Below are 40,735 nucleotides of genomic sequence, written 5' to 3'. Positions count from 1 at the left end.
ACATTCCATAAATGAAAATATTCATGAGAAAATAAACCCATCGAATTTTTTATGGCATTGTCATTCATAAAAGCATTGGGAAGATTTTGGCAGGTTGTAGAATTCAAATGTTCAAGTCCGCCACTTGGATTTAAAATTTGATGATTAATAAAAGTGTAATCCTCACACGGGTTTTCTCCAATCACCGATGCTGCGGCTTCTGTTACTTTTTTAAAAGCTTCGATTACTTTTTTCTCATCATATTGTAATGGAGCATAACTGAAAATAGCTAACGAATGAGGAATATTTAAAGTCTTAAATGTTAATACTTTATGAGTTCCAATTTCGATTGGGCTATCTACCAAAATATCAAAATTGGGTGAAAAATAGGTAAACTCTTTATTAGGAATACTTTTCAAACCAGTTGAAATGGTACTCCAGTTTTCATAGGGTGAAATTGTCAAAACTGATGGTAACATTTTTATTTGTGGAACATACAAAAACATACTTGTACCATTAACGTAGCCGTGTACATCATCCAAAAAGCTGGTTCGAACACTTAGCTCAAAAGAGTAAACTCTATATTTAACAATAATTTTGTTAGATTTTCTGTATATACGCCAGGTGTTTTTATTTATTTTTTCAAATTTTAATTGAGTAGTAGAACCATTGGTTGCCGTAAAATCTTCTACATTTTTGGGATATTCTCTAATGAGATAAGAACCGGGAGTCCAAACAGGCATTTTAAAATCAATAAATTCTGAGTTTTTCAATTCATCAATTTCATCTATATTATCTAAAGTCATCGAAACTTCAAAGTAATGAGTCCATGGTTCGGGCATTGACAGTGAGTAACTTATATTTGTTTTAGGAATTGGTTTGTCATCATTTGATGTATTTGCATTGGCAAATTGTGAGATATGAAAGTGTAGAAAAATGAATACAAGAAAATTTTTCATTGAAAAAATTAAGTTTTATAAGTTTGAGATGAGTTTTGAACAATTTTTCAGTAAAAATAACGTTTTTTGCACGTTGGCGTATCATAAAATGCGTCATTTTTTCTTCGAAACAATAATTGGCACTACGTTTGATTTAAACTATTTACCTAACTTTGTTTATTGTTCGGGATTAACTCCCATACTTACCTTAATTCCATGAAAAAAACCATAGCATCTTTGCTTGTTTGTACGTTTACGTATATAGCTACACCTACATTTTCACAAAATACCATTGCTTATACCGACCCCGAATCATATTATCATAGGGGGATTGAGCTTTTTCAAAAAAAAGTTTATGCCGCTTCACGGGCAGAGTTTAAGCATTACATGGCTCTCACTGAAAAAAGCCTCAAAGAAAATGAATTTAATTTGACAAATGCGGAGTATTATGCAGCTTTGGCTGGACTATATTCTAAAGCCATTGATGCTGACATTGAGATTGAAAGATTTGCGGTTAATCACTCTGACCACCCAAAAGCAAAAATAATTTATAATGATTTGGGGAAGTATTTCTACGACCAAGGAGATTATAATCGTGCGATTGCGTATTTAGAAAAAGCAACCAATAATGCAAGTAATAGTTTACAAACACTAGAATTGAAATATAAACTAGCTATTTCCTATTATCAAACCAACGATTTTCAAAAGGCTTTGCCTTTGTTAAGTGAAGTAAAAAGTACGGCATCTGATTTTTCTCAACCTGCATCTTATTATTCGGCAGTTATTAACTACAAAAAAGAAAACTACGATGCTGCTTTGGTTGACTTTAAGAAAGTTGAAAATGTAAATCCTTATCGAAATGAAATTCCTAATTGGATTGCAAATATATTATATGTTCAAAAGAAAAATGATGAATTGTTGGCATATACTGAGCCTATTATTGAAAAACCAAATGGAAAAAAAATAGATGATATTTGCTTAGTAACGGCTGAAGTATGTTATTTCAAAAATGATTTTGAGAAAGCAGTTAAATATTATGATAAATTTAAAAATTTTAAACGAGGTGCAGTTTCAAACCAAGTAACATTTCGACACGCCTATAGCTTATACAAAACTAATAATTTTGAAAAAGCTGTTGAAAATTTCAAGAAAATCGCCACCTTCAATACGGAGTTAGGTCAACAAGCAGCCTATTATTTGGGTATATCTTCTTTAAAAGCCAATGATTTAAATGCTGCATTTGCTGCATTTGATAGAGCTAAATCTGCAAATTTTGATAAGACAATCAAAGAAGAAGCACAATACAATTATGCCAAAGTTGCCATTGATTTGGGCAATAACCAACAAGGCATCGTCGAATTACAAGAATACTTGAAGAATTATCCAAATGGCAAATATGAAGATGAAGCCAATGAGATTTTGAGCGAAGTTTTGTTCGATTCTAATAATTATGCACAAGCAATTGCTTATATCGAAAGTTTGAAGAAAAGAACCTCTAAAATAAATTCAGCTTACCAACGTCTGTGCTACAATCAAGGCGTTTTGGATTTTAATGCAGAACGATATGCAAGAGCAATTCAATATTTTGATAAATCGCTTAGTCAACCAAATGATAATGAATTAAAACAAAATGCACTTTTTTGGAAGGCTGAATCTGCTTATGCAGCAAAATTACCAGAGGCAGAAAGTTTATATAAAGATGTATTGAGCGGAGGCTCAGAAACTTTAAAGCAAAAAAGTCGCTATGGGTTGGGTTATTTGAATTATAATAACAAAGATTATAAGCAAGCGAGTAATTATTTTAAAGAGTTTCTGAAAGGGGTAAAAAACGAAACCAATCGTCAAAATTACGAAGATGCACTCGTTAGAATTGGAGACTGTTATTTAGCGTCAAAAAATTATAATGAAGCTATAAATTACTACGACCAAGCTATAAAAGATAATCGTTCAGAAAAAGATTATGCCATGTATCAGAAAGCTTTGACGCTTACCTTTCTTGGAAAAAACCAAGAAGCTCAACAAGTTTTTGATAAAATCACAACACAATATCCTAATTCTCGTTTAGCTGATGATGCACTTTATCAAAATGGGTCATTAGAATTAGACAAAGGGAATTACCAAAATGCAATTGCTATTTTGAGTAAAATGGTTCGTGAACGCCCTAAAAGTGGACTTATTCCGCAAGCGTTATCAAAAAGAGCTTTGGCTTATGGTAATTTAAAAAATTATGAGGCAGCAATTATTGACTATAAAGTAATTATTCAGCGTTACGGTAAGTCAGATGCTGCTGACAATGCACTTTTGGGATTACAAGAAAATCTTAATACAGTTGGTCGTCCAGAGGAATTTACATCAATTGTTGACGAGTATAAGAAAAACAACCCTCAAAATGGTTCTGTCGAAAATCTCGAATACGAAACTGCTAAGAATTTATACCTCAATGAAAAATATGACAAAGCAGTGGTTTCTTTACTGAAATACATTAAAAATTATCCTAATAGTACTAATGTTTTTGAAGCAAGGTATTATTTGGGAGATTCATATTATATCTCAAATGACAAATCTAATGCCTTAAAATACTATAATCAGGTAATTGCCGATAACCGTACAACTTTTGTTCCTAAGTCGGCTTTGCGTGCTGCGGTAATTGAGGTGAGTAGTAAAAACTTCAAAAATGCCATTACAAATTATCGTACTGTAATTGTCTCTTCTCAAAACAAACGTGATATTGTTACAGCGTGGCAGGGCTTAGTTGAGTCTTATTATACAATTGGAAATCAAGATTCGGTTATGGTTTATTGCCGTGAAATTATCAATAATAGTGGAAATATTGTTATGGGTGCATCAAATAAAGCTCAATTGTTTATCGGAAAAGCCTATATGCAGAAAAATGATTTTGCAAAAGCAGAAGAAGAGTTTAAGAAAACCATTGTTATGGCAAAAGACAATAATGGAGCAGAAGCTAAGTATTTTATTGGAGATATTCAATACAAAGCCAAAAAATACAAGGAGTCAATCAAGACATTGCAGGAACTGTCACAGGATTTTTCAGAATTTGTTTATTGGTACGAAAAAAGTTTTCTGCTGATTTCAGACGATTATATTGCTTTGAATGACTTTTTTATGGCAAAAGCTACATTAAAATCGGTTATTGAAAACTCAGATACACCAGAAACTGTTGATGCGGCCCAGAAAAAAATAAAAGAAATTGAGAATAAAGAATAGTTATGATTGTCGATTTTTAATTGAAAGTTTTGAAATAGACTCACAAGAAACATTTCAAAATTGGAATCAAAAATTATCAAATTACAATTAAATCTGTACTAATTAATCGTAAATCGTCAATCAAAAATCCTAAATCAAAAATATGAAATATTCAAAAGAAATAATTAAAAATATACTTCCCACTTTGGGCATACTAATAGCCATTCCATCTTTTGCTCAATTAGATGATGACATAATTATTACCAAAGACCGAAAAGTAGAATTACCACCAGCAAATAGAGTTTTCGAGAAAATTCCTCCTGTAAAAGGTAATCCTGATGAAAAACAGATGAAATATTCCTTTTTCGACCGCAAGCCAAAGGGTATTGAAGAAGTAAAATTCAATCCAAATGTTGTATCACCTGACGGTGGAAAAAAGAAAGAAGAAGCCGAAAAATACAATAATTACATAAGTCTTGGGACCGGTAATTATGGACGTATTTTTGGCGAAGCCTTTATTAATTCACTACAAGAAAATAAAATGATTTTGGGTATTCATGCCCTGCATAACTCAACTAATCGAGGCCCAATTGATGATAAAAATTCGGCAAATATGTATGACAAAGCTGAAATTACAGGCAAATATTTAGCCGAAAAATTTCAAGTAAGTGGTGGTTTGACCTACAACCGAGACCAATACTATTTTTACGGCTATAAGCGTCCAAGAGTAGAATTTGACAGAAATCAAATTAAACAAATATTAAACACCGTTCAGTTTAACGTTGGTTTTGAAAATATTGCACCTAATCCAAGAGTTGATTACTCACTAAAAACGAGTATAAAATCGCTAAAAGATAATTATTCAGCTCAAGAAACTGACTGGACAACAACCTTTAATGCTTATTTTCCAATAATAGAAGAAAAATTTATTGCTCTTGTAAATGCTGATGCGAACATGGCACAACGTAGCGATGGTGAAGTTGACAAAAGAAACTTGTTTAGAGTTGAACCATCATTCAAAGTCAATCTTAATCGTTTTGGTGGGAGGATTGGATACAGAGCAGTCAATGAATTTGATGCCGTAAAAAATATCAATCGAACTAAAGGTTTTCCGACTATAGAATTAACATATAAATTTCCAGGCCTTATTTATGTTTTTGCAGGAATGGATGGTGATATCGTAAGAAATACTTTGAGTAGTTATCTTGCTGAAAATCCATATCTGAAACCTCAAACTAAGTTATTGAACACAGAAAAAATTCGTGAATTTTATTTGGGTGGTAAAGGTGACATTGGGTCTGGATTTAGCTTCAATTTCAAGGGTTCAATGGGATATTATAAAAACCTGTATTATTTCAATAATTATTCGCCAAAGAAAAATGAATCTTTAGCTGATACTTCAAAATTTGCTATATTATATGACAGTCTCAGTACGCAGTATGTGAATGTTACAGTTCAGCTAAATTATCAACCAGTAGAAATGTGGCGTACATATCTCCGTGCAGATTTCAATCATTATCAGCGACGAGCTTTCGAAAAACCATTTCATAGACCGCTTGCTTCAGTTAAGTGGGGAAATACACTTATTGTTTCAGATAAATTGGTTGCCAACTTAGATTTTTACTACTATGGAAAAACTTATGCTAAAAATCCAACCACGCAACAATTAGTTACCAATAAAGCAATCTTTGATTTGAATACAGAATTTGACTATTTATTCGGTAAACAATTTACGGCTTTTGTTAAACTAAATAATATTTTAGGAAAGAAATACGAGCGTTATTTATATTATCCACAACAAGGCTTGAATTTTCTTGTAGGTGTCAATTATTCGTTTTAACTTAGCATTACGAATAGACTCCCAAACATAAACTTCTCTTATGAGACCAATTGCTGATCATATACGCACATTGTTATTTGACCATGACTATGTAACTATACCTAATTTTGGGGCATTTATTGCTAATTATATGCCTTCAAGTTTCAATGAAATTAGTGGTTCTTTGATGCCTCCACAAAAAAGAGTTGCTTTCAATGAGATTTTGAAGCAAGATGATGGCTTATTAGCCACCCATATTTCACGCCGTGAAAGTGTAACAATTGATGAGGCAAAACGAAAAATTCAAGGTTTTGTTACTGATATTAAAGATTCTTTAGCTACTGAAAAGTCTTTTACTTTTGACAAAATTGGCAATTTTTCTTTGAACGAGGAAAATAATTTAGTGTTCGACCCAGATCGTAGAAATAATTTTTTTAGCGAAAGTTTTGGCTTTGATAGCTTGTTCCCACGTCAAATAACTAAAGAAAAATATACTTATAGTCAGACATTTGAAAATGATGATGATGAGTCATTGATTCACGAAAGTTCGTATTCAACTACTCATAGACGTAAGAAGTTATCAGGTGGAAGGCGTTCTGCATGGACTTATGCTCTGTATTCATTTCCAATTCTCCTACTTTCATCGGGACTTATTATTGTTTTATTTTCAAGTCCAAAAAACATCAATAGTCCAGCAAAAGCGAGTTTCAATCCTTTAGATTATATTCCAAGAAATAATGTAGTTGCAAAAGTAGAAAAACCAATAACAGTACAACCCATTAACAGTACATCTTCTGAAGAAGAAATTATAAAGCCAAATTTTGAAACCTCTCAACCAGTTTCAGTAGATGAAGTTAAGAAAGAAGAGATTAAGAAAGTAGTTAAAACTGCTGAAGTTAAATTCGAAAAAGTTGTTGAACCATCAACAAAACCAACTTTAGAGCATACTAACATTGCAATAAATATTAATCAAAAGCGTTATTTGATTGTTTCAGGTGTTTTTAAGAGTATTGACAATGTTGAAAAATTGCAATCTATTCTTCAAAAGAATGGCTTTTCGCCCAGAATTGAAAAAGTAGGTGATTTAATGAAAGTTATAGCTGGTGAAGCTAATTCATATTCAGAAGCTGTAACTTTATCAGAAAAACACAGAGCTTTAATCGGTGAAAAAGCTGCAATTATCAAAGAAAAACATTAGCATCAAGCTAATCTCTATAAAAAAAACCTGTAAGATAACCTTGCAGGTTTTTTTGTAATACATTAAATCAGCTAAAATCTTTAAACCATAATAATGGTCGCTTATTACTTTCTAACTAATAAAAAATATGCAATCTGTAACTCTCGAACAAGATAATAAGAAAAATCAAACAACTGCATTTTTTTTAAGTGTGGTGATTTATGCCATTTTCCTTGGCATTCTTTTTTTTCTAAAATTGATATACACAGCACCCGAAGAACCCGAAGGTGTAGAGTTAAATTATGGGGTAGATTTAGTAGGAACGGGCAATATTCAAACAACAAATAAAGCGAATATTTCTCCTAACAATTTTGATGTGAAACCCTCTGAGAAAAAAGAAGAGGAAGCAAAACCAATTAAAACAAAACCAGTTGTAGTTCCGCCACCAGTTGAAAAATCTGTAAAGGTGAAAATAAAAGAAACACCAACTAAAGCAGTGATTACTACGAAAGAGGATAGCCCTGTTGAGGAGAAAGAAACCAATAAGCCATTAAAAAAAGTCGAAACCAAACCAGTAGTAAAAACTTCACCAGTTGAGAGTAAACCAAAAGTTGAAACTCCAAAGCCGGCACCGCCAAAACCTGAGCCACCTAAACGCTCTGTTGAAGAGGGGTCAATTATGAAAAAAGGTGGAACAGGCTCTGGAAGTGGAAGTAAGTCAAATTCCAGTTCAAACGGAACTATAGGAACAAAAGATGGTATTGGTGGAAATAATAATGGCGATGGCAAAAAAGGGGAGGTGGGAGATAAAGGAGATCCCAAAGGAACTTTAGATGGTAAAAGTATGATGGGCAAACCAGGAAAAGGAGGAGGCTCTGGAGCTTCTATCGGGGGTTTGAGTGGATGGAATAAAAAGAAACTTTCTATTCCAAATGATGGTTCGTCTGAAACAGGTAAAATTGTTTTTAAAGTTACTGTTGATGATTCGGGTGATGTTGTTGGAATTAGTGTATTAGAATCAACCGTTAGTGCAACTGTTCAAAATTTTTATAAAAATTATATTCAGCAAAAATTAAGTTCAGTTCTCTCTCCCGAAGGTACACCACCTCCAAGAGCAACAGGAACAATTACAATCAATATTCAATCAGGAAATTAGTTTGTTGTTTTTATTAAAAGGGCGATTTAAAGTGTTAATTCACTCAATCGCCTTTTTTTTTGGCGGATGATTTTTAGAATTGAAAGGTTGTGATTAGCTTTGTATTTAAAATTAAAAAAGTGACTTACCAACAAACCATCAATTATTTATATTCTTTACTTCCAGTTTTTCATCGAATTGGATCAAAAGCCTTCAAAGCCGATTTATCTAATACATTAAAACTTTGTGAGCATCTCGGCAACCCTCAAAAAAAATTTAAAAGTATTCATGTTGCAGGAACAAATGGTAAAGGAAGTACCTCACATTATTTAGCGGCAATTCTACAATGTGCAGGATATAATACTGGACTTTATACATCACCTCATTTAAAAGATTATACTGAAAGATTCAGAATTAATGGAAAATCCATTCAAAAAACGAATATTATTTCATTTGTAAAAAAAAACCAATCCATTATTGAAGAATTGAAACCTTCTTTTTTTGAGTTAAGTGTAGCTATTGCTTTCGACTTTTTTGCTCAAGAATATGCTGATAACTGCACAATAGATATTGCTGTGATTGAGGTGGGCCTTGGAGGAAGATTAGATTCAACTAATATCATAATGCCCGAATTGAGTGTTATTACAAATATTGGTTTAGATCACACAGATATATTGGGAGATACTTTGTCAAAAATTGCTTCCGAAAAAGCTGGGATAATAAAGCCACATATACCAGTTGTCATTTCTGAAAGACATATTGAAACCGACAGCGTATTTAAAGAAAAAGCCAATGAGCAAGATTCGCCAATATATTTTGCACAAGATAATTTTCACATTCTTGAAAAAGAAAGTAAGAATGCTAAACTGATTGTTGATATTTTTGACAGGAATAATAATTTGATTTATGAAAATGTTGAATCACAATTAATAGGTACTTATCAATTAAAAAATCTCATTGGAGTTTTTCAAGCAATTGATGTTTTGAAAGAGTTAGGATATCATATTCCTGATTCAGCTATCAGGAAAGGTATTTCAGAAGTAGTTTCATTGACTGGTTTAAAAGGACGTTGGCAAGTTTTATCTCAAAAACCATTGACGATTTGTGATACAGGTCACAACGAACATGGACTGTTAGAAGTTTTAAATCAGATAAAAAATATGAAAATAGGTGGCACTCCATTGAAAGAGAAATATTTTATTTTGGGTTTTGTAAAAGATAAAAATGTTGAGGAAATACTAAGATTATTCCCAAAAGATGGGAAATATTACTTTTGTGAGGCAGATTCACCACGTTCCATGCCCGCTGAGAATTTAATACAAATAGCAAAGTCGCTAGGTATATCAGGATATCCAATTCTCAACGTGAATGATGCACTAAAAAAAGTACTAAAATTGGCATCAAATGATGATTTTATTTACATTGGAGGTAGTACATTTGTAGTAGCAGGATTAAATAATTTATGAATCATAATAATTATACTAAATAAATAATTTGAAAATATAAAAAGTATTAAAAATATAATTAGTCAAAATGATTAATTGCTTGATTATCAACTATTTACAAAACAGAGTAGGAGAGTGGCCAGACAAAAATTACCAAGATTTGAATACAATACTCAATCAGAAAATGTTATTGAGCGTGGGAAAGAATTATATACAACCATTAAAGGAAAATGGAGAGAGACGTATTTTAAAAACAGAAATCCGATAGTCTTAGAACTGGCTTGCGGCAAAGGTGAATATACTGTTGGTTTAGCACAAGTTCATCCAAATAAAAATTTTATTGGAATCGACATCAAAGGTGATAGGATTGCCCGTGGTAGTAAACGAGCAAATGATTTATCTTTATCAAATGTTGCTTTTTTGCGAACGCCAATGGTTTTCTTAGAAGAGTTTTTTGAAGAAAACGAAGTTGATGAAATTTGGTTAATTCATCCAGACCCCCAACCAAGAGATAAAGAAGAAAGGAAACGTTTGACAAATCCGAAGTTTTTGGATTTGTTTATGAAGATATTAAAACCTGAAGGTGATTTTTTCTTTAAAACAGATAATTTTCCGTTATTTGAGTATTCATTACAAACAATTCCACCTAAATTTCAGATTTTGAGGCAAACAATTGACTTGTATAATTCTGAATTATTACGTGAACACTTCGGAATAGAAACACATTATGAGAAGCTTTTTGTCGCAAAAGGCTATAAAATCAACTATTTAGCAGCCAAATCACTCAAATAGTTAATTTGATGGTCAATAAACCGTAAATATTTAGCTATTAACCTAACATTTATTGTCTATTGACCATCTACTTTTTATTATTTAATCAATGTTGCAAAATACTTAACAGTTCTTACTAATTGACTTACATAGCTCATTTCGTTATCGTACCAGCTCACAGTTTTAACTAATTGGTTGTCGCCAACGGTTACTACTTTAGTTTGAGTGGCATCAAACAAACTTCCAAATGTAGTACCAATAATGTCGCTACTTACTATTTCATCTTCGTTATACCCAAAGCTTTCGGTGCTTGCTGCTTTCATCGCATCATTTACTTCTTGGAGGGTTACTTTTTTCTCCAAAACGCACGTCAATTCTGTCAAACTTCCAGTAATAGTTGGTACACGTTGAGCACCACCATCTAATAATCCTTTTAATTCTGGCAAGACCAAACCAATTGCTTTAGCTGCACCCGTACTATTAGGGATAATATTAGCTGCCGCTGCTCTTGCTCTACGTAAATCACCTTTGGCATGAGGAGAATCAAGAGTATTTTGGTCGTTTGTATAGGCATGAACTGTGGTCATACTTCCAACCAAAATTTTGAAATTATCATTCAACACTTTAGCCATTGGAGCTAAACAATTTGTCGTACAACTTGCACAGCTAATAATTGTTTCACTACCATCAAGAATTTCGTGGTTTACATTAAAAACAATAGTTTTTAAGTCGCCAGTAGCTGGAGCACTAATTATGACTCTTTTTGCTCCAGCAGTTAAGTGGGCTGCTGCTTTATCTTTGTCTGTAAAAAAACCAGTACATTCTAATACTACATCTATATTGTGAACTCCCCAAGGAATATCCGCCGGATTTTTATGAGCGTAAATTCTAATTTCATCTCCATTTACTATAATACTATTTTCAGTTGATGTAACAGTTTGGTTAAATCGTCCTTGAGCAGAGTCATATTTTAAAAGATGAGCAAGGGTTGAAGGGCTTGTTAAGTCGTTGATTGCAACCACTTCAATACCTTCCATGTTATAAATCTGACGATAGGCTAATTTCCCAATTCGTCCAAATCCATTAATAGCTACTTTAACTTTTGCCATTTTATTTTAAAATTTTGGTTTAAGTAATACTCTGCAAGTTAAGAATATTATAACTAATTGTAAAGATTTTTGAAATGATAAAGTTAAATTAAACCTTTTTTTTAAATATAAACATCATAACTACTTAATTATCAAGCTGTTATGTAATAATTAAAAAAATCTATTGTTAGATATATTTTATGAAAAGTATAGAGTTAATGGTTATACAACATTAGGATAATATTAAATTGTGTTAGTAAATTAAAAATACCAAATAATTATATTACTAACAATGTTAGTAATATTTACTAAATTCATGTTTAGTTTTAATTAGTAAAAACTAAAATTATTAGTAATTATTTCATATTTATCTATATTGTTTAGTAACTGTTATTAACTCATAGTTGCCTCCACATATATCTGAACTCTTTTAGCTCTAAATAGGGGTCTGTAAGCACTTAGCTTTGAGAATTGGAACATTATATGCTGTAATACTTGGCAATCTAACTATGTGTCTGTAACTTTGAATAAGAGGAGTATTCTGTGAAGGCTAACTAAGGGAGTATCTTTTATGTGCCTTCATATAATACTTCGTCGCAAATAGTTTGTGAATTTAAATACATAATTAAACTTAAAATAAACTTAAAATTACATTACAAACTATTAATTATAAGCGTTTTAAACATTTTTTACTAAACTTTTATTTAATACCATTTTTAACAATGAACAACAAAGAAATTATTGAACAAGTATGGGAGAATCGAACTTTGTTAAGCGACCCACAAACTCAAAACGCAATTAATGAAATAATAGAACTACTCGATAATGGAGAGCTTCGTGTATCTGAGCCAACTACTAACGGAACTTGGATTACTAATGATTGGGTAAAAAAAGCAATTATCCTCTACTTCCCAATGCAGCAGATGCAAGTGCATGAAGTTGGCATATTTGAATACCACGATAAAATGAAATTAAAATCAGGCTACGATAAGTTGGGTGTGCGTGTGGTTCCTCCTGCAGTAGCTCGTTATGGGGCTTTTTTAGCAAAAGGTGTAATACTAATGCCTTCTTATGTAAATATAGGTGCCTATGTAGATAGTGGAACAATGGTTGATACTTGGGCTACAGTGGGCAGTTGTGCTCAAATAGGTAAAGATGTTCACCTTAGTGGTGGAGTAGGTATAGGTGGGGTTTTAGAGCCTTTACAAGCCTCTCCAGTAATTATCGAAGATGGAGCATTTATTGGTTCACGTTGCATAGTTGTAGAAGGTGCAAGAGTAGGTAAAAGAGCTGTTTTGGGTGCAGGTGTAACCATCACTGGCAGTTCAAAAATCATTGATGTAAACACTGGAGTGGAGTATATCGGTACTGTGCCTGATAATTCGGTTGTAATTCCAGGGATGTTGCCTAAAAAATATCCTGCAGGCGAATTTGGCGTGCCTTGTGCTTTGATTATCGGTCAGAGAAAAGCAAGTACCGACCTCAAAACTTCATTGAATGAAGCATTAAGAGATAATAACGTGTCGGTGTAAATGAGAGTAGAATGTAGAGTTAAGAATATAGAACAAAAAATATCTTAACTCTACACTCAAATTTTACTTTTTTTTAATCCCAGCCTCCTCATCAATCTAATTTCTAGTGAATAAGCTTCACATCCTCTTCGGTTTTCAGATTATTGTCCACAGCACACACAATAAAATTCACTACTTGTTCAAATATACACCAAACGCCATGGGCTTGTCGGGTAATTATTACTTCTAATCTGGTGAATTGACAATAATTCTTTAAAATTTCCTACTCATAAACGCCAAAATTACTTCTACCAAGCTATCTACAATCCATTTAATGCGGTCGTATACCAGAGCCAGTAATAAAACCAATGAGTTTTCAGAAGAAAGGATTCTTTCGAAAATGAGTTCGGCTTCTTCTTTTTTGATAAAAACAGGCAATGGTTTGAGCATATACATCGGTTAAATCAATGGTTATATGTCAGTTATAACAATATCTTTAAAGCGGCCATATTGTACTTATGCTTCAATAATAAATATCTTTTCTTGTTAAAACTAATCGGGAGCCCCACACAATTGTCTTTTGGGTTCGGCGGTTCAGAGCTTATATAGTTGGTTTATATTATCAATGTAGCGGTTTAAAATCATACTTATTTTGCGAATAATGGGTTAAAAGATTTAGTTTTTCTGTCATCATGCTTAAGCACTGAGAATGGCGTATCCAAAAATAAAAAAAAACTCTGTCCTCAGAAAGGGCAGAGTTTATGACGATTGAATCCCAAATTGCTGGTATTGATACCATCAATGTAAACCTTTACTTAAAATATTCTTAATATGATTATAGGAAAAGCACGTAAATTCTATATAATATGATACAATGTTAAACTATATAAATGAAATTACCAAATATTTTTGTAAATTTTAATAGTATTGTAAATAGTTTCAAAATATACCTTTCAGCAACAACTTCACAAACGATTGACCTAAAGCATTCATTTACAATGTTGTAATCTTAAATAAAACTACAGAGTCATAAAAACAAATTAAGCCTTAATCAGAGTTTAAACTAGTGCAACTACTTAATAATCAATCTATTATCATTTGTAAACAGCCACTTTTTACTCGCTATTTATAATTGTGAAAAATTATTTACAAAAGTATTTGGTTTTCAATGTTAAACTATTTATATTTGTAACGTTGATATTTACAATTAACAATAGTGCTGTTTCAAATTGTAAATATTTAACATTGAAAACTGTTTCTGATATTAACAACTTTGATTTAACTTTGTAACCTATTTAAAAAGATGAACCTCAACGAAAAGATTAAAAGATTCATTATCGATAAGGATTTGACCTCCACTAAGTTCGCTGACGAAATCGGTGTCCCTCGTCCGAGCATTTCACATATATTATCCGATAGAAATAAGCCAAGTTTAGAAATTGTCCAGAAAATGTATCGTAGATACCCAGAATTGGGTTTCAATTGGTTTATCGAGGACGAAGAAGGGACAATAAAAAATATTACACAAACCGCTAATAGTCAGACAATTACGACTACTAAGCGACCTGAGTATTCTCCACGAGAATCGAATGAAAGAAAGTTGCCCGAACTGAATGCTTCACAGCAAAATCTCAATCCGAGTATTTTGACAAATTTTAGTCATGGAAGTATTGCTCGCATTATGGTGGTCTTCAACGACGGCACGATTCAAGAATTTAAAATGAATTGAGTTTTACTCAAACTGAAATGCCATCAGATAATAAAAAAGCTACATGCCACATGACAAATGCGGTTTGTAGCTTTTTTTATTTTTTCTCACTCAAGCTATTGTATTTTCACTTATCTTTGTATTAAGATTACGGTGCTATTTGTGTAAAGCTTCATTTCTACACTTTTAGCTTAATAGGGAATCTCGTAAAGCGAAATATCGCCCCAATCGAGAACTGTCCCCGCAACTGTAAGCCTCATTAGATTTATTTCTAAAAACTGATTGCCCTGTCTTGGCAATACTTGCCTTTACCACTGTTCAAATTTTCGAGCGGGAAGGTGTCGCAATCAGTGAGGTGAGTCAGGAGACCTGCCGTTATTGTTATGCGGTTCGCCGCTTAGTTTTGTTGTCTTCGGAAGGAAAGACACATCACTAATTAGTCAAAAACTTTGGGCATTTCGCTCATACTTTTCATGTTTATTTAGTCTTTTTTCTTTTTTGAAGAGAGCCTTATTTGCTTTATGCAACATTTACGACACATTCAGGCGGTCTTCCGTCAGACAACATTACGTCATTTAAGGCATTCGCTTGGCAAATTTTCTTTGATTTGTGGTGGAGTTGCTATACCTTTTTTGTCATTAGCTCAAAAAAATACACCTGTAGAAGATTGTAAAGACTGTAAAAGCCTCAACGAGGTACAAGTTTTTGGCTTTTCGCCTGAACGATTTATGTCTGGCTTGAAGGTTCAGAAAGTAGATTCCATCAATTTAGCACGTTTTCAATATCAAAACTTAGCTGAATTTTTGCAGTTTCAAGCACCTCTCTCTTTCAAATCTTACGGAGCTGGACAAGCCACCAGCATTTCATTTCGTGGTACATCTGCCAATCATACTGCTGTACTTTGGAATGGCATAAATATCAATTCACCCACCCTTGGACAAAGCGATTTCTCGACAATTCCACTACTTGGTTTCGATAAAATGTCAATCCAATATGGTTCGGCTGCCAGTTGCGTTGGGAGTGATGCCGTAGGCGGAAGTGTATTATTGGGTTCATCTCCAAATTGGAACAATCAGGAAGGAATAAATATTTTAGCTGGTGGACAAATAGGTGGCGTTCCAAATGGTGGCTTTAACTATAATACCAATGGAGGGATACGCTTAATAAAATCATACAAAAAAATAATTTTTGCCAGTAAAACACTCTTTTATAACAGTGATTTTAACAATAAATTTGAAGGAACAAACAGTTCTCGTACCGACAGAAAGGGGCGAGAATATCTTATCGAGCCTTCTAAAACTTCTCAAAAAGGCTTAGTACAAGACCTTTATTTCAGACCAAAAACTCATAAAGAAAATCTCTTTTATATAAATATTTGGTTAACTGATAATAAGCTAACGATTCAACCTGCTATTATTAATTTTCGAGAAATTACGCAAACACAAGCCTACCGTTTTTTGACTGGATATCAGTTTGGCAATACTTCGGTGAAAGCAGGGTTTATTAGAGATATTTTAGATTATGGTAAAGGTGATTTCATTAGTCCAAGTCACGCCCAAACCGACCGTTATATTTTACGTAGCGAACACGATTTTTCTTGGAATAACTCTAAAACTGAATTGCTAAAAAACTCAACCTTGCGAATAGGAAGCGAATTAGTACATTATGCTACAAGGGTTGATGGTTACGGTAGTGACTTGATTCATGAGAATAGAGGCGATGTTTACGCACTCTTGCGTAGCAATATTTCTGCAAAATTAAATACCTCTATTAACCTCCGCCAAGCCTTTTCATCAAGGTATAAAGCACCATTTACTCCTTCTTTTGGATTAGATTATAAACTTATTACGAAACAAAACACTCAAATCTTGCTTACAGGTAGTGTTGCCAAAAGTTACCGATTGCCTACACTCAACGAACGTTATTGGAAAGTATTGGGCAACCTCAACATCAAACCTGAGCGGGGTTTGAACAAAGAAATTGGCATCGAATGGAAGCAATTATTGGGTAAGTTTTATAAAACTTCGCTCGGAATCAATGTGTTTCATAACCTAATTGACGACTGGACGTATTGGAATCCTGACCGCAATTATCATGTAGAAAACCTTCAACAAGTATTAAGCAAAGGGCTTGAATTTACTTCTGCATTTAAATATAACGATTTTGTTACTCAGAAAACCGCAGGATTAATTTTGTCATATTCGCTTACCAATGCCTCACAACAAAAAATTTATGATATTTATGCGGCTGATATTATAGGCAAACAGCTAATTTATGTTCCTCGACACGCTGCCTCAAGTAGTATTTATTATGGACAAAAACGTTGGAACTTCGGACTACAATCTATTTTCAATTCAGCACGATTTATTACTTTCGACCATTCAGGTCAGCCTTTCCCGCCACACTTTATTCTTAACTCAACTTTTACATTCACACTCAAACAAGCAAACCTTGTTTTCCAAGTCAACAACCTTACAAATACCGTTTACCCAAATGTCAAGAAAAACGCCATGCCTGGCAGAAGTTTTCAAATTGCATTTATTTTAAATTTTCATAAAGATTCGAGATAAGAGATTTCGAGAATCATTCTTAATTAAAAAAATAGCGGTAGTCCGCCCCAAAGAAAATGTTAAATTCTACACGTACATTACGTAACGCCGTTGCAATTGCCACATTGGCACTTAGTTCATGCGACAAAACGGAAACCACACCAGCTCAACCTTACGACGATGGGGTATTTATTATTAACAGTGGAAACTTCTTTGATAATAACGGTTCGCTTTCGTTGGTTCAAAGAGATAGCAAGACAGCATCGCTTGATATATTCTTGAAAGAAAATACTCGCTCATTTGCAGGAGGTCTTACAGATTACGCCGAAGTTGATGAAAAGGGAATAATTTTAGTTGATAACTCAACCGACGGAAAAGATGCAATCGAAATTGTGAATGCTCATACCTTCAAAACGATTGCCTCTATCAAGGGCGAAATAGACAATCCAAGAAAAGCGGTGAAAGCAGGAACGAACAAGGTTTATATTACTTGCTGGGATACATTCAATACCGACTATTCTTACAAGACTGGTTTTGTGGCAGTAGTAGATTTGACGACCAACAAAATCACAAAGAAAATCCCGGTTGATAAAGGAGCCGAGTCTATTGTTGTGATTGGCACAAATGCTTACATTGGAAATGTGGGCAGTCAAAAAACTATCAAGGTGATTGATACCCAAAAAGACGAAGTTACGGCGAGCATCGAAGTTGGTGCGAATCCGAGTAATTTTGTTTTAGACGCTGCCAATAAAATTTGGATGACCGCCGGCAAAGAAATCGTTTTGTTTAATCCAGCGACAAAAACTGTAGAGTCAAAATTGAAAGGTGGAACAAATACTCAAAAAACTCCAAGTAGTTTGAGCATCAGCAAAGATAAGAAGACACTTTTTTATACATACAATTTTTATGACGCAGCAGATGCTTATAAACTAAAAGGTGAAATCAATTCATTGAATATTGCCGATGGAACTTCTAAAACTTTTATCAATCGAACTTTTGCAGCGGTCGGTTTTGACAATGAAAGTAATCAAGTTTATACAACTTTGATTCCATCGTACAAACAAGCAGGATATATTCTTCGTTATCAAACTACAGGAACAATCATAGATTCTGTAAAAACTGAGATTGGACCGATTGGATTTTTCTTCAAATAAGAGTTTCTTAATTTTATAGCCACGAGTTTTACATGAAAACGGAGAAGAATTACTTTCTCCGTTTTTCTTTTTTTAAATAAATTCAAATATTTGTTCAGACAAAAAAATAAATCTTCAAAACATAAATTTTAACTCATTTTTCTGATGATAGCCATAATTTCAGATTACAAGATTATTTTCTCCTGTTACACAACAAACACACATACGTTTGAGGCACTAAACACGCTATTTAAGCTACCTTGAACCACAAAGTAGGGGAGTAACACATTTTCAACAACAAAGTCTCCTTAAATCTAAGTTTCTGCAACAACGAAAATGCCGCACTTCAAGATGATTAAATACCATTCTATTAATATCATTACTTATATTACAGTTTATACTTATATATATTATTAGTTTATATATTATTACTTTACATTTATTAAATATTAGTTATACTATACATATAATTAAAACAATAATCTTAGTTTTAATTATATGTTTAAAACTTTCAATAGTTAATGAAAATACTAAACGTTTAAATATTTTTATAGCTAATAATTTATAACAATACTATTTCTTATAATTATATGTTTAAAACTTTCAATAGTTAATGAAAATACTAAAAGTTTAAATATTCTTATAGCTTATAATTTATAATAATACTATTTTTTATAATTTATTGTTTTAATTAAATAGTACTTTTATATAGTTTAAAACAATTAATTAAAATATTTTGTATGAAAATTACTTTAATAATTAAACTTTTATATTGTATTAATGGGAAATAAATGTACTTTATATTAGGTATTGTGGATAAAAATTATTTTAACTGTATTGTCCATAAATATTATTTACTTTATATTGCAGGTAAATATTATATTTATATACACGATGATTATAAGCGTAGTAAACAACAAGGGCGGTGTAGGCAAAACCACTTCGACTCAAAATCTTGGTGCTGCTTTTAAAAAATTTGCCAATGCAAGAGTGTTATTTATTGACCTCGACGGCCAGGCAAGTTTAACCCGATGCTTTGGTATTCAGGAAGCACAAGTTGGGCGAAACCATGTAGGTAATTATTTGACTGGCGAATTATCTTTTGATACCGTGGCTATCAAAACAGATATTGGCGATTTACTACCCAGTTCTTCAGAATTGAATTCTAAAGACGATTCCATCAAAGCATCACCCGTATTTCCATTCAATCTTAAACTGCTGCTCGATAAAGTCAAAAAAAACTATGAGTTTATTATGATTGATTGCCCACCTACACTTTCGGGTATGACTCGCATCGCACTCATTGCTTGTGATATGTACTTGGTTCCGCTGCAAGCCGAATTTTTGAGTTATGAAGGATTAAGAAATTTTTTAGTTTATTCGGCTGAATTGCAACAAATTAGTCCACAAACACAATTAGGAGGCGTATTTGCAACTCGTTATAATCCTAAGATTAATAAAAAGCTGAGTAATGACCTCGTGAAAGCTACTAAAGAGCAGTTAGGCGATAAGTTTTTCAAAACATCTATTCGAGATAATATTGCGATTTCAGAAGCCCAAGCCAATGGAAAAGACATTTTCAATTATTCTCCAGATAGTAATGGGGCAATGGACTATTATAATTTAACGAAAGAAATTTTGGAAAACATTAAGCAGTGAAAAGGTCGATGTCCAATAGTGATGCCGTCCAACGGAATATCGCCGAGACCATAGTCGATAGTTTATAAATGACGTAACTCTTATGAATGTTTTCTTGTAAAATCAATGATACATTCATAAACAACATTAAATAAAATGGCAAAAAATAAAAACTTCACCTTTGAAAGTTTAGTATCAACTAAAACTACGGAAATAAGTGCTGTGAAAGGTAATGTACAGCATAATGCAATAATTGCTGCGATGCAAGCAAGCGGGCCTTCGACAAAGGTTACTTTCGATTGTCCCAACGAAGTGGTTGAACAAATGAAAGATTATGGTTATTGGGAAGGAATGTCGCAAAAAGACATCATTATAGAAGCCTTAGGACTATTCTTTGAAGATAAAAAAATAAAAGAAAGACCAGAAAAAGTTAAAATGCGTAAGAAAGTAGGCAGAAAACCAAAGGCTCTGAAGGCTTTTATGAGTTAAGGAACGCCTAAATAGCATTAAGTTGATGATGGCATTTTTAGATAAACTGATATAAATATCATGTAGTAGGGGACACTATTCCTTAAATTTGTGTGTGATATGCACAGTCGTTCCACGATTTATCCACAAGTGTTCCACGTGGATTTTTTTTATATTTACAATTTGTCCACAATCAGCATTTAATACTATGAAAATTGCGGGATATAGCTTGATTGATAAATTAGCTTGGATTGAGATTCAAAACAACACTGTTTTAAGTACAAGAAGTAAAAATAAGCACGTTTATTATTTTCCTGGTGGAAAAAGAGAACTTGGCGAAAGCGATGTTCAAGCATTGATTAGAGAAATTAGAGAAGAATTATCAATTGATTTACAAGAAGAATCTTTAGCTTACATTGGTACATTTGAAGCTCAAGCTGATGGGCATCAATCAGGTATAATTGTCAGAATGACTTGTTATAGCGGAACATATACTGGCGAGCTAAAACCCGCATCAGAAATTGAAGAATTGACTTGGCTAAGTTACAGTGATAAAAATAAAACGTCTGAAGTTGACCAACTAATTTTTAATTGGTTAAAATCTAATGATAAACTATAATTTTGTTATTAGTGAACCCATTGTAATTTTCATCCTCACTAAGCCTTAGGTTTTACTGTTCATATAAAACAACAAAAAATCACTCGAATCTTCACAAAACGCTATTTTTCAAGCTAACGAGAGTTTGATATTCCGAACTAAGTATCAACTAAATTATTTCATTCAATTCTCAGGAATAACAAAATGACTGTTGAAATATTATTTTCAGGTTGTTTTAATTAAGTTCAACGCAATTTGAGCAGTCAAATAGGCGAAGGTAAAGAGTAGAAGCTATGACAAGCAAGGAGAAGTAAGGATGTAAAGTAGGAAGTATTTCTCTTCTAATATATTAAATTTAAGTCTATAAATATAACTATATATATGTTATATAATTTACATTATGTTAAATAGATGTTTTAAATATCCCCTACGTTATACATGCTTAATATATTATTTGCTCATAAAAAAAGTCTGCTGAATATATTTCAACAGACTTTTTTTATTTTATAACTACCTTATAATCAGCTATTATTTACGTTTTGCACATTGCTCAAGTACACCTTTAAGGCTTTCCATGTTACCTACTAAATCTTGGTCGTCTGGCTTGAGTGATTTACATTTATCAAAATATACTTTTGCTTGATTAAACGTACCACAAACTTGCTCTTCGATGGCTTTCCCTTTTTCATTGTAAGTTTTCATATCCATCTTATCAACAGTACCCTTCACTACAACTGCTTGATTGAAATAAAATACCGCAATGTTATAGTTGGCATCATAGTTATTTGGGTCTATTTCCAATGCTTTCTTATAATTGCTGGCTGCCAAATCTTTCAACTCTGTTTCTTTTGCTTTAAGAGTTTTAAGCTCTGCTTCTTTGCTGCTATTATTTTGAGCTGATGCGGTTAATTTCGCAATTTTTTGCTTATAAACTTCAATTTCAGTATTAGATGTTGCAACCAATTGAGTTACTGATGCAATACTTGCCTTGATAGATGCCGCATTCTTAGGCTCTTTTTTCAAGCGGTCGTTCAAACGTTTTAGTTCTTCTTCTTGTGCTGTTTTCTTTTGGTCCGACATTGCAAGGTCTTTTTCAGCCTCTGCTTTTTCTTTTCCAATTTGTGTCATTTGACTTTCTAAAGGACGAGTCTTTTTTACATACTCTTCTGCTTCATTTTCATATAAAGTACCTAAGTTTTTGATATTTTCGGCCAAATTTTTAGCATTTTCAGGATTATTTGGCGTTGAAGCAATCATTTGCTTCATGTTTTCAATTGCCTCTCCCATCATACCACCACTTAGGTAGGCATTGATTAAAGAACTTTGTAAATCTTTATCTTTTGGATTGGCTTGAATACCTTTTTTAAGTACTTCTACTGCTTTAGCGTTGTCTTTATCATTTTTATATAACTCAGATAAACCATAAAAAACTGCTACGTCTTTTCCTCCTTGTTCGATAAACTTTGTAAAATAGATTTTTGCTTCATCAAGGGCTTTTCCTTGTTGAGCTACAATTCCTGCGTATAAAGACGCTGTAGTATCTTTAGGATTTACAGATGATGCTAATTTGAACAAACTTAAAGCATTTTTAAAGTTTTTCAAGTTATAGAATCCTGCTCCTTGTTGCATCAAAGCAGTATATAGCTTTTGACCAGTAAGAGCTTCTTCAATCTCTTTTGTTCCCTTCCCTCCTGCTGCTTTATCAATTTCTAAAGCTTTTTTATAGGTATTATAGGCTTTCTCAGAAGCGAGTGAATCCTTTCCACAACTATTTGCCATTTCTTGATATGATTCTGCCAATTTTACCCATGTAGCAGATTTCAAGGTCTTTTTGGCATCTAATGTTGCTTTTTCTGCTTTAGCTATTTCGTCAGAGGCTGTTTTGCATTGTGCATCCTTCAGTTGAGCATCAAGAGCTGCATTTTGAGCAAAAACGCCTGTCGTAAAGATTGTCATTACAGACGCTAAAATGATTTTCTTCATTTGATATTTCGGTTTTAGTTATTTACTATGTTTAATTTAGGGTTTAGACAATTTAATTACTCGAAAAGTAAAAAAAAATGAGCAATTAACAAAGGATTAACATAATCGGTTAACATATTGTAATTATAAGTGAACAATTATCTATTTCGTATTTATTTAAACTCTTAATTATCAGTGATTTACAGAAAGAACTAAATAATTAGGGTTAGTTTTTTACAAGATAAATAATACTTAGAAACAGAGATACCTTGATGCCCAGACCTAAGGTATAGACATCAAGGTGCTTCTCTCCTACTCTACTGTTCCTTCTGGCGAATCTTCAATTATTATATTGGTAACATCTGTTGCTTCGGTAGTAGACAGCTCATCAACAGTTCCATCGGTTGTTGTTACGTTGTCCAATAAAGTTTCTACCTCTTCTTCTTCACGGATAATTCTGGTTACTGAAGCAATATCATCAGAGTCGCTCATGCGAATGAGTTTCACTCCTTGTGTATTACGTCCCATTACTCGTAAATCGGCAACTTTTATACGAATAGCTACACCTTTTTTGGTAATAATCATCAAATCATCCTCATCGGTAACTTCTTTAATAGCTACCAAAGTACCTGTTTTCTCGGTAATATTAAGGGTTTTTACACCTTTTGCACCACGAGAAGTAACACGGTAATCGTTTACATCTGAACGTTTACCAAAACCTTTGTCAGATACTACCAATAATTGGGTGTCTTCACGTGACACACAAACCATACCAATGGCACGGTCTCCCTTTTCAAGGTTGATACCACGCACACCAGTAGCAGTACGACCCATCGGACGAGTTCCTGACTCGTGGAATCGAACAACTTTACCATTTTTGGCAGCTATAACAATATTATTATCACCATTTGTAAGAGCTACATCAAGCAAATTATCACCTTCGGCAATATTAATGGCGATGATACCACCTTGACGTGGACGTGAATATGCCTCAAGAAGTGTCTTCTTCACAGTGCCATCTTCGGTACACATCACAATATAATTATTTCTTATATAGTCTTCATCAACCAATGTTTTTACATTCAGTACTGCTTGAATCTTATCATCCGCTTCGATATTAATTAAATTCTGAATAGCTCTACCTTTTGAAATCTTTGAACCTTCAGGCACTTCAAAAACACGCATCCAGAACAAACGTCCTTTACGGGTAAAGAACAACAAATAATTATGATTTGTTGCTGCAAAAAGATGCTCGGTATAATCTTCGTCTTTGGTTTTTACACCACGTGAGCCAGTACCTCCTCTGCCTTGTGTGCGGTATTCTTGCAATGGTGTACGTTTCATATACCCTTCGTGCGAAATAGTAACCAACATTTCATCGTCAGGAATCATGTCTTCGATACTGAACTCGCCCGCTGCCATTTCAATTTTAGAGCGTCGGGCATCACCATAACGAGCCTTTAGTTCAGCTAATTCGTCTTTTATGATGTTGCGTTTTCTCTCTTCCGATGCCAATATTGATTTAAAATCATCAATCAAGGTCTTAATTTCGTTGTATTCTCCAATGATTTTATCACGCTCAAGACCTGTTAAACGTTGCAAACGCATATCAAGGATAGCTTTTGCTTGAATTTCGCTCAAAATAACGCCGCTTGCTGCATCATTGTCATAAGTATCAATGATTTGTAAGCGTTGAAGACCTGTTATCAAAAATTCTTCTTTCTCTTTGGCAGTCATAAAATTACCTGCTATCAAACCCGCTTTTGCTTCATCGGCATCACGAGATTTACGAATCATGGCAATTACAGCATCCAAATAGTCTAAAGCAATCAATAAACCAATCAAAATGTGGGCTCTTTTTTGAGCTTCACGCAAATCGTATTGTGTACGTCGGGTAATAATCTCCATGCGATGATCCACATAAAAGCGAATCATGTCTTTGAGGTTTACCGTCACAGGACGACCTTTCGATAAGGCAACATTATTGATACTAAACGATGATTGAAGCTCCGTATATTTATATAAGTTATTCAATACAACATTCGGAACCGCATCTTTACGTAGGTCATATACGATACGCATACCATCACGGTCTGACTCGTCACGCATATCGGAAATTCCTTCAATTTTCTTGTCATTAATCAAATGAGCCGTTTTTTCAATCATATTGGCCTTATTGACCATGTATGGAATCTCAGTAACGACGATTTGGTCTTTGCCCGTTTTTGATACTTCAAAATTAGCAACGGCTCTCAATACGATTCTTCCTCTACCTGTTTCAAAAGCAGATTTTACGCCACTATATCCATAAATGGTTGCTCCAGTCGGGAAATCTGGTGCTTTTATATAAACCATTAGCTCTTCAATCGTTATATCGTTATTATTGATATAGGCAGTGATGCCATCAACAATTTCGGATAGGTTATGCGGAGCCATATTGGTTGCCATACCTACTGCTATTCCAGACGAACCATTGAGCAAGAGGTTTGGAATTTTACCTGGCAGTACTGAGGGTTCTTCGAGAGAATCATCAAAGTTGGGTTGAAAATTAACGGTTTCTTTGTTGATGTCTGCCAATAATTCTTCTGCGATTCGCTTCAAGCGTGCTTCAGTATAACGCATTGCAGCTGGCGAATCGCCATCTACTGAGCCAAAGTTTCCTTGTCCATCCACCAACGTGTAGCGTAATGACCACGGTTGTGCCATACGCACCATTGTACCATAAACCGAAGAGTCGCCATGGGGGTGAAATTTACCAAGCACCTCTCCTACTATACGTGCTGATTTTTTGTATGAACGATTGTGATAAACACCGAGTTCGGCCATTCCATATAGCACTCGTCGGTGTACGGGTTTTAGTCCATCACGAACATCAGGTAAGGCACGTGAAATAATGACCGACATTGAATAATCAATGTACGCTCCACGCATTTCGTCTTCGATGTTGATTGGAATAACTGTACCGGTGTTGGAAGATTCGGGAATATTACCCGCTGGAATTAAATTTTCTGTTTCCTCAGCCATTAGCCTTTAATTTTACTTAAAAATGAAGATTATTATATTACTTTCTAAAGATTTTATTGCACTTTTATTGAAAAGTTGTATACAAATTTAATGAATTTTTATTGATTTTGCAAGGAAAAGATGTACTTTGGAGTGAAAATCATGATAGATTTTGAAAAATTATTAAATACTTTTATTTAGATTTATACTTATTATTATATTTATATTTTACAAAAGTATTTTTAATTTTAATACTTTTTAAAATAAATAAGACCAATTTATATTTTCAATAAAATCGGACCGTATGCAAATTAGAATTGAACAAGGAAAAGTGGATAGATACACTTTACTTTCAGAGAAAACACTTCTATTTCTCAGAAAGTATTATAAGGAATACCGACCTGAGATTTAGTTGTTTGAGGGATTAAAAAAAGGAGAACAATATTCTACCAGAAGTATTCAGAACGTATTTCAGGCAGCCGTTAGGAAAGCGGGAATTACTAAGGATGTGAGCGTACATACGTTGAGGCATAGTTTTGCAACTCATTTGTTGGAAAATGGGACAGATTTGAGGTATATCCAGAATCTTTTGGGACACGCAAGTTCAAAGACGACTGAGGTTTACACTCATATAACGACGAAAGGATTTGGTCAAATAAAAAGTCCGATTGATATGTTGGATATTTAGGAAAATATTTATAGTTTTGAGGATAGACATTTCAGATATTTGATACACAAAAAAACGGTGCAGATATATGAAATATAAACGCCATAAATCATAAAAAAACAGAGTGTATGGCGGTTATGCACTCGTTAGTGGCAAGGCTAAAAAAACAAAATAACGACAAACGTGGGACTTGACTTGACACTTTTTTCAATTTCAAACAAAGCAAAGTTCGTACTTGAAAAAGCAAAATTGAACTTGGACTATGCAAGCGACTTTGACAAAATCCAAGACACTGACAATCTCAAATTACAACTAAAAATGGTTCAAGCAAACCCTGACGGAACGCCAGAACATATTTTACAAGAATTAATTGAGGACTCAAAAATAGTTTTATCGCATTACCCAGACAACAAAATTGACAAGTATGAATTTCACAGTCTAACTCGTGGGTACGAAACTTTAAATTATCTTTTGACCGAATACTTAACAGACAACAATATTTACATAAACAACGATAAGGTATTTTTTGGAGGAACTGATATTGTTAGTAATTCACAAACTCTACGTTTTCAATATTTTGACAATCTGAAAACCTTAGAAATTTCTAATTTGTTGCAACCAATAGACTTTTCAAATATTTTAAAATTTTACGACTATCAAAAAATGGAAAATGTGGTTTACAAATTGACAAGACCTGAAAACTTAGACTATTTGAAAACTGAATTTAAAGACCTAAAAACATTTTTCAACGAAGCAACAAAATTGGACGCTTTTATTGTGATTAAGATATATTGACGAGTGCGGACAAAGAAGCCCTGCCGCCAACATGGGTTTGTGGCAAGTGGGGGCGGACGGAAGTGATTGAACATTTGGAATTTTATTGTACTTTTGTTTCGGCGGACGGAAACCTATTGAATATTTGTAAGTAACTCAATATCAGTAATTTATATCGGCAGACGTTCGGGCGGACGAGTTTCAAATTCCCCACCTGCCACAAGCCCCCGACGTTGTGCGTCAGCTTATGAATCCCCAATCGACACATCTCGACAAAAATAAAGTTGCAATATTTGGAAACTATATTTAACTTTGTTTAAAAAAAGTAGATGCAGTATTTCCAAACCAGATTTTTAGAAGAAGCCGACAAGTTCATTGCCGAACTTGATATTAAATCTGCCAAGAAAGTATTTTATAACATTGACCTTGCCGAACAGACTAACGACCCAAAACTTTTCAAAAAATTACAAAATGAAATTTGGGAGTTTAGAACCAAATATGCGGGACTTCAAATTAGGTTGCTTGCATTTTGGGACAAAACTGATGGTGAGGAAACTTTGGTCATGGCGACACACGGTTTCATAAAAAAAGTGGACAAAGTTCCTAAAAATGAAATCGAACGAGCAGTAAAAATCAGAAAAGTGTATTTTGAAAATAAAATTAAAAGATAAATTATGGCAACGACAGAAATAAAATCTTATTCACTTGCTGAAATGAAAGATAAATACATCGGCAAAATTGGTGCTTCGGACAGAGACGAGTACGAGTACGAACTTCGTATGGACGTTTTGGGACGTATGATAAAAACTGCACGACAGGAACGTAACTTGACACAAGAACAATTAGGCCAACTTGTGGGCGTACAGAAATCTCAAATTTCTAAACTTGAAAGTAGTACAAATAGTGCGACAATTGACACAATTTTGAAAGTTTTTAAGGCTTTGAAGGCAGATATTCATTTCAATGTAACACTTGAAAAGCAATATATACAGTTGGCGTAAAGAAAGCCGAACGCACAACATGGGTTTGTGGCAAGTGTGGGCTGACGGAAGTAATTGAACATTAGTAGTTTTATTATACCGCACGGGCGGCCCCGATCAGTAATTTTTATCGGCAGACGTTCGGGCAGACGAGTTTCACCCCCCACCTGACCACAAGCCCTGTTCGTTGAGGGCAAGGCTGGGACGGTTTCAAAATAAGATGTGTCCGACATTCAAGAATTGCGTTCAATGGACTGGTATTCTTAGAAAGTTAGTAATAATGTTTTAACTAAATGCTTTTTTATGAAAAGACTATTATTTCCACTTTTGATGGGTATTGTCTCCCTTGATGTTGTGGCCCAATCTGCATATGCATTAAAGCAAAAAATACAAAAGGCTCATCTATCCTTTATGGACGGTATACTTGCCGAGGACTACAAGCTCGTAGACCAATTGTTGGCAGAGGATGTCACTTTAGGATTTCCACATGGGGGATTTACACTAAAGCAAGATTACATAAATGCCTTGAAGAGCGGTAACCTATTTTACGATAGCTCGGCTCATGAATACTCTAACATAAGAATCTATGGTAATACAGGGATTGTAAATGGAAAATCAAGCTTAGTCTTTAGATATAAAGATGAAAACGGCCAATGGTTCAAAATGCTTGAGCACCTAACTTATACAACTGTTTATAACATTAATAGCAATACTGTTAAGATGGTTTCATGGCAATCGAATAGACCAAACACTGACATTACGGTAAAGCTGACTAATTGATATTCTGGGACAGTTTTGAACACATGGACTCAATTCATCTTCGTTGACAGCAACGGTTGGACTTTGCCACACCAGATAAGAGTTGACTGGACGTTTCTTGTGACAATTTGCAACTGCGACACAGTAACGAAGGACAAAATGCATAAAACATGTGCAGTGTAACTTTGTAGTTTGGTTTTCTTAATTTCGTTCGCTCACGTGGGACAGGACGCAGCTTCGTAAACCCAGCTACGTTTCCATAAACGTTGTGCGTCATGCAGGGAACACTAAAAACATTGAGCATACCAAAATTTGAAAACAGTAAAAGTTATGATGATGGCATTGAACAATATATTTCTTTTTAGTCTTTTGATATTTTTTACTTCCTGCAACGGACAAGAAAAAACACATACTTCTAAAGCCCCAATTGCTTCAAAGCAAAGTCCAACAGTAATAAAAAACTTTAAGGCTGCTGCTATGGCTCCCGATTTTGACACAACATTAGTCAGTCAATATATCCGAAGTATTTTTCAGGATTCTAAAGGTAATTTATGGTTTGGTACAATTGGCGAAGGCGTGGTAAGGTATGATGAAAAAACACTCACCTACTTTTCTAATCCTGATGGTTTTATAAACACCTCGGTTTTTGCTATAAATGAAGATAAAAATGGAAATATTTGGTTTGGCACTGACCAAGGTGTTTATAAATATGATGGAAAAACCTTTAGGAATTATAATGAGAAAGATGGCTTGAGCCATATCGATATAAGTCGAAAAAGCATACTTGTTGACAAATCAGGTACTATTTGGGTAGGCACTCATGGTGGCGTTTACCAATATGACCCCTCTGCAGATACAAAAGGTGGTCAATGCTTTTCACTATTTCCATTACTCACGTCTATAAATGTTGCAGGCATTATGGAAGACAAAAATGGAAATATTTGGTTTGCTTCTTCTGATGACGGTGTCTTTCGCTATGATGGAAAAACGATTGTAAACTTCAATGAAAAAAAAGGTTTGGGTGAGAACTATGCAGGTGGTATTGCACAAGACCAAATAGGCAATATGTGGTTTACAATGAAAAACGGTATTTGTAAATTTGACGGCAAAACTTTTACAGAATATACTCCCAAAGACGGCTTAGGCGGAACAGAGTTTTGGGGAATAATTATAGAACAGTCGGGTATCGTTTGGATTACAGCACGAGGCAGTACAACAAGATTTGACCCTTCAGTTCCCCTATCAAATCCAAATGCGTTTACTGTCTTTACACCTGCCAATGGTCTAAATTGCTGTGTCCAAAGTATGTTTCAAGACAAATCGGGAACTATGTGGTGGGGTACGGGTCAAGGTCTTTATCGGTTTAACGGCACTCGATTTTATCAAGTTAAACAGATTGGACCGTGGTAGTATCTATAAAATTTGACGACACATCAAGCATGCGGAAAATTGCACGAATGCACATCCATACCAAATAGTAAAAGTTAGACCAACAATACACTATATAAAATGAAAGAGTATAAAATAAAATCAGAGGACACAAAACATTTTAGTTTAACATTAAATGATCAAGAAATCGGTAGACTAAAATATGAAAAATGGTTTTCATTTAAAGCTGAAATGATTTTAGGAGGAACTATGACTTACCAAATTGAACCCAAGGGTTTTTGGGGAACCACAATAGAATTAAAACAAAACGAAAAAATTTTATTGAACTTTAAAATGATTTGGAATGGGGATTTTATAATAAATACACGGTTTGACGAAATTGAAAGAGATTTTATTTTAAAGCATAAAGGAATATTTAAAGAATCTTATGTTATATTGAACAAACAGGACGAAGAATTATTGGTTATTCGCCCAGATTTTAAGTGGAATAAACTTAACTATGACTATAATATTTCTACTACTGATCAATTTGACAATTTGAGCTTTAATGTAATATTACTTTTGACAACAATTCATTGCATTAATTATTGCACGACAATGATGTCAACTGGCATGTAGTACTCAATCTGCACTGCAAACTATTGTTGAAGCATACTTAACTGGACAAATGGCAGGCACATAACAATATATTGCCAAAATTGGGACTGCCGTTGTAACTTCATCTACAATTCAGCTTCAGTCAAGGGCGGAAAGAAAAATCATTTCAATTAATTTTAATAAATAGAATGAATCCTAAAGTTGATTTTTATTTTAGTAAAGCCAAAAAATGGCAGAAAGAACTGGAGCAATTGAGAACGGTAGTTCTTGACTGTGGGCTGACAGAAGAATTGAAGTGGGGTGTTCCTTGTTACACGTTTCAGAAAAGCAACATAGTTTTAATACATGTGTTTAAAGAATACTGTGCAGTTTTGTTTTTCAAAGGTGCCTTGTTAAATGATGCTAATGATATTCTAATCCAACAAACTGAGAATGTGCAGTCAGCACGCCAAATTCGTTTCACTAATCTTCGAGAAATAGTTGAGGTGGAAATCATCTTGAAAGCCTATATTTATGAAGCCATTGAAGTGGAAAAAGCTGGTTTGAAAGTGGAATTTAAAAAAAATACAGAACTCATATTTCCTGAAGAATTTCAAAATAAATTTGATAAAACCCCTGCCTTGAAAACTGCTTTTGAGGCATTGACACCGGGACGACAAAGAGCCTATATTCTTCACTTTTCAGCACCCAAGCAGTCCAAAACTCGGGAGTCAAGGGTTGAAAATTGTATGCAACAAATTCTCAATAGAAAGGGATTAAATGATTAGTAAATTCGATTTAATGCACAACATTAGATTGGTTCGATACTCCAAAACTCCTACTTCAATAAATCTGGTCTACGTTCTTCAGTGCGTTTAATTGATTGCTCCATACGCCAATCACTAATTTTTCTTTCATGGCCAGAAAGTAAAATTTCTGGTACTTTCCAGCCCTCAAAATCAGCAGGGCGAGTATAGACAGGTGGAGCTAAAAGATTGTCTTGAAATGAATCTGTCAATGCCGATGTTTCATCATTTAATACCCCAGGAATTAGTCTGATGAGGGCATCGCTTACAACGGCTGCTGGAAGCTCTCCCCCTGATAAAACGTAGTCGCCAATCGAGATTTCTTTCGTAATAAAATGCTCACGTACTCGCTCGTCTATACCTTTGTAATGTCCACATAAAATAATGAGATTTTGACTCATCGAAAGACGATTTGCCATTTGCTGTTGGAAACGTTCTCCATCGGGAGTCATATAAATTATATCGTTATACATTCTAATACTTTGTAAATTACGAATACAACGAGCAATTGTTTCAATTCCAAGCACCATTCCTGCTCCTCCGCCAAAAGCATAATCATCTATTTGTTTTTGCTTCTGTTCGGAGTAATCTCGGAGGTCATGTACTACTACTTCGGCATGCCCCGCTTCTTTGGCACGCTTCAAAATAGAGTGGTCAAAGAAGCTGTCTAACAAGCGTGGTACGCATGAAATAATATCAATATGAAGCATAAATTATTATGATTAAAAATCTTTTTCTGTATCAGATTCTGAGTCAGTATTTAGATAAATTTCTAACAAACCTTCGGGTAAATTAGTATAAAGTTCCTTCTTTATTCTATCAACAGTTTTTACAATTTCGTCGCTTACAGGAATCAATATTTCTGAATTTTCATAAACCATGGCAATCAAATCTTGAGCTTCGGAGGTATAAACTGCTGTCACTTTACCGAGCTTTCCTTTTTGCTCATCAATAACATCAAAGTCTATAATTTCGTGGTAATAAAATTGATCATTATCTAATTCTGGAAGATTATCATTGGGCAAATATATATCACAATTGACTATTTTTTGAGCTTCCTCAATGGTATTAATGTCCTCAAATTTAATGATTGACTTATTAGGTCTAATCTGAATTTCCGCCACAAAGTGAGGAATCAACTCTCCCTTGATTTCCAACAAAACAGAATCTAACTCTTCATACTCTTCTGGATAATCGACATCAAGCCAAATAGCCAGTTCGCCTTTAAGGCCGTGAGTTTTGGTCAATTTTCCGAGTAAATAACAATCGTCTTTGGTCATAATCTAATGAGTGAATGAATGAATTTTGTATGAGTAAAAAAAATAGTCGCTTACTAATCTAATATCATTACTTTTCATCCAAATTGTAAACATTTTATTCTTCTAAATAAAAATCCTCGCTTGTTGGGCGAGGATTTTATATAACTTAGTGCTTTGTTCAGAATTATGCTTCAGTTACTACCTTAGTAGCGACTTCTGCAACAACAGGAGCTTCAACAACAACCTCTGCAACTGGAGCTTCTGCAACAACAACCTCTGCAACTGGAGCTTCAACAACAACCTCTGCAACTGGAGCTTCTGCAACAACAACCTCTGCAACTGGAGCTTCAACAACCTCTTCAACAGCAACTTCTGCTTCTTCGGCTGCAATCTCTGCTTCAGCTTCAGCAACTGCTAATTTTTGTTGAGCGGCTTCCATATCAGCACGTTTTTTCTTCTCTACATCAAATGCTGCTTTCTTAGTAGCATCTTTGCCTTCTGTCAATTTCGCAATTTTAATATTACGGCTTGCTTCTTTTTCATTCGACCATGCTTCAAAACGTGCATCGGCTACTTCTTTTGTAATTGCACCTTTTTCAACACCTACCTGTAAATGTTTTTTCAACATTACGCCTCTTACAGATAAAATTTTGCGTGTAGTGTCGGTTGGTTCTGCACCTACCATTAACCAGTACACTGCTCTATCATCTTTCAAAGAAATAGTTGCAGGGGTAGATTGGGGGTTGTACTGACCCAATTTTTCGATGAACTTACCATCACGTGGTGAGCGAGCATCAGCTACAACGATGTCATAAACTGGAGCTTGCTTGCGTCCTCTTCTTGCTAATCTGATTTTAACTGCCATTGTTATTTTTTGATTTAAAGGTGGGGAACTCGTCCCCTTTTTATCTTTTGGACTGCAAAGGTAGTATTATTACATTGAAAATCAAATGTTTACAGGGATTTTGTCAAGTAAAAACGTAAACTAAGCTTTAAAAGAAGGTTTTTTTTATCTGATTTTTGAAGAAATAAAAAAGAAATAAGCCTATAAGCCGAATTCTGTACAGTAAACTGTTCTTATCATTTATCTCGAACAAGTATCGCTACTTGCCTCTATCAACCTACCCTCCGACTCAGACGAGCAATCCTTTGCTCTCAATTAAGGGAACTACGTCGGTTTATTTGGTTTTTCAACTCATGAGGTTTACATTGCCCCGTTTGTCGCCAAACGAGCGGTAGGCTCTTACCCCACCTTTTCACCTTTTCCGTTTTGAGCGGTAGTATATTTTCTGTTGCACTGGCTGTAAATAATCAGTCACCCGATTATCTCCTACCTGTTAGGTAGCATGATGCTCTGTGTTGTTCGGACTTTCCTCAACCCTACCGAAGTAGAATCGCGATAAGATGACTTATTTCTTTTTCGGTGTAAAGGTACGGAGGATTTTTTGAAACGAGAGCCTAAGAGGTTGTTTAAGTTTTTTTTGATGGTTAAAAATGACACTTTTTTGACTTAATTGAGCTAAAAATTGTGAAATTTTGCGGGCAAAATGAGCAATTTTTAGCGAAGAGTAAGTTAAAAAGGTGTATTTTTAACCCAAATCAAAGAACTTAAACAACCTCTAAAGACCATCAACTTTTAACTCAACTTTTCCCTTTGCTAAAACTACTGCAATGATGCTCGTAGGCGTAAGATAAACTTTATCTGGCACAATACTATCTATTTTTCCACTCAGTTTCACACCTTTACGGTATTCAGTATTCATGGCAGATTCTACATTTTGCTTGGCATAAGTTATCAATTCATCGACTGGCAAGCCATATTCGTCTTGAATCATTTTTACCATCTTACCTTCTAAGAGCCAAGCGGCAGCTTTTACTAATATATTTTTAGTTTTTATATCAAATTGTGAGTTACTCAATACTACCATCTTCTTAATTGGATCATAAACAGGTATTCCTTTTATATATATGCTGCCTTTTAGATTACCTATTATATCTGCTTTTATGACTAAATATTCGTTACTTCCAAAAACATCAATATCAATAATCTCAATTTTGTATTTTCCTTCTTGAAATTCATATTTTTGACCAATGAACTTACTTTTTGCCACTGCCGCCGCTTCAGTGAATAGCACATCGCTCATCAAACCCACTTGAAAATCATTCGGAATACCTGTGACAATTTTCAAATTCGGTACAGAACTCACTACAAACGGAGCAAAAGGGCGATTACCTGTCAAAGTTTCTGTATAGGCTTTTATCCCCATAATTGACTTAATATTACGTCCTGATGTTGTTAGCGGTATCATCGAAATCTCTAAAGGGGTTATTTTTACCCAAGTATGAAACTCTTCGGAAACCAAATAAGGTTGCAAAGCTGCATTCCAGGCTTGCACAACATAAGGCTTAATTGACATGTTTTTTGCTACAGCATCATCTAATGTCTTAGCAAATTTTGCATGGTTATTATCAATAATTTTACCTACTATAAAATCAAGTGGTACATCGAAACCGACATTTACTTTCGGTTTTGTTATCCAATCATAGCCATTGGGGGTAGTAAAAGTTTGTACCGACCAGTCAGGTTTTATAGTAAATTTGGTCGAAAACTTCAAGTTCATCTCAAAATCTAAAGGAATATACCTCATTATACCAAAAGCTCCAATGCCTTTTTCTGCCCAAACTTTTATTGGAACTGTAAAATCAAAAACATCGTTGGTGGCTGCAGTTATAACAATATTTGCTTTTTTCCAAACCTTGCATTTGAAATTATCGTTATTATCGTCGGTATAACTATTGTCTTCGTAGATGAGCCCAGTAACAGTCGTATTGATTTGTTTTTCAATGTCATTCATTGAAATATCGAAAGGAATACTAATAGTGGAAGGGATTTTCTGCACGTGAACTGTGTCTTGTAAATATTTTTCTATGGGTGCTTCTGGAACTGCTTTTTGTCCTTTAACATTAAAAGAAAAACTAATAAATACTATTAAAAAAACCGCAATAAATTTACTTTTCATTCTTAATTGATAATAATTTTAAGATTAAAACGTCGAAAATGACCGAAAATTACTTGAATAACCTATTCTTAAACTAAAAAATAATTCGTAAATTATTTGATTTTTATACGTGTAGCTCCATAGCCAAATTTTTCTTTTTGGGCATCTTGAAACCATGCTACATTTTTGTGCCCTGCTAATTTTCGTTGAATTTCCTGCTTCAGCACACCATTTCCTACACCATGAATAAACACAATTTCATCCATACCGCTGGCAATTGCACTCTCAAACTTGCTTTCAAAAGTACGTAATTGTAGTTCAAGCATTTGAGCATTGCTCATTATTAAATTATTATTAGTCAGTTGCTCAATGTGTAAGTCAATTGTTGGTGAAGGTTTTTCGAAGGTTTTAGGTAAAAACTCTTCCATTTTGCTTGCTAACATCTTCTCTTTTAGTTCTGAAGCATTGATAAGTAAAGGAGCCTCAGGTACATCCTCCGCATCTAATTGAAACAAATAAGTTTCTTTTTGAAGTAATGGGGCTATTTTCTTTTGGTTGAAGAAAGTATTTGCTCTTAATCTCAGCTTTTTAATAAAAGTTGGACATTCAACAAAAAAACCAAAAGTATGATAAAAGGCTTGAAAAGTAAAACTACCCCATTCATCAAAATCCTTTAGAGCTAAGTCAGTAGGAGAAGATTGCACACTTCGTGCTTTTAGAAACCCTCCCATAATACCTCGATGGGTTTTGTCCGAACCAGTAGTGAGTGAAAATGGCAAATCCCAGTCGGTATTATTTATAATATGAAGAGAAACAGTTTTGTCGTTTAGCGGTAAGAATGCCAAGAAAATACCTTTGTCGGCCTTTACTTTGCTCTCGCTACGTTTTTCGATAGTTTGTTCTAATGACGTCGTTTGAGGCTTAAAAGCCTTGTCTTCTGACTTAGAAACAACGGCTAATTCTCGTCTCAAAACTGGCAACTTAAACCCTGCTTCAATCTCGACTTCTACCACATCATTCTTCAAAAATCTTGTGATTATGCCTTCCTCTTTTGAGTGTATTAACCTTACTTTATCTCCGATATTCATAGCCCTAAACCCCTAAAGGAGCTTTTAAATTAATATTTTTAAATGCAAAATTAGAGGAAAATAAAGCATGATTAAAGAGAAATGATGGATTTGTGATAAAAGATGCTTTTTATTCGTGATATAATTTGAATAAAATTCCATTGCGAATTTTATTCAAATTATATTTACTTTCTAATTAATAACTTCCCAAGTATTTTCGTACACTCCATTCGATGGTAGCTAATGCTAAAAGCACAAAGAAAACCCATTTTAAATTAATAAATTCGTTCATTTCTTCAATACTTGTAACTTTGTCAGGAGCTTTGTTTGATAACAAAAAATCTTTCAATTTCTCTAACTGATTTGCCACGAAAAACTGCCCATTATTTTGTACTGCTAAAGTGCGAAGCATGTTGAAATCAGCAGTTGAATTAAGGTTTTCCAAATCTGTATTTCTAACAATAAATTGTCCATCAACTATTTCACTTTTGCCCAAAACTTGTGTAGCAGCTTTATAACGATAAACACCTTCTGTCAAACCAGTAATTTCAAAACGGCTATTATCTTTGGTGGTTGTATAACTATAAGTTCGAGCTTTACCTTTTTCATCAGTAATATCTAACTTGATTTCCTGGTTATAGATTCGTTCATAAATGTCATTGTAGGCTTCATTTTCAAAAATAACTTTTTCGTCTACCGAGAATTCAGGAGCAATTGGGTAAACTCTCAATTTCCGTTTATCATCTTTCACAGAAATTAATTGCAAAGTTTTCATAATAATTTCGTCGACAATTTCTTGTTTGTCAGTCAAAGCAAACTCTTCCAAACGCCACTGCCAAAGTCCTTCTCCTGCCAAAATCGCCGATTTCCGTGCAGTTATAGTATTTGCTATTAGTAAAGGCTTAGGAGTAACCAATGAGCCAACTCGTTGATACAAAATAATTTCGCTGCCTGCTGTTGGTTTATACTCTCCAAAAGGCGACAAAATAGGCGGAAGTCTTTCAAGAATACTTAGTTTATCACCATCAAGGTTAAATAAATTGAAACTGCTATTAAATTTAGCTGTTACTTTATCTGCTTTCCCCCCTTGTGCAGCCACCGAAAGGGTTTGCTGCATGCCGTTGAACGTCGTTATATTTGTCTGATTGCCCAAAACAAACAACGTTGGTTTGCCTTGTGCCAAAAGTCTACTTACAACGCCGCTTCCTGCTCCATAAATATCTGGTAATTGATGCAAAATTAAAACATCGAAAGGTTGTGAACCTATTTCGCTCAAATTGTCGCTTTGAATAATCTTTACGGTTAGCTCATACAATTCGTTTTTCTCAATAATCGTTTTTAAGGCTTTTATATCAGGATGTGGGGCGAGAGCAACGATTAATACCTTTTCTTTGCCATCAACCACATCAATATACACATCTTTTACATTATTTTTTATCGAATGTTCGCCCCCTAACGGTATAATCTCAACCGTAAAGCGTTGCATTCCTTTCTGTTCGGCAGTTGCATAAAATGTAATTTGCTTCAAATCATCGGCTTTATCAAAGTTAAGGATTTGTTTATCAAGCACCTTTCCTGCTTGTTTTAGAATAATAGTTGTAGATTTTCCTTGAAAACCAAAACTGGATATCTCGGCTTGTACTGGAAACTTATTACTCAAATAAGCAATTCGATTGGCATAAATAGTATTGAGTTTGACATCTTTTTTTTGTGTAGTATCGCCCAAACCAACGGTATGAATATTGAAATTATACTTACCATAAGTTGGCGAAATACCTTCATTGGCAATTCCATCAGACACCAAAATAACATCTGTCAGATTTCTTCCTTCATAACTATTTTTGATATTTGCCAACATTTCGGACAAATTAGACTTGTTTTCCTTGAATTTTATGGCATTAATATCTTGATTATCATTGTTTTCTGTAAGACTTTGAATTTCAACACTCGCTCCTTTGCTCTCAATAGATTCTTTTAGTTTTTGAAGATTTTGTTTTAAAGCATTGAGTTTTTCTTGTCCGCTTTGGGTCATGGACGTTGAATTATCTATCGCCAAGACTACAGTGGGTTTTTCAATCGAAGTTTTATTATTGCGTAATAACGGATTTAATAGCAAAAATGCTAGTAAACTCACTAAAATCCCCCGTACGATGGCAAGGATTCTGTTTTGCAGCGTCGAAAATGTTTTCTTGTTTTGGTAAAGTACAAAAGCATAAATCCCTCCTGCTAACAGACAAAGTGCAATAAACCAAGGTGTAGATTGAAAAATTAGTTCTGATTTCATTATAAAGTAAATAGTAGATAGAAAACTTAAGTTTTCTGATAATTTATAAGTTATTATAAAAATCAATGTCAAATGTGCAATAATGCACTAAATTATAACAAATTTTAGTGTTCAAATATTCTGCCAAGATACAAAAAAAATATCGCCAAAATGAAAGAATTGCATTTTGGCGATACTAAAAAACATCTTTTATTTACATTAACATTCCACCATCGACTTGTAAAACTTGCCCCGTAATATATTTCGACATATCGGAACCTAAAAATACGCATGCATTGGCAACATCTTCACCTTGACCTGCTCGCTTAAGGGGAATGTTTTTCAACCAATCTTCCAAAGCTTTTTCGTTCAATTCTCCAGTCATTTCAGTTTCAATAAAACCTGGGGCAATAGCATTTGAGCGAATATTTCTGGAGCCTAATTCTTTTCCAATTGACTTTGTGAAGCCAATAATACCAGCTTTCGACGCCGAATAATTGGCTTGTCCAGCGTTTCCCATCAAGCCTACAACAGAGGTAATGTTGATAATTGAACCACTTTTTGCTCTCATCATTGGCTTGGTAGCCGCTTTTGTTAAATTAAAAACGGACTTCAAATTTACTCGCATTACTTCATCCCATTGCTCTTCAGACATTCGCATTAAAAGTGTATCACGAGTAATACCCGCATTATTTACTAATATATCGAGTGTCCCGAAGTCAGCTACTACATCAACTACCAACTGCTCAGCAGAAGAATAATCGGAAGCATCAGAGCGGTATCCTTTGGCTTTTATACCATACGCTGACAATTCTGCTTCAAGGGCTTGTCCTTTCTCTACACTTGATAAATAAGTAAAAGCAACACTTGCCCCTTGTTCGGCAAATTTCTTAGCAATTTCACGTCCAATTCCACGTGAAGCACCTGTAATTAAGGCTATTTTGTTTTCGAGTAATTTCATGAAAATTTAATTATATTCTTTAATTTCAATATGAGGAACATCGCCCGTTTGTTTATTATAAAGCTCTGTTCGTAGCTGTTTGCTTGTCTTCGTACTTCCATCTGGCGAC

32 protein-coding genes, 1 other RNA gene, 1 pseudogene and 1 riboswitch are annotated in these 40,735 nt (G+C 34.1%); of the genes and pseudogenes, 21 read left to right on the top strand and 13 right to left on the bottom strand.

The window, feature by feature from the left end; genetic code table 11:
* Positions 1-938 (bottom strand): annotated as a pseudogene (locus ACH2CJ_RS21710) (peptidase M61); the annotation flags it as partial.
* A gap of 195 nt (positions 939-1,133) precedes the next feature.
* On the opposite strand from ACH2CJ_RS21710, the gene ACH2CJ_RS21705 reads away from it, so the two are divergent.
* The 6 genes from ACH2CJ_RS21705 (at position 1,134) to trmB (ending at position 10,489) form a co-directional block, all read left to right on the top strand.
* Positions 1,134-4,142 carry a tetratricopeptide repeat protein gene (locus ACH2CJ_RS21705; protein ID WP_394996662.1) on the top strand — a complete coding sequence of 1,003 codons (3,009 nt, stop codon included), beginning with the start codon at positions 1,134-1,136 and terminating at the stop codon, positions 4,140-4,142.
* Between the two features lie 142 nt (positions 4,143-4,284).
* Positions 4,285-5,961: a TonB-dependent receptor gene (locus tag ACH2CJ_RS21700; RefSeq protein WP_394996660.1), complete on the top strand. Its 1,677-nt coding sequence runs from the start codon at positions 4,285-4,287 to the stop codon at positions 5,959-5,961.
* Between the two features lie 40 nt (positions 5,962-6,001).
* Positions 6,002-7,138, top strand: a complete 1,137-nt coding sequence (locus tag ACH2CJ_RS21695) for an SPOR domain-containing protein (RefSeq protein ID WP_394996658.1) — start codon at positions 6,002-6,004, stop codon at positions 7,136-7,138.
* 127 nt (positions 7,139-7,265) lie between these two features.
* Positions 7,266-8,273 (top strand): hypothetical protein, encoded by a 1,008-nt coding sequence (locus tag ACH2CJ_RS21690; protein ID WP_394996655.1) that lies wholly within the window; start codon positions 7,266-7,268, stop codon positions 8,271-8,273.
* A 119-nt stretch (positions 8,274-8,392) separates the two neighbouring features.
* On the top strand, positions 8,393-9,718 hold the full coding sequence (locus ACH2CJ_RS21685; RefSeq protein ID WP_394996652.1) for a bifunctional folylpolyglutamate synthase/dihydrofolate synthase: 1,326 nt from the start codon (positions 8,393-8,395) through the stop codon (positions 9,716-9,718).
* Between the two features lie 114 nt (positions 9,719-9,832).
* Positions 9,833-10,489 (top strand): tRNA (guanosine(46)-N7)-methyltransferase TrmB, encoded by a 657-nt coding sequence (gene trmB, locus ACH2CJ_RS21680; protein ID WP_394996650.1) that lies wholly within the window; start codon positions 9,833-9,835, stop codon positions 10,487-10,489.
* Between the two features lie 77 nt (positions 10,490-10,566).
* On the opposite strand, the gene gap is transcribed toward trmB, so the two are convergent.
* Complete coding sequence (gap, locus tag ACH2CJ_RS21675) at positions 10,567-11,577, bottom strand: type I glyceraldehyde-3-phosphate dehydrogenase (RefSeq protein ID WP_394996648.1); 1,011 nt, start codon at positions 11,575-11,577, stop codon at positions 10,567-10,569.
* Between the two features lie 701 nt (positions 11,578-12,278).
* Between gap and ACH2CJ_RS21670 the strand changes: the two genes are divergently transcribed.
* Positions 12,279-13,088: a 2,3,4,5-tetrahydropyridine-2,6-dicarboxylate N-succinyltransferase gene (locus tag ACH2CJ_RS21670; protein ID WP_394996645.1), complete on the top strand. Its 810-nt coding sequence runs from the start codon at positions 12,279-12,281 to the stop codon at positions 13,086-13,088.
* A 252-nt stretch (positions 13,089-13,340) separates the two neighbouring features.
* Here the strand turns inward: ACH2CJ_RS21670 and ACH2CJ_RS21665 are convergent, their stop codons facing one another.
* Complete coding sequence (locus ACH2CJ_RS21665) at positions 13,341-13,523, bottom strand: hypothetical protein (protein WP_394996642.1); 183 nt, start codon at positions 13,521-13,523, stop codon at positions 13,341-13,343.
* An 847-nt stretch (positions 13,524-14,370) separates the two neighbouring features.
* On the opposite strand from ACH2CJ_RS21665, the gene ACH2CJ_RS21660 reads away from it, so the two are divergent.
* From ACH2CJ_RS21660 to ACH2CJ_RS21635, 6 genes are all read left to right on the top strand, one after another.
* Positions 14,371-14,796 (top strand): helix-turn-helix transcriptional regulator, encoded by a 426-nt coding sequence (locus ACH2CJ_RS21660; protein WP_394996640.1) that lies wholly within the window; start codon positions 14,371-14,373, stop codon positions 14,794-14,796.
* Positions 14,797-14,909: 113 nt separating this feature from the next.
* Positions 14,910-15,167, top strand: a riboswitch (cobalamin riboswitch).
* 129 nt (positions 15,168-15,296) lie between these two features.
* On the top strand, positions 15,297-17,345 hold the full coding sequence (locus tag ACH2CJ_RS21655; RefSeq protein WP_394996637.1) for a TonB-dependent receptor plug domain-containing protein: 2,049 nt from the start codon (positions 15,297-15,299) through the stop codon (positions 17,343-17,345).
* Between the two features lie 56 nt (positions 17,346-17,401).
* Positions 17,402-18,478 (top strand): YncE family protein, encoded by a 1,077-nt coding sequence (locus ACH2CJ_RS21650; protein ID WP_394996635.1) that lies wholly within the window; start codon positions 17,402-17,404, stop codon positions 18,476-18,478.
* Positions 18,479-19,351: 873 nt separating this feature from the next.
* Entirely contained in the window at positions 19,352-20,116 is a 765-nt protein-coding gene (locus tag ACH2CJ_RS21645; RefSeq protein WP_394996632.1) for a ParA family protein, read from the top strand.
* 135 nt (positions 20,117-20,251) lie between these two features.
* On the top strand, positions 20,252-20,584 hold the full coding sequence (locus tag ACH2CJ_RS21640; RefSeq protein WP_394996630.1) for a hypothetical protein: 333 nt from the start codon (positions 20,252-20,254) through the stop codon (positions 20,582-20,584).
* Positions 20,585-20,771: 187 nt separating this feature from the next.
* A complete protein-coding gene (locus tag ACH2CJ_RS21635) occupies positions 20,772-21,182 on the top strand; it encodes an NUDIX domain-containing protein (protein ID WP_394996627.1) in 411 nt (136 codons plus the stop codon).
* Positions 21,183-21,689: 507 nt separating this feature from the next.
* Here the strand turns inward: ACH2CJ_RS21635 and ACH2CJ_RS21630 are convergent.
* On the bottom strand, positions 21,690-23,144 hold the full coding sequence (locus ACH2CJ_RS21630) for a tetratricopeptide repeat protein (protein ID WP_394996624.1): 1,455 nt from the start codon (positions 23,142-23,144) through the stop codon (positions 21,690-21,692).
* Positions 23,145-23,435: 291 nt separating this feature from the next.
* The gene (gene gyrA / locus ACH2CJ_RS21625) at positions 23,436-26,147 is read right to left on the bottom strand and encodes a DNA gyrase subunit A (protein ID WP_394996621.1); all 2,712 of its coding nucleotides are present in this window, start codon (positions 26,145-26,147) and stop codon (positions 23,436-23,438) included.
* 391 nt (positions 26,148-26,538) lie between these two features.
* Between gyrA and ACH2CJ_RS21620 the strand changes: the two genes are divergently transcribed.
* The 8 genes from ACH2CJ_RS21620 to ACH2CJ_RS21585 all read left to right on the top strand — a co-directional run bounded on the left by ACH2CJ_RS21620 (position 26,539) and on the right by ACH2CJ_RS21585 (position 32,059).
* Entirely contained in the window at positions 26,539-26,814 is a 276-nt protein-coding gene (locus ACH2CJ_RS21620) for a tyrosine-type recombinase/integrase (RefSeq protein ID WP_394996618.1), read from the top strand.
* 297 nt (positions 26,815-27,111) lie between these two features.
* Positions 27,112-27,588, top strand: coding sequence for a DUF1877 family protein (locus ACH2CJ_RS21615; RefSeq protein WP_394996615.1), 477 nt, complete (start codon positions 27,112-27,114; stop codon positions 27,586-27,588).
* 308 nt (positions 27,589-27,896) lie between these two features.
* A complete protein-coding gene (locus ACH2CJ_RS21610; RefSeq protein WP_394996613.1) occupies positions 27,897-28,238 on the top strand; it encodes a type II toxin-antitoxin system RelE/ParE family toxin in 342 nt (113 codons plus the stop codon).
* Between the two features lie 3 nt (positions 28,239-28,241).
* The gene (locus ACH2CJ_RS21605; RefSeq protein WP_394996610.1) at positions 28,242-28,568 is read left to right on the top strand and encodes a helix-turn-helix domain-containing protein; all 327 of its coding nucleotides are present in this window, start codon (positions 28,242-28,244) and stop codon (positions 28,566-28,568) included.
* Positions 28,569-28,850: 282 nt separating this feature from the next.
* Positions 28,851-29,327 (top strand): nuclear transport factor 2 family protein, encoded by a 477-nt coding sequence (locus ACH2CJ_RS21600; protein ID WP_394996608.1) that lies wholly within the window; start codon positions 28,851-28,853, stop codon positions 29,325-29,327.
* Positions 29,328-29,618: 291 nt separating this feature from the next.
* A complete protein-coding gene (locus ACH2CJ_RS21595; RefSeq protein WP_394996605.1) occupies positions 29,619-30,716 on the top strand; it encodes a two-component regulator propeller domain-containing protein in 1,098 nt (365 codons plus the stop codon).
* A gap of 99 nt (positions 30,717-30,815) precedes the next feature.
* Positions 30,816-31,313, top strand: coding sequence for a hypothetical protein (locus ACH2CJ_RS21590; RefSeq protein WP_394996602.1), 498 nt, complete (start codon positions 30,816-30,818; stop codon positions 31,311-31,313).
* Positions 31,314-31,480: 167 nt separating this feature from the next.
* Complete coding sequence (locus tag ACH2CJ_RS21585; protein WP_394996600.1) at positions 31,481-32,059, top strand: YdeI family protein; 579 nt, start codon at positions 31,481-31,483, stop codon at positions 32,057-32,059.
* 50 nt (positions 32,060-32,109) lie between these two features.
* Here ACH2CJ_RS21585 and trmD read toward each other — a convergent pair whose 3' ends face one another.
* From trmD to fabG, 8 genes are all read right to left on the bottom strand, one after another.
* Entirely contained in the window at positions 32,110-32,787 is a 678-nt protein-coding gene (gene trmD / locus ACH2CJ_RS21580) for a tRNA (guanosine(37)-N1)-methyltransferase TrmD (protein WP_394996598.1), read from the bottom strand.
* 12 nt (positions 32,788-32,799) lie between these two features.
* Complete coding sequence (gene rimM / locus ACH2CJ_RS21575) at positions 32,800-33,357, bottom strand: ribosome maturation factor RimM (protein ID WP_394996596.1); 558 nt, start codon at positions 33,355-33,357, stop codon at positions 32,800-32,802.
* Between the two features lie 163 nt (positions 33,358-33,520).
* Complete coding sequence (locus ACH2CJ_RS21570) at positions 33,521-34,201, bottom strand: 30S ribosomal protein S16 (protein WP_394996594.1); 681 nt, start codon at positions 34,199-34,201, stop codon at positions 33,521-33,523.
* Positions 34,202-34,368: 167 nt separating this feature from the next.
* Positions 34,369-34,752: RNase P RNA component class A (rnpB, locus tag ACH2CJ_RS21565), an RNA gene on the bottom strand.
* Positions 34,753-34,955: 203 nt separating this feature from the next.
* Entirely contained in the window at positions 34,956-36,356 is a 1,401-nt protein-coding gene (locus tag ACH2CJ_RS21560; RefSeq protein WP_394996592.1) for a DUF4403 family protein, read from the bottom strand.
* 92 nt (positions 36,357-36,448) lie between these two features.
* The gene (locus ACH2CJ_RS21555; protein ID WP_394996590.1) at positions 36,449-37,423 is read right to left on the bottom strand and encodes a Smr/MutS family protein; all 975 of its coding nucleotides are present in this window, start codon (positions 37,421-37,423) and stop codon (positions 36,449-36,451) included.
* A gap of 175 nt (positions 37,424-37,598) precedes the next feature.
* Positions 37,599-39,686, bottom strand: a complete 2,088-nt coding sequence (locus ACH2CJ_RS21550) for a vWA domain-containing protein (protein ID WP_394996587.1) — start codon at positions 39,684-39,686, stop codon at positions 37,599-37,601.
* A gap of 193 nt (positions 39,687-39,879) precedes the next feature.
* Positions 39,880-40,626, bottom strand: coding sequence for a 3-oxoacyl-[acyl-carrier-protein] reductase (fabG, locus tag ACH2CJ_RS21545; protein ID WP_394996585.1), 747 nt, complete (start codon positions 40,624-40,626; stop codon positions 39,880-39,882).
* Between the last annotated feature and the right edge of the window lie 109 nt (positions 40,627-40,735).

The sequence above is a fragment of the Emticicia sp. genome, assembly GCF_043780375.1.
GTDB lineage: Bacteria > Bacteroidota > Bacteroidia > Cytophagales > Spirosomataceae > Emticicia.
This window is presented reverse-complemented; position numbering and strand designations above follow the sequence as displayed.

Coding starts and splice junctions, on each gene's coding strand:
- ACH2CJ_RS21650 (WP_394996635.1), top strand. CDS start 17,402: ATGTTAAATTCTACACGTACATTACGTAACGCCGTTGCAATTGCCACA.
- ACH2CJ_RS21570 (WP_394996594.1), bottom strand. CDS start 34,201: ATGGCAGTTAAAATCAGATTAGCAAGAAGAGGACGCAAGCAAGCTCCA.
- ACH2CJ_RS21645 (WP_394996632.1), top strand. CDS start 19,352: ATGATTATAAGCGTAGTAAACAACAAGGGCGGTGTAGGCAAAACCACT.
- ACH2CJ_RS21640 (WP_394996630.1), top strand. CDS start 20,252: ATGGCAAAAAATAAAAACTTCACCTTTGAAAGTTTAGTATCAACTAAA.
- ACH2CJ_RS21660 (WP_394996640.1), top strand. CDS start 14,371: ATGAACCTCAACGAAAAGATTAAAAGATTCATTATCGATAAGGATTTG.
- trmD (WP_394996598.1), bottom strand. CDS start 32,787: ATGCTTCATATTGATATTATTTCATGCGTACCACGCTTGTTAGACAGC.
- ACH2CJ_RS21605 (WP_394996610.1), top strand. CDS start 28,242: ATGGCAACGACAGAAATAAAATCTTATTCACTTGCTGAAATGAAAGAT.
- ACH2CJ_RS21630 (WP_394996624.1), bottom strand. CDS start 23,144: ATGAAGAAAATCATTTTAGCGTCTGTAATGACAATCTTTACGACAGGC.
- ACH2CJ_RS21550 (WP_394996587.1), bottom strand. CDS start 39,686: ATGAAATCAGAACTAATTTTTCAATCTACACCTTGGTTTATTGCACTT.
- ACH2CJ_RS21665 (WP_394996642.1), bottom strand. CDS start 13,523: ATGTATATGCTCAAACCATTGCCTGTTTTTATCAAAAAAGAAGAAGCC.
- gyrA (WP_394996621.1), bottom strand. CDS start 26,147: ATGGCTGAGGAAACAGAAAATTTAATTCCAGCGGGTAATATTCCCGAA.
- rimM (WP_394996596.1), bottom strand. CDS start 33,357: ATGACCAAAGACGATTGTTATTTACTCGGAAAATTGACCAAAACTCAC.
- ACH2CJ_RS21655 (WP_394996637.1), top strand. CDS start 15,297: ATGCAACATTTACGACACATTCAGGCGGTCTTCCGTCAGACAACATTA.
- ACH2CJ_RS21670 (WP_394996645.1), top strand. CDS start 12,279: ATGAACAACAAAGAAATTATTGAACAAGTATGGGAGAATCGAACTTTG.
- ACH2CJ_RS21705 (WP_394996662.1), top strand. CDS start 1,134: ATGAAAAAAACCATAGCATCTTTGCTTGTTTGTACGTTTACGTATATA.
- ACH2CJ_RS21560 (WP_394996592.1), bottom strand. CDS start 36,356: ATGAAAAGTAAATTTATTGCGGTTTTTTTAATAGTATTTATTAGTTTT.
- ACH2CJ_RS21700 (WP_394996660.1), top strand. CDS start 4,285: ATGAAATATTCAAAAGAAATAATTAAAAATATACTTCCCACTTTGGGC.
- ACH2CJ_RS21695 (WP_394996658.1), top strand. CDS start 6,002: ATGAGACCAATTGCTGATCATATACGCACATTGTTATTTGACCATGAC.
- ACH2CJ_RS21610 (WP_394996613.1), top strand. CDS start 27,897: ATGCAGTATTTCCAAACCAGATTTTTAGAAGAAGCCGACAAGTTCATT.
- ACH2CJ_RS21555 (WP_394996590.1), bottom strand. CDS start 37,423: ATGAATATCGGAGATAAAGTAAGGTTAATACACTCAAAAGAGGAAGGC.
- ACH2CJ_RS21690 (WP_394996655.1), top strand. CDS start 7,266: ATGCAATCTGTAACTCTCGAACAAGATAATAAGAAAAATCAAACAACT.
- gap (WP_394996648.1), bottom strand. CDS start 11,577: ATGGCAAAAGTTAAAGTAGCTATTAATGGATTTGGACGAATTGGGAAA.
- ACH2CJ_RS21590 (WP_394996602.1), top strand. CDS start 30,816: ATGAAAGAGTATAAAATAAAATCAGAGGACACAAAACATTTTAGTTTA.
- ACH2CJ_RS21585 (WP_394996600.1), top strand. CDS start 31,481: ATGAATCCTAAAGTTGATTTTTATTTTAGTAAAGCCAAAAAATGGCAG.
- ACH2CJ_RS21615 (WP_394996615.1), top strand. CDS start 27,112: ATGGTTCAAGCAAACCCTGACGGAACGCCAGAACATATTTTACAAGAA.
- fabG (WP_394996585.1), bottom strand. CDS start 40,626: ATGAAATTACTCGAAAACAAAATAGCCTTAATTACAGGTGCTTCACGT.
- ACH2CJ_RS21600 (WP_394996608.1), top strand. CDS start 28,851: ATGAAAAGACTATTATTTCCACTTTTGATGGGTATTGTCTCCCTTGAT.
- ACH2CJ_RS21635 (WP_394996627.1), top strand. CDS start 20,772: ATGAAAATTGCGGGATATAGCTTGATTGATAAATTAGCTTGGATTGAG.